Genomic DNA, 55,280 nt, shown 5'->3' on the forward strand with positions numbered 1-55,280 from the left:
ACCGGCCGATGACAGCCAGGTTGGAGGGAGCCTCACCCGTGGCCGGCTTCTCCACCAGGCTGTTCACCCGGACGTAGTCCTCGCCGTCCACCGCGGTGATGTCTGCGCAGCCATAGGCGCTGATCTGGGACGGATCCACCTCAATCAGGGCGATCACGGAACCTCCGGTCTTCTGCTGCACCTCCATCATGGTGGTCAGCAGGTCCTCAGCCTCGTCAATGAGGTCGTCTCCGAGCAGCACGGCGAAAGGCTCGTTGCCCACGTGCTGGCTGGCGCACAGCACCGCGTGGCCCAGGCCCTTGGCCTCGCCCTGGCGAACGTAGTGGATGGGGCCAAGCTCGGAGGCGTACTGCACAGACTCCAGCTTGTCCTTGTCGCCCTTGAGCTCCAGGGCGCGCTCCAGGCCCGGCTCGCGGTCGAAGTGATCCTCCAGGGAGCGCTTGTTCCGCCCTGTGATCATCAGCAGGTCAGTGAGGCCGGACTTCACGGCTTCCTCAACGACGTACTGGATGGCCGGCCGGTCAACAACCGGCAGCATTTCCTTCGGCATTGCCTTGGTGGCGGGCAGGAAGCGAGTCCCCAATCCGGCAGCAGGAATGACGGCTTTGGTGATAGCTTTCCCCGTAGTCATAGCTGAACCTTACAAATCAGCGGTAGATAAAGGCAATTTCTGGCTGGCCGCTGAGTTCTGACCAGCTTAACCACCGATGTCCCTGAAGTCCCGCACGATCCGCGGGGCAGAGCGCAGGAACCGGGCCCATCTGGCACGATGCTGCGAGAGCCGTCCGCGGACTGACATGTCCGCATAGATGTTCCCACTCAGGAAGACGTCCGGCCGCGGAATGACGGCCCGCCACAACATCTTTGGCTTCTGACGCCACGGCGCCTGTCCGATGGCTATAAGCCTTGCACTCCCCGGTTCCTTGGCCATCAGCCGGTTGCGCCATTCCATGGAGGGCTCCGGCCACTCCGGCAGAGCTTCTTCAGGGAGTAGATCCTCGAGAAAAGGCCGCATGGCCCCAAGGGAGTTAGTGGCCGTGGCGATATCCAACACTGCGGACACGCGCGATTCCCGTTTTGTGAGGTGGGCCAGGAATTCGAGCTCCTGCCGGCAGGCAGGCAGATGAGGAGACCGGAGTGCGTGCAATGCAAGGATCAGGATTCCCAGCGCCGCTGACGGGATGCGCACCTCCTGCCCTGCAAGCTCCAGGCAATCTGTATTTGCCCACATCACCTCGAAACCATCCATTGCCGTACTTTCCATCCCCGGGAAGCGGAAATGGACATCGATACAACACGGCCACTCCGGGTGGTGCAATGTCACCGCGTGCTTCGGAAACGTCCTGCTGTCCGGATCAACGGGACGTTCCCGCCAACCCCGCTCCCGCAAGCCTTGCACAATTGCTTCCAGGCTGGAGGGTGAGACGAAAACGTCCACGTCGGTTGACGTCTTCGGCTGGCGCAGCCCTTGCATCACACTGGCAGGCCCCTTGATGAAGAAGGCACGAACACCCAGGCTTTCCGCTACCCGTGCCACCAAAGCGTGGCACAGGAGTACGCCCTCAGGGACACTGAGTTGCGCTTCATTGGCCGCGTCCGTCATATACCTAGTCCTTGGCCCTGCGCCCGCTGCCAAGGGCTTCCAGCACGCCTTCAGCCCCGCTGTCCTGCGCGATGGTGATGGGCTGCGGCTCGACCCCCAATGCCGGCACGGGCCGGGGCGCAGCGGTGTACGTTCCGTAGTACGTGTAGGCATCCGTTCCCTTGGTTGGCACGTAATTGAGCACGGCCCCCAGGATCCTGCCCTTGACCTTCTCGAGGTTCCCCAGGGACTGTGCCAGCTGCTCCTGGGTAGTCCGGCCCGTCCGGATCACTACCACGGCGCCGTCTGCCGCGCGGGAGAGGACGGCGGCGTCAGTGACCGGCAGCAACGGCGGGGCGTCGATCAGCACGATTGCATCTTCGGCCAGTGTATTGAGCATCTTCTTCATGGCCCGGGACCCCAGCAGCTCACTGGGGTTCGGCGGGATCCGGCCGGAGCCAAGGACTGAAAGGTTCGGCAGCGCACCCCAGGGCTGGAGGACGTCCGCCAGCTCCGCGGTACCGGTGAGGACATCGGTGACGCCCGCTCCCGGAACCAGGTTGAAAACATCCACCAGCGTGGGCCGGCGGAGGTCGCCGTCGACCACGACGACGTTTTCTCCGGCGGCCGCCAAGGTGACCGCCAGGTTGGCCGTGACGGTGGACTTACCTTCTGACTGCACCGAACTGGTGACCACGATGATCCGCGGCGGCTGGTCCACGTCCAGGAAGCTGATATTGGTGCGCAGCTCCCGTAGGGCCTCTCCCATCGCCCCGCCGGCATCGTGGACCTGCATTTCTGTGCCGGCGTCCAGGACGGTACTCCTCTCGTCCAGGCGGTGGTCCACAGGAAGGGTGCCGATCACGGGGAGGCCGAAGAGCCGTTCGATTTCCGCGGCCTTCCGGATGCGCCGGTCCAGGTGCCGGCGGACCACCGCATAGGCGACACCGAGGGCCAGGCCGACGAGTGCGCCCAGCGCCAGGTTGAGCTTGGTGTTGGGTGACGTGGGGCTAGTGGGGAGAACTGCCTTGCCCAAAGGAAGCACCCGGACAGCCGTTGCCGTGGCGTTTGCCGGCGGCTCCGCGCCGGGCGTTGCTGCCGTGCCGGCCTCCACGGCTGCCTCGCCGGCAGGTGCCGTTTCGATCGCCTCCACCTGGGCGGCGAGACCGTTCACCCAGGCATCGGCAACGCGCTGCGCGGTGGCAGGGTCCGTGGACTGGGCAGTCACCCGGATTTCGGCAGTGTCCAGCGGAACCTTCAGGCTGATGCTGCCCAGGAGGGCGTCTGCACTGGTGTTCAGCTCCAGTGCATGGATGACCCGGTCCGCCACAAGCCGGGACTTCGCCACCGACTCGTAGTTCTTGACCTTGGCCTTCGCCAGGCTGTCCCCCGCGAGCGACAGGCTGACGTTGTCCGAGCCCGGCGTAACCACAATGCCGCTGGAATCCGAGGCGTAGATCTTGGGCTGCAGGACGGTCCAGCCCGCGGCCGCCAGGGTGGCCAGCAGGGTGAAGGCAACAATCGCCTTCCAGTAGGCCCGGAGCATGCGGAGGTAGTCCGACAGGTCCATGCCAACGGGCGCTTCCGGGGGCGCGGCTGTGGTGCTCACAGTGGTTCCTTCCACTCAAGTTCAATGTTTCCTGGCCCGGTCTTCCTGGCCGAAATACTGCTTCGTGCGGTTTCGCACCCGTTGGCGGCTACTCGCCGCCCTGTTCCAAAACTGATGCAGCGATGAGCTGCTGCATGGCTAGGGCGACGGCGTCCCGGTACCCTTCCGGCGTGCCGTGCACCTCCCCCACGGCTTCAGCGAGCTGGTCAGGCCGGAGCGCACTGGCGGATACTGCCCAGATGGCCGGGCCGATCCCGCTGAGCCGGACGATCTGGTTGTCCAGCATGACCAGCAGATCGTCACCTATAGCGACGGCATCCTTGGCCGGTGCCCTTCGGATGTAGCTGTCCGGAATGGGTCCGGGCCGGGTACCTCCTGCCGCGCGCGCTTCCCATTCAGGCCTGGCCCCGCTTTGGTTCTGCAGCTGCGTCCTGAACAGGGGATCCAGTGCTACCGGCAGATCGGCCGCTTCCGAGTAGGTCACCTGCCAGACTCCCCCAACGCTGTCTATCAGGCGGCAGAGCGACTGCAGCGGCTCCCTGATGTCCCCTTGCGAGGACGAGTCCGGGATCAGGGCGAGTACCGCATCGGCTAGCGGAACCCTCTCCAGTACCGGTGTCGCCAGGTGGTCACTTTGGACCCGGTTGAGGAGCACGATGGACTGGATGAAGGGCACGGCTGGAGCTGGCTGAAGGCCAAGCTCGCCCGGCCCCACCTGGCGTTTGGGTGCACCCGGCCCCTGCTTTACGGACAACGGCTTGGGATACGGAACCACCGAGCCGTCCGGGCGGATGGCCACCGTTTCGTCCGTGACATACCCATAGGTCTTGGCCAGCACGGACGCCGCGGTGGTTTTTCCCGTTCCCGACTTCGCCACGAGCGCCACCACCGCCCCCGTGGCCGGGTGGGCCACCCCGCAGGCGTGAAGCATTGTCAGCCCGCCTGCATTGGCCAGGATGGCTTCCACTGTGAGCCGGGACGTGAGGTTCTCAGCCAGCTCCGCAAAGGACGCTGCCCGCACGTGGAACATCCCGCCGTCGTGCTTCAGCGACCTGCCGATGACTGTAGCGGTGAACGGCAGGTTGTCCGTGGGCTCCATTGGCGGCGGCGGAAGCACTGGCTCGCGGCTGCTGGCACAGCGTGCCCAGGCCGAACTCATGCTTTCCCGCTGCTGTCGGTTGACCGCACGGCCCCAGCGGACAGTGAACTGCCTTCCCAGGATCTCCAGGCACAGCAGGTCACTGCCTCGTGCCAATTCCTCAAAGAGACGTTGCTTCCATGCCACAACTGCGTTTCCCATGGTTTCCGCGGCCCTGGACGATTAGCGCGACGCGTTGGGGGCGGCCTCAATCAGGCGCTGGGCCTCGAGGCTGGCGAGGAAGCGTTCCACCTGGGATTGCATTTGCCCTGCCTGATCCTCGAAGGTGGCTTCGAGTTCAGCAAGGATAGATTCCTGTGTCCGCCGGCCGTCGATCAGGTCCCAGATAGTTGCAGCCGTGCCTTCCAGGACCACTGGCTGGGTTGCGTCCAAATGGAGCAGGGCAACCCGGCCCTGGTGTTCGGTGCGGGCTTCGGCCACCAGGCCGCCTCGTTTCCAGACCATCGGGCGGCCTAGGTAAGCGCGATATTGGTCGAGATGGTCTCGACCTTGTTGTCGGGGTAGGTGATTGTGAGGGACATGAGGAAGTTCCCTATCTGACTCTTTTTCCCCCTGTAGTAGAAACGAGTCGGCACACTGGCAGTCGCGTTGCTCGCAATGCCCGGGATGCTGCAGGAGGCGGTGAAAACGCCAGTCGCACTGAGGCTCGGACCAATCAGCGTTGCGTTGGTCAGCGATTGGACTCCGACACCAAGGTCGCCCGATGCTGCAGAAACGGGCTCAATCCGGATCAAGACCGTGATGCTTCCTGTGATCGCACTGCCGCTATTCGTGATGTGAAAACCAGTGGGGCCGCTTCCGGTGCGGTTGTGTCCGGCCGCTGTTAGCTCCGGGAAAGCAACCGAGGAACCGGCATCGTCAAATGCTGCGGTGGCGCTGATCCCGGAAGCCGCTGCGGCCGGCGCTGCGATGGCTGTGGCGATAACGGGCAGGGACCATGCCACGCCCGCAACTACCCTGCGGCGGCTGAAACCGCTTTCTTCGCCGCAGGTGACTTTCTCGTTCAGAACCTCAGACAATGATGCTCCCGTTGTAGTCTTCAACCGCAGCCAGCCCTTTAGGAACGGCAGCGGGAGTTGGCCGGGGCACGTTTGCCCGGCCCTGCCTACTCTTCCGAACGAGACTTAAGAATCCTGCAACCAACCTGCAAGGTTGGGTCAAGATCTGCTGCGAGGGGCTGTATGGCGTGGTTCACCAATTGCGCGGGTAGGGATCGGGCTCGGCCACGAAGGTAGTCCCGCCTTCATCCGTCACCATCTGGTCTGATTCACTCAGGCTTGCTGACGCGGAACAGTCATCGCATCGGCCAACAAACTGGTGCGGGCAGGCCGCAAGGTTGATGCCGTCCCCAGTGGATGATCTGGTTCGCATGGATCCCGCCGTTCCTGAATCGCCCAGGGTTCGCCGGGGAGACTCATCGTTTCAGCTGCCGCGATGAATGGTGCCGGCGAGTGCTGCGGTGCAAGCCTTCGCGAAGGCTCCCACCTCGCCGGCACTTCCCAGTAAACAACCAAGCGAAGCGGGAAACACGAGTAGGCGATACCCGTTACTTCAGGCCCACCGTACCCACCTAAGCCCAGCTATGTAGTTCCACCTAAGCCCCTACAGGCTCTGTCCAGGCTCAACCCTCCAAAACCGCGAAGAGCCCCACCCTCGATTGATCGAGGATGGGGCTCTTCACTGCTTGCTTAACCTTCGCAGGCGATACCGTCGGAGTCCGCATCCAGCGCGGAGCGGTAGCCGGGCTGCCAACTGTAAAGTGGCGCTTTCCCTGCATTACGCACCGCAGTGCAGTTCGCATAGTAGACCGGAGCGGGGGCTGGAGCCGGCACCGGTGCGGGTGCGGGGGCTGGAGCGGGTGCAGGTGCGGGGGCAGGAGCCGGTGCAGGCTTGTAGGCGTCAGACGCGTACTCGATGCTCACGCTGCCGGAGCGCCACGTGATGCGGCCGCCCTGGTAGTCCTGTGAGTAGCCGCCACCACTGGCACCATACTCATTGGTTGTCGGGTAACCCAGACGGCCACCTTCGGAGCCCTGGCCCACCCAGGCACCCCTGATGCCACCAGTCATGACGCGCGCGCCCGAAGCCGGAGACCAGACAACTTCTCCACCTTGGAAGTACTGCTTCGCGCCGCCTCCTACGAGGCCACCGACCTCATCCGATGTTGGGTAGCCAAGCCCGCTGTTGGGTCCGCCGGCGTTGATCCACGTCTGGCCGATGCCGCCCTTGATGAAGCGGGAGCCGGTGGCAGGTGACCAGACAATCTGACCGTACTGGAACGCCTGGGTCACGCCTCCGTTAGCAGTGGCGTACTCGTTCGTGGTGGGGTAACCAAGGCCGCTGAGTGGGCCTCCTACCTTGTCCCACGTAGCGCCGATGCCACCCTTGGTGATGCGGGAGCCCGTTGCGGCGTTCCAGGAAATTTTGCCGTACTGAAAGCCTTGCATAACACCGCCGAGCATTGGAGCGTACTCATCTGTTGTTGGATAACCGAGACCACTGAGCGGGCCGCCTGCATTGTCCCAGGTGACACCGATGCCGCCCTTTGTGATCCTCGAACCCGTTGCAGGATTCCAGGAGATCTTGCCGAACTGGAAGTTCTGCATCACGCCGCCAGCCATCGGGGCATACTCGTCAGAGGTCGGGTAGCCAAGGTCGCTGTTTTGGGCACCGATCGAATTCCATACGGTGTTGATACCGCCGATGACCATGTACGCGCCGTACTGCTGGAGGTAGGCGATAGTGCCACGTTCAAAGAACTGGTAGGACCCGCCGAAACGCTGGTTTGCGAACTCCTGGGAGGTGGAAGAACCCAACACCCCCGCTGCTGCTGCATGTTTGTCGGCAATAGCGCCTTGCACTAAGTACGTTCTGTCGGCAGTCGGCTCGGAGGTGCCGGCCTTCTCCGGGTAGTACAACGTGTCGTAGCCGCAACTTCCAAGGGACAGGATCCGCTCGATCCCGTAGTACTCGTCTTGATCGACAGCCAGATTCCAGCGGTACTTAACCTTCAGCCAGGCGGTCGCGTACCTGCACCAAACTGTTGGGTCTGCCGGCAGCCAACTGGTGGGGTCATGATCGCTCTTGCTCTGGTTGATAGCCGAAGGTACCGCTTCCAGGGATTCGTCGATCACCATGTCATTCGCGAAGGCACGGCGCTGCTCCGGCGTCCAATAGGCAGCGCCCGAGTCCCACGCCTCCGACAGGGCAACAAAGTGGTCGATCTCGATTTGGGAGGCATCGTATGCCGTTCCGCCGCCGTACCAACCAGTCCACTGGCCGGCAGTTACTGTGCAGCCCGCGCCCACCGTGGCTGGGACCTGCGATTCTGCTATCAGGACTTCTTTACGTGTGTGGCAGCCATTCCCATCAGCATCAATCCAATGCTCAAACAGGTCCCGGTCGTACTGCACCGTTGACTCAGGCAGAACCTTCAGCGAGCCCAAGAGCCCGGAGACCTGGCCGAACGTGGTGCCGGATTCGCTGGCCGCGTTCAGGCTTTCAGCCGAGGCCACCACCTGAGGTGCCTCCGATGTTACGTGCGGCGCCGGTTCCGCGATGGCAGCAGCGGGGGCGCTGGGCTCTTCCGTCGGTGCCGGCTTGCTTGCCTCTGCGACGGGAGGCGCCACCGGGGTTTCAGCCGAAGCCGTTCCCGTTTCGGCGGGTGGATTGGTTGGTTCCGTAGCCTGCTCGTTGGTTACGGTGGTGGTTGGTGCTGCTATCGCCGGTGCAATGGATCCGATGCTGGATGCTGCAATGGCAAGTGAAGCAGCGGCAGCGAGAAGCCGCCTCTGAGAGACCCCCATGTAGATTCTTTCTCATAGTGCTGCCACGGCGCATCGAGAGTGATTGAGGATCCTTGGCTGCGGAAGTAACGGACTCGTTAGTTCCCCAGCGGATGCTGATTTGGTGACGAAGCTCGTCCCACGTCAACCCGTCGATTTGCCGCTTACCCGGCCTGATAGTGCTTACCTGTTCCGTGCAGCGTGCTTTGAACTGGTTAATCCAGCCTCGCCAACTCTTTCGAAGTTGGATCAAGATCGACGCAGCCCAAACGCAAGGTTGGCTCAAGATCTCTGCCCAGGATGGCAGAGGTCAACCACCGGGTGGTCTGGACAGGCTCAACCCCGGAACTGCGGCTCGCGCTTTTCCTGGAATGCCCGGAAACCCTCGGCATAGTCGTCCGTTTTGCACAGACGTGCCTGCTCGGCGTTCTCCTCGGCCATGGCTTCCCACAGGCCCAACCGCTGGTCCCTGATGTGCGCCACCAGCTCCTTGCTGGCGATAAAGGCACCAGTGGCGCCGCGGGCCACCTTCGCCACAATCCCCCGCGTCGTCTCCAGCAGCTCGTCCGCCGGCATGGCCCGGCTGAACAACCCCTGCGCCACGGCCTCGGTGCCGCTGATCAGCTCCGCCGTGTAGATCAGGTCCAGGGTCCGGTGCATCCCCAGCCGCTCCGTGAAGTACCAGTGCCCGCCCGAATCCAGCGTGGCCCCGAGCTTGGCGAAGGGCGAGCCGAACTTCGCATTCTCCGCCACGTACACCACGTCCGTGGCCAGCAGCAGCCCCAGCCCCACGCCCAAGCAGGCCCCGTGGGCCGCCGCGAACGAGGGAGCCGGGAACGCACTCATCTTCTTCAGCAGCGGCTCCACCAGCCCGCCCAGATACGCGGCGGCGTCGTCATTCTCCGGCGTCACGTTCTGGATGTCCCGGCCGGCGCAGAAGGCGCGGCCCTCTCCCCTCAGCAGCAACGCCCGCACCTCACCGCGGGCGGCGGCGGCAGCAGCGTCGTCGTACGCCTGGGACAAATCCGCCAGCGCCTGCTCATCCAGCGAGTTCAGCTTGTGCGGTGCGTCCAGGACCACTTCGGCCACGCCGTTGTTGATGGAGAGGGAAATCATGGAACTCCTTGCGGTTGAAAAGACTTAGACGTCGAAGTCGACGGTGACTTCCTTGCTGGTGGGGTGGCTCTGGCAGGTCAGCACATAGCCCTTGTCCAGCTCATCCTGCTCCAGCGCATAGTTTTCGTCCATGGTCACGCTGCCGGTGACCACCTTGGCGCGGCATGTGCCGCACACTCCCCCGGCGCACGCGAACGGCACATCCGGGCGGACCCGCAGGGCGGCGTTGAGGATGGACTCGCGGGCGTGGGTGGGGCTGGCCACCTCGCCCTGCAGGCCGTCCAGCTTGAACGTGATCTTGTACGTCTCCTTGGACTCGTCCACCACCACGGGACGGCCCGCGTGCCCCTCCGGCTTGTCCGGCTTGCCGCTCGTGAACAGCTCGAACCGGATGTTCTCCGGTTTCACGCCGCGCTCGGCCAGGGTGTCCCGGCACAGCTGCACCAGCTCGAACGGCCCGCACAGGAACCACTCGTCCACATCGTCGGCGTGGATGGCCGTGCCCAGCAGCTGCTGGAGCTTCTCGGCGTCGATCCTCCCGCTCAGCAGCGGCGCGATCCGCTGCTCGCGGGACAGCACGTGGTGGATGGCCAGCCGCTGCGGATACTTGTCCTTCAGGTCCGCAAGCTCCTCCAGGAACATCACGTCCATGGCGGCCTTGTTGGCATAGATCAGGTCGAACCGCGACTCCGGGTTGGCGGCCAGAAGTGTCCGGGCGATCGCTATCACCGGGGTGATGCCGCTGCCGGCCGCGATGGCCACAAAGCTCGCTTCCCCGTGGGAGGCGACATCCCCTGCCAGCTCCTCCGGGTTGTTCATGGAGTTCATGCGGTTCTGCTCCACCGCCTGGCCGTCCCGGCCGTGCCGCGACACGAACGCGCCCATGGGGCTCATCACGTCCAGCGTGTCCCCGGCCTTCAGCTCGGCGTTGGCCCAGGTGGAGAACAGCCCGCCCAGGTCCTTCTTCACCGCCACCCGGATCTCGCTGCTGCCGTCCGCGAAGCTGCGCGGCTCGGCGCAGATGGAGTAGCTGCGGCGCACCTCGTGCAGCTCGCCGGTCTCATCCGGCAGCTTGGTGCGCAGGGCCACGTACTGGCCGGGCAGGTAGTCGAACTGGCCAGCGAGCTCTTGGGGGACGTGGAAGGCCACCTCGATGGCGTCCTCGGTGAGCCGGCGCACCTCCTTCACCGCGAGGGTGTGGAAGGACGGACGACGGCGGCCGGTGGCCTGCGCCGTCTCTGCGGCGGTCTGGCGGACAACAGGCATGGGGCTTCCTTACAGCACTTTGAAGTAGTCGAACGGTTCCTTGCAGTCCTGGCACACATACAGCGCCTTGCAGGAGGTGGAGCCGAAGCGGGTGAGTTCCTTGGTGTTCAGGCTGGCGCACTGCGGGCATTTCACAGCCATGCTCAGGCGGATGGGGCCGGCGTGGCGGGCTGCTCCTGCCTTGCCCGACGGCGGTGCGATGCCGTACTCCTGCAGCTTCGCCTTTCCGGCGTCCGTCATCCAGTCCGTGGTCCAGGCCGGGGCGAGTACCAGGTCCACCTCGACGTCTGTGTAGCCCTCCTTGGCGAAGGCTGCCTTGAGGTCGTCGCGGATGGCGTCCATGGCGGGGCAGCCCGAGTAGGTGGGGGTGATGGTGACCCTGACCTGTTCTCCTGCCACCTGCACGTCCCGCAGGATCCCCAGGTCCTCGATGGTGAGCACGGGGATCTCCGGATCGCAGACGGTGGCGGCGATGTCCCACGCCGTTTGCCGGGGAGTGCGGGTCCGGGTTTCAAAGTCGGAGATGTACATGGCCTTCACCAGCTGGCTCCGGGATGCTCGCGCGCCAGCACCTGCATCTCGGCCAGGATGTAGCCTAGGTGCTCCGAGTGCTTGCCGTGCCGGCCGCCACCGGGGGCCGCCGGGACGTCCGGCACCTCCAGTTCGGCCTCTTTGAGGACTTCGCCACTGAGCCGGTCAAAGTCCTCCCGCAGGCTGGAAGGCGCGACGGCGGCGCCTGCCTCGGCGAGCCTTTGCGTTAGCTCGTCGTCCTGGAACAGTTCGTTGACGTACGGCCACATCAGCCGGAGGCCGTGGATCATTCTGCGGCGGGACTCTTCGGTGCCGCCGGCCAGGCGGAGGATCCACTGGGCGCTGTGGTCCCGGTGGTAGTCCACTTCCTTCACGGCCTTGGCCGCGATGGCTGCGAGCGTGGCGTCAGTTGATTCAGTGAGCCGGCGGTACAGCTCGAACTGGTAGTAGCTCACGATGAACTGCCGGGCGATGGTCACCGCGAAGTCGCCGTTGGGCTGTTCGAACAGCTGGACACTGCGGAACTCGTGCTCACGGCGGAAGTAGGCGAGGTCGTCCTCACTTTTCCCCCAGGCGCCGCCGGCGTAGCTGAGGAAGCTTCGGGCGTGGCCCAGCTGGTCCAGGGCGATGTTGCCTAGGGCCACGTCCTCTTCCAGCTCGGGGGCGCGGGAGATCCAGTGGCCCAGGCGCTGGGCGAGGATCAGGGCGTCGTCGCCGAGCCTCAGTGCGTATTCTGCGACTTCCTCTGACGGCTTGGCCAGGCCGGTCCGGACCTCGAGGGCGATGTCCTCCGGGCGGAGCGCGTTGCCGGGCGTGATGCGGGTGGCGCTCGCGTTGGAGTCGCCACTGCCCGATGGGCCGGCCACGCCGGTGGAGATATCTCCATGGCCTGAGTTCTCGGTGGTCCGGGTGGTTTCGGGGATCACAGGTGCTTCACCCCTTCGCTCTTGGTGTAGTACGTGGCGTGCCGGTAGTCCTTGCCCTGCGGTGACTCGAAGAACGATCCCTTGGCGTCCGGGTCACTTGCGGCGATGGCTTCAGCCGGGACAACCCAAATGGAGACGCCCTCGTTGCGGCGGGTGTAGAGATCGCGGGCGTTGCGCAGGGCCATGGCGGCATCCGGTGCGTGCAGGCTTCCGGCGTGGACGTGGCTCAGGCCGCGGCTGGACCGGACGAATACCTCCCAAAGGCCCCAGGCGCCGCGGTCATGAGTTTCGGCAGGCATCGGTCCGGCGGCGGGCTGGATCGAGGGAACCTGGTTCTCGGAGGCCCGGGTTGTTGCGGCGGCCTTCGCCTCGGCGGCGGCTGCCTCGGGGGTGGGGGCGCCGGCCGGAACCTGCTCCGCGCCGCGGATCACTTCACTGGCCGAACTTGCGGGGACTTCCGGGTTGCCGTGGGGGCTCATGCTGCGTATTCCTTCGTCTTCATTGACTGTTTTGCCCGCTGTTTGTCCGCATAGGCGGACGCTGCCTCGCGGACCCAGGCGCCGTCGTCGTGCGCTTGCCTGCGGCGTTCCAGACGCTGGGAGTTGCAGGGGCCGCGGCCGGCCAGGACTTCCTGGAACTCGTGCCAGTCCAGCGGACCGTGCTCCCACTTTTTGGTGTCCTCGTTGTAGCGGATCTGGTCATCGGGGAGGGTGAGGCCCAGGACCCGAACCTGCTCCACCATCATGCCCACGAAGCGGCTGCGGAGTTCATCGTTGCTGAAGCGCTTGATGTTCCAGGCCATGGACTGCTTGGAGTTGGGCGAATCATCGTCCGGCGGGCCGAACATCATCAGGGACGGGGCGTACCAGCGGTTCACGGCGTCCTGGGCCATCTGCTTCTGCTCAGGGGTGCCGTTGGAGAGTTCGAGGAGGATCTCGAAGCCCTGGCGCTGGTGGAAGGACTCTTCCTTGCAGATGCGGACCATGGCGCGGCCGTAGGGGCCGTAGGAGGCGCGGCAGAGCGGGACCTGGTTGCAGATGGCGGCACCGTCCACCAGCCAGCCGATGGCACCCATGTCCGCCCAGGTGAGCGCCGGGTAGTTGAAGATGCTCGAGTACCGTGCCTTGCCGGCGATGAGGTCTTCCATCATCTTGTCCCTTGTTTGGCCAAGGGTTTCGGCGGCGCTGTAGAGGTAGAGCCCGTGGCCGGCCTCGTCCTGGACCTTGGCCATGAGGATGGCCTTGCGCTTCAGGCTGGGAGCGCGGGAAATCCAGTTGGCCTCCGGCTGCATGCCGATGATCTCCGAGTGCGCGTGCTGGGAGATCTGGCGCAGCAGCGTCTTGCGGTACGGCGCCGGCATCCAGTCTTTGGGCTCGATCCGGGAATCCTCGGCCATGACCCGGTCAAAGTTGGCCTTGCCTGCCGCTTCTTCCGCCGAGAGCTCCTCCGGGGATAGCTCAGCTGGCACTGACTGCAAGTTCTGCGCTGCCATGGTTGCTCCTATGCAAAGACCTTCTGGGACGTGCCGAATTATTTACCGACCGTTCGTTCAGGATATGCGGAAGCGTTCCAGACCGTCAAGCGCGTTCGCCCCCTCCCCTGCGACGCTCTCTCACTTAACGCGGCCTTTTCCCAAACGCTCTCTCACTTAATGCGGCCTTTCCCCCGACGCGCCATCACCTCCCGCACGAGGTGCGCGCCGCCGTCGTACGCCTTGTCCTGCCTATAAAGCTCATCAACTATGCTCGGGTGTGGCCTGACGGACCTTGCGCATGGCTTTTTGGGGGGAATGTATGGAAAACGAAGGTACTGCAGTGGCTCGGAAGCATGTAGGGCTGGCACGGTGGGCAGCTGCCTCCATTGCACTATTGGCGATGGGGCTGGCAGGATGCACGCAAACTGAGCCTTCAGCCCCAGCGCCCTCGGCCACCGCCGCACCGGAAGTGACAACGGCCAGCAACGGAAAGCCTCCGCTACGCGGGGAAGCGGTGGCCGACTCGTTCGGCAACGTGGATTACTACACCACGGTCTCCGGCGACACCCTCGCCAGTGTGGCTGCCGCTTACAACCTTTCAGAGGCAAAGGTCGCTGAATTCAACGGACTCCAGCCGGGTTCACCCGTGAGCCCGGGTACAAAACTCCGGTTGCTTCCCGCTGAACCGATAATTGGGGCAAAGGGCGCAGCCACAGTTGACGCGAACGGCATCCCAACCAGTTACAAGGTGGAAACCGGAGACACCTTAAGTGGCATTACGTACCGGTTCAACCTCACCCAGGAACAGTTAGCCGAAGCCAACAAGGTCCCGTTCACCTACGAAAAAGGTGGCACCTACTTCATCCAGGCCGGACACGTTATCCAGCTCCAGAAAAACCCCGTGCACAGCCGGTCAGGCAAGGGAACAACAGTCACCAACTCGTTCGGCCAGGCCATCTACTACACCACCGTGGACGGTGCCTCTTTCGACAGCCTCGGATACAAATTCCGCTCCACTACCGAACAGATCCTGCTGTACAACCCGTCACTCAAGGCCAACGAGCCGATCCCGGCGGGACGCAAAGTGCGGTTGATACCCGGCGAACTCAAGATCGAGGGCGCGCAGGGCACGTTCACTGCCGATGCCGAAGGAATTCCACTCACCTACACCACAGCCCCCGGCGACACGGAGCGCCAAATTGCGTTCCGATTCAGCATCACCGACCTGCGAGCAGCGAACCGCCCGACCACCGGCACAGGCGGAACCTGGTACGAAGCTGTTGACCTGCCAACAGGGGAATTAGTACCCGGACAGACCATAAGCCTCGCGCTGGACAAGCCCATCAACAAACCAGGCCTTTAGACCTCAGGGATCCAGCAGCTCCGAGCTGGACTACTCACCAGGACCCGTTTCTCCTTTGGGCGGCGCGGTGCGTCGCAGCTCAGCTATGCGCAGCCGAAGGAAGGTGATCACCAGGATCAGGACGTAGACGGCCAAACCGATCAGCACAGCCATCACGGCAATGTAGAGCACGGCCAGGATACCGAAGCCTGGAGCGGGGTTCACGGTTACCTCCGGCCTTAAGGATTGGCCCCGTGGGGCCTCTCCCGGTTTGAGCTGCCGGTGGCATCGTAAATGGGTTCCCCATTCTGGTTCACCGGGAAGCTCTCTATGACGTCACCTGTCGCTGTCTCAATGATGACCACAGAGTCTGCAGGCCAGGCGGGGTCGGGGACAACGGTGAAATCAACATCAGCGACGTTGGTGACTTTGCCCGCGTCGTTCATCGAGCGGTTGAAAGCATCAACAACTTGCCCGGTCCTGGTGTTTACCGCCACGGTTTCCTGGGGGAGCCCTGAGACGTCACCGGACAAGGGGGTCGCGTTCCACCAACCCTCGTACCCGCCCACGGTTGTGGGGCGTTCAACCTCGGCCGCCGCTGCCGGCGTGGCGTTGGGCGGGGCGGTTGCCCCGCTAGCGCAGCCAGCCAATGCAATGACAGCAGCAATTCCAATGAGTCCCAGTCTTACCCGCATAACTTCCCCCAAAGCTGATTCCGACAAACTGCACCAGGCAAAGACCCCTGCTCAGGTGCTGCTCGTCCTAAGCCTAGGGGACAGCGTCTCTGAGGCCGACGGCCAGCCCGGACCGCGACCGGCCGGAACGGTGATTAGCACCCTCCTGCAAGGTGACACCAGGCGATGCTGACACTTGCTGCAAGTGCAGACGACTTATCGATATGAGACCCGGAGCGCTCCGCTCCGTGGTTTGGGGGCGAGCAGTGCGGTGTCCTTAAGAAGCGAGCGGTCGGGGAAACTCACCCGGCTGTTAGTTGCGGGGTTCGCAGGATTGCTCGGGACCGTAGTGCAGCCAGTCCGGCAAAGCGGTAGTGAACGCCTCCCGGACTGCGGGTGTGTTGGTGACGGTCCAGTCCACCCTGCCTTTGACCTCAACCTCTTCTTTGTGCCATTCGAACCAGTTGATCATTTTCAGTTGCGGGAACCGGGCGGCCGTGGCGGGGTCGAAGAGCTGGCTCCACCACGCTTGCTTGATGGCCAGTTCAGCTTCCCCGATGGTTCCAGGGGCGAAGAGCGCGGCCGTTTCCGGGATCGCGACAGGTTTGCCGTGCGCCTCCCCGTAGACCTGGTAGAAATCCGGGAGCAGGGTATCGTCGCCGTTGGCGCCGGCGTAGTTGCCCGTGAGCTGGTCAACGAACTTCAGAGGTTCCGGAATCTCGTTTTCACCCCAGGGGTAGTCTGCGCCCCAGTGGTAAAGGGACATGCCGACCCAGTCCACCGCGTCATCACCCGGGTAGTAGGGCGCGTAGGAGTCATCGCCCATGCTCAGCACCCCGTCCGCGTCGGTGTCCAGGGCAGCGAAATCGGGCGTACCCGGTTTGGCTTCGTACTGCCCGCCGGCGAACGGGTATCCCCCGCCGTAGTTCGGTGCCCACATCATCGCCGAGCCCGGCGCACGGGTGTGGACTGCCTCCGCCATGGTCCGGTACGCCTGGATGTACTGGGCCGGCTGTTGCGACCAGGGGTACCAGGAGCCGTTCATTTCATGCGCGAACCGGACGATCACCGGGACGCCGTCGTCATTGAATTCCGCCAGATCAGCTGCCAGCGCCGCCGCCGATTCCGGGGTGACCGAGGCGAGCCCATTCATGGGTTCCAGGGTCAACAGCATCATCTGCCCGTGGGCGCGGATCTGCTCAACGGCCCGTTGCAGGTCAACCTTCTCCTGCTGTGTGTAGGGGAACCCGGTGAAGGACACGCTGACTGCCGGCTTGTGCCCGAGGTCCGCGGCGTAGCCGGCAAGTGGTTTGGCGTGCCAGTCAAGGTTCACACCGAACAGCGCGCCGCTGGCGGGTACCAGTTCCGCCCGGTCCGCAGCCCGGCAAAGGGGTCCGCTTGGCGTGGTTGCGGGGGCCTGGTTCTGTTGCTGGTTCTGCTCCTTCGCCCTGGCGGACACGCTGGTGTAGATGCCGGCACCACCGATGCCCCCAGCGACCAGGGCGACAACCCCGGCGAGGACGAAAGCCTGCCGGGTCTCCGATCCGCCTTTCTCCTTTTGTTTGCGGTTCCCCTTCGGAGTTCCCTCTGACATTCGTGCGCTACCCCTCTGACCTGCGGTTTTACCCAATCCTATTAGGACCGTCACAGGACGAATTTTGGGGCACAGTCAGTAGAGGGTGTTTCCGCTTTGCTTTCAACTGGATGACCTTTGGCTTCTGTACACTCACTCCATATCTAACTGTGAATACTCCTGAATCCGAGGAGGCCCCCTGTTGAACGACGAAACGGGCCAAAGCGACCAGACCAACCCTGAGCCGCCTACCGTTGGTGACGAGACGGCCACTTTGCTGGGATTTTTGGAGCGGCAGAGGTCGACCTTCGCATGGAAAACCGGCGCGCTTGACGAGGCTGGCTTACGGGCCACTTTGGCTCCCTCGGCGATGACTCTGGGCGGCCTGCTCAAGCACTTGGCCCGTTTCGAGGACGACATGTCCACTGAGTGGCTTCATGGCCGCAGGCAACTGCCCCCGTGGAACGCCGTGGACTGGGATGCCGACCCTGACTGGGACTGGAACTCAGCCAGCCAGGATTCTCCCGAAGAGCTCTATGCAAGGTGGCGCGATGCAGTGGTCCGCTCCCGTGCCCTATTCGCGGAGGCGCTTGCGGAAGGCGGTCCGGGCCGCCAGGGCACAATTGCTTCTAACCCCGAGATCGAGCTTCCCACTCTGCGCTACATCCTGCTCAACATGATTGAGGAATACGCACGTCACAACGGCCATGCCGACCTTCTTCGGGAGTCGGTGGACGGTCTCGTGGGACAAGACCCACCGGCTTAACGAAGCGAAAGGCACGTCATGCTGCACAAAGTCGCTGAGGGCGTTCTGGTCGGATCGCGCGTATGTGCAGGCCCTGCACGACGGCGGCGTTCCCGACGACCCGCGGGTGGGCCCATCGGCCCCGTTGGATTGGCTGCCGGACGTGCATCACTGGCAGCTCCAGCGGCTCGCCCAAAAGGGCGAGACAGCCGGAACGACCGGATAGCGAGGACATATCGGGGCGGCTAAGGCGGCGGTGCTCTGGGCAGGGCGGCAGGAAGGTTAACTGTGCGCGAACGGTGTCAGTAACTATGCCCGCTGGCCTGGGTTGGCGCTTTCCCTCAGATACCAGCACAGTGGAACGCATGAATTCGTTTACCGCGTCGCACGAAGATGGGATTTTGCGGCTGCATTGGCGGCCAGGAGTGTTCGTCACTTACGAAATTGCAGTCCAGGCTGCCCGCACCCTGGAGGAACTCAGCGGCGGGCAGGCCCTGCCCATTCTCGTGGATATCACCGGAGTGACCGGGCTGAGCCCGGAGGCACGGGCAGGCATGATCGCCTACCGGGGTTTCTCCGTAGTGGCTCTCGTGGGTGACCATCCCATGGGCACCGTGCTCGCGGCATTCGCCCGGCAATCCCCCACTCCCTCCGCGTACTTCACCAGCCAGCCGGAAGCCCTGCAATGGCTCTCCGAGCAGAACGGGCACCTGATGGCATCCGGCGGTTCGCCGAAAACGGGCCTTTAGGAGACGCCGTGGAAGAGGACGCACATGATGACGTCATCGGGACCATAGAGCTCTGCGGGCAGATCCTGTGCCTGAAGTGGGTTCCCGGTGCCGTAGTCAGGGAAAGCGACGCGAAAGCACTGATGCAGCGTGCGTCCGACCTCAGTGCAGGGCGGACGCTTCCGCTGCTGGTTGAAATGACCGGCATGACATGGATTGACCGGCGTGCACAGGAAGCCTTCGCCTCCTCCTGGCCGCTCACCCGGGCAGCAATCGTCGGAACCTCGGCCGTAGACGAAGCCATAGCCCGCTTCTACATGGCACGGCACCATCCGGCCCACCCCACCCGGTTCTTTACTTCCCAGGGTGAAGCGCTTGCTTGGCTGACTGAAGATTCTGCGCAGCCGTAATCACCCTTTTCCTATCAAAACGTGCAGCCTACGATGAAGTCCTCGCGGCCCTTTCCCATCAAAAGGGGCCGAGGGCATAAGAAACGATCAGAAAGGAAACTGGCACCATGGCCGAAACTCCGAACCCGATCCAGATACAAAAGTTCCTCGGCGGCGTGGACTATCCCGCAAGCCGTGACGCCTTGCTGTCCAGCGCCAAGGACTCCGGCGCTGACAACAACGTGATCCAGGCCCTGGAAGCCATTCCCGACAAGGAGTACGACAGCCCCACGGCCGTCAGTTCAGCGGTTTCGGACAGCAACTCCTGAACCGGACTGGCCCGTTCCTTTCCGGCTAGTATTCGGGAATGGGACTAATCATCACACTGCTTGTCATTTGGCTCGTTCTATCGATCCTTGGCTTCATCATCGAAGGCCTGCTGTGGCTTGCGCTTATCGGCCTGGTGCTGTTCGCTGCCACCGCAGCGTGGGGCTGGGTGAAACGAAAAGCCCGGACATGACCGAGGAGACGGACACCGGTTTGGCCGGAACCATCCTGCGCGAGCGCTACAGGGTGGGCGAAGTGCTGGGCCACGGCGGCATGGGAAGTGTCTACCGGGGAACTGACCTGGTCCTGGACCGGGACGTGGCGCTGAAGATCTTCCGCGATGACGTCAGCGGCGCCGACGAACTGGCCAGGCAGCAGTCGGAGGCCCGGATGCTGGCGCAGCTGAACCACCACGGCCTGGTGACGCTCTTCGACACGGGGACACTGTTGCGCGGCCAGCGGGAAGTGCCCTTCCTGGTGATGGAGCTTGTTCCCGGAACCGATCTTCGCCGCCACCTTGCAGGCGGACCGCTGACCGGTGCCGAAGCGGCGAGGCTGGGAGCTGAACTGGCCGAAGCACTGCAGTACATCCACCACCGCGGCGTGGTGCACCGCGACGTGAAGCCGGCCAACATCCTCCTTACCCGCTACGCGTCTGGTGCACCCCTCCGGCCCAAGCTCGCCGATTTCGGCATCGCGCGAATGCTCGACGGCGCCCGGGTCACCGCAACCAACATGGTCCCCGGCACAGCGGCCTACTTGAGTCCCGAACAGGCCAGCGGGGACAGGGTAGGACCGCCGGCGGACATCTACTCCCTGGGCCTGGTGCTGCTGCAGGCCCTCACCGGGACGGTGGCATTTCCCGGACCGCCGCTGGAAGCGGCGGTGGCCCGGCTCTCCCGCGGCCCCCACCTTCCTGCCTCGCTGGGCCCGCAGTGGTTATCGGTGCTTGCCGGCATGACAGCCCGGAACCCGCAGGACCGGCCCGACGCGACGAGTGTTGCAGCTACGCTGGGCACCGCCGTCGGCTGGTCCCTGCATGCCGAAGAACCAAACGAGGCAGAAACTGCGCTGGCACCCCACCCGGCCACCAAAGTCCTGGCCGCGGAGGCTGCCGGGATGCCCCTGTCCAGCAGCCCGGCGGTGCAGCACGGCGCCCGGCTTCCGGCCCTGCCAAAGGACCAGGCAACCAACGTCACGTCATGGCAGCCGGCCCCGCACATGCCGTCACGCTCACCGGCTTCCGCACAGGCGGCGCCCGCCCAGCCGTCTTCCGCGCACACGGCGCCTGCACGGCAGCGCCCGTGGGAAAAATTCGGACGCCCGGGAAACCGCCGGCTGTGGGTCCTGGCTGCGGTGGCCGCCGTCGTCGTGATCCTCCTGGCCGTGCTGCTGACCACTGTCCAGCGGCCGGCACCCACACCGGTGCAAACACCCGGGCCAGCCATCCCCGGGCAACTGGGCGAACACTTCAAGGAACTGGAAGAAAGCGTCACGCCATGAACCGCACTCCCCTGCGAAGACTGCTGACCGGAGTTGTGGCCGCCGCCCTGGGCGTGTCGCTCCTGACGTCCTGCGCTGGTCAACCCGATTTGGACGACGCCGTGGCGGCGCAACTGCAAACCCGGGTGGCCGCGGCGAAAGAGCGGGCCGCGCAGCAGGACTTTCCCGCAGTGCTGGCCGAGCTGGGGCAGCTGAGCCAGGAGGTGGCAACAGCCGCCGGGCAGGGCCGGATAACGCAGCAGCGCCGAAGCAGGATCGAGGCTGCCATCGGTACCATCAGGCGCGACCTGGAAGCATCCCTCGCGCCGGCACCCTCAGCCACAGCCCCCGCGACTGCACCCCAGCTGACCGAGGACCAGCAGGAGCAGGCGGAAGAGGCACAAAAGGAAGCCGAGGAGGAGCGCGAGAAAGCCCAGAAGGAAGCCGAAAAACAGCGCGAAGACGCGCAGAAAGAGGCCGAAAAGCAGCGGGACAACCGCTGACTGGACTGCTCCCCCACTGCTCCGCGTCCCAGCCCTGAACCCGGTGAGCAGCTTGGGATTTCCTTGGGGGCCTCGGGTCCACAGCGTCTAGGTTTTCCGCAAGGCGGTGGCTTCAAGCTGTGGTTATCTGGCTGGGGAGTTGGGCCCCCATAACTCATTCCGGTCAGTGCGCCGGGCCAGGCATCCTAGCCCCCATGTGATGCCCAGCCCGGCGGCCAGGTCTCCCGCTCCACGACGTGAACAGCCCATCCGTGCCGTCCGTCGCTGGGGCGCGTCACGGATTGGACTGCGGAACGTGCCCATCATCAGCAATGTCGCCTGGGACGGACGGCTCAAGGCTTTCAAGGGCAGGGACACTGCCCACTACATCGAGACGGTCAAAGCTGCGGCCAGCCGCTGCGGGGCGTGCCTGCTGCCTTTCGGCCCCGGGGCTGTCCTGTCCCTGTCGGTGATCATCACCGAAGGCCGCAGCCTGGAGGGCACACCGTCCCTCACCTTCGATCCTGTTGTCTGCCATCTGCAGTGCCAGGAACCCGGGCTGACTGTGCGTGAAGAGTTGGGTGCGGTGGAGAAGGTGACCTCCATTGGTGCCCGGCTGGTCCTGAGCGGCGCGGGGCCCGGGGCGGACATTCCCGTGCTGGCCTACACCCTGGTTCCGAATGTTGTTATCGGCGAACCGGGCGGGGAGAAGACGTCGGCGCTGGTCTCGGTCCTGCTCAACCACGGATTCCAGATGTCTTTCAGCGCCAGCTACAGCGACATTCTTCAGCGGGCTGCCCCTGCCGGGAACACCTGCACGTGCACCGTGGCCGATGGTGGAACAGTCCAATTGCATGTTGACGGACTCCTGATGTGTTCCCAGCAACTGGACAGAAGGAACCGCCTCGATGCCGTATGGCTGCAAGCAGCCGGCGCAGGACGGGTCCTGGTGATCAGCGGCGACAACCTGAGATTCACGGAAACTGACCTGGAGCTGACAGCAGCTGCCCGCCTCGGCACACTCGTCACCGGTATTGTCCCTGCGTCCTGGTAACCAGTTATGGGCCCTGCCGGCCGATGAACTACGGGCCTGGAGCCGGGGTGGCCCCGCGGAGGGAACAATGGAGCCATGGCACGAGGTAATCTGCGCATCCTTCTGGGGGCTGCGCCCGGGGCGGGCAAGACGTTTGCGATGCTGGAAGAAGGCCGACGGCTTGCCGGAGAGGGCTTTGATGTGGTGGTGGGTGCCGTCTCCCCGCGAGGACGTGCCGATACTGCCGGGCTGATGGAGGGCCTGGAACTCTTCCCGCAGCGTCCGGACAGCGCGCCGGCTGATGCGGATGTCCAGGCGCTGATTGCCCGCCGGCCCGACGTCGTGCTGGTTGACGACTACGCTGCAATGGCCGACGACGTAAGCCGGTGGGAGCAGGTCGATCAGCTGCTCGAAGCGGGGATTGATGTTATTTCCACACTCGACATCCGGAACGTGGAGTCACTGTCGGACGCCGTCCGGGAGATCACGGGCGTCCAGGAATCGACCACTGTCCCCGACGCCGTGGTGCGGCTCGCCAACCAGGTTGAACTGGTGGATGCCTCCCCGGAGCTGCTGCGCCAGCGGCTGGCGGACGGAAAGATCTACAGCACGCGGGAGGAGGCCGATGCCGCCCTGGCCGGCATCTTCCGTGTTGGCACGCTTGCCGCCCTGCGGGAGCTTGCGTTGTTGTGGCTGGCTGAACGGGTCGACGCCGGACTGGCGGACTACCGTGACTCGCCGCGCGTCAGGGAGGGCTGGCCCGGGCGTGAAAAGATCGTCGTGGGGGTGGGCGGCAGGGTGCAGGACCAGGTACTGGTCCGCCGCGCCGCGAGGATGCTCGCAGCCGCCGCCGGCGGAGAACTGCATGTGGTTCATGTCCGCACCAGCAGGGATGGCCGCGGCCCGGAATCCGGCAAGGACTTGGAACAGCTGCGCAAGCTCACGGCTGAGCTGGGAGGATTCTTCCATTCCGTCGGCGGGCAGGACGCGGGTGTGGCACTGGCGGATTTCGCGAGGAGCATGAACGCCTCCCAGATTGTCATGGGGTCCCCCTCACGGCGACCGCTGCTGGGCACCCGGCGCGGGGAGGCAGCCGCCGTGATGCGGGACGCAGGCAACATCGATGTCCACCTCATCAACCACCTCCCCAACTCCGCCGACCGGCAGCCACGGCGGCCTCCCCGGCTGGGGCGGCGCCGGGAGATCCCGGCGTTCGCCCTCGCGGTGGCGCTTCCCCCGCTCCTGCAGTTTGGCCTGGACCTGCTCCCCCACAACCAGCTGTCCACCGACATGCTGATCCACTTGACCGGGATCGTTGGTGTGGCGCTGCTCGGGGGGCTGTGGCCGGCAGTGGCAGCCGCCGTCGTCGCAGGTCTTATCGTGAACTACTACAGTGTCCGGCCGGTGGGTTCGCTGACCGTGATCGATCCGGAAAACGTGCTGGCGCTGCTGATCTTCGTCCTGGTGGCAGTGGCCGTGTCCCTGGTGGTGGACCGGTCCGCCAAGCTCAGCAAGGAAGCACACATTGCCGGCGCGGAAGCGGCTGTCCTCGGGGAATTGAGCCGCCGGGCCGTGGCGGAAGGGAACAGCATCCCGGCGTTCCTGGACCAGGTGCGGGAGCATTTCCAGGCGAAGGGGGCAGGACTGTGGACCAGGCAGGAGTCCGGGCCCGGCAGGACAGTCGGCTGGGAGCTGCAGGAGTTTTCCGGCGAAGCCCGCCCCGCCGACGTCGCTGAGGCAGACACGGTGGAGCAACTGGACGGGGACCGGATGCTCACCCTGAACGGGAAGGAACTCTCCCAGGACGAACGGCGGTTGCTGGCCGCCTTCGGGGCGCACCTGCTGGCCATGGTCCAGCGCGAGGAGCTGTCCGCGAGCCAGCGTGAAAACCTGCGCCTGGCTGAGGGCAACACCATGCGGACCTCCATCCTGCGGGCCGTGTCCCATGACCTGCGTACTCCCCTGGCCGGGATCAAACTGGCTTCCAGCAGCCTCCGGGACAGGTCCATCACCTTCGGGCCGGAGGAGCAGGAAGAACTGCTGGCCACCATAGAACACGGCGCCGACAGGCTGGACCGCCTGGTCAGCAACCTCCTGGACATGTCCCGGATCACGGCAGACTCGGTGGCGCCCCTGATCCGGCCCGTCTACTGGGCGGACGTGGTGGGTGAGGCCTTGCGGGGAACGGACTCGGAGCGGCTCCGCGTGCTGCTGCCGGACAACATGCCTCCGGTGGACGGCGATCCGGGGATGCTGGAACGGGTCATCGCCAACCTCGTGGAAAACGCGCTGAAGTACGCCCCCGAGTCCGACGTCGTGATTGCCGGCGCGGTGGGCGGCGCGGGCAGTGCAAGAATTGGGGATGTTCCCGCCAGCGAGCTCAGCATCGTGGATCACGGCTCGGGCATCGCTCCGGACAAGGTCCTGGCCATGTTCCGGCCCTTCCAGCGTGCCGATGACACCACGCCCGGGACGGGGATCGGACTTGGCCTTGCCGTCGCGAAGGGCTTCACCGAGGCGATGGGCGGGGTGCTGCTGGCTGAGCCCACTCCCGGCGGGGGCCTGACCATGGTGGTCCGGCTGCCGCTCTCCACGGGCGTAGCGCCGGAACCCGGCTTGAGAGGACACCATGGCAGCAGTGCTGATCGTTGACGATGAGGTCCAGATCCTCCGCGCCCTGCAGATCAACCTGAACGCCAGGGGCTACTCCACGGTCACCGCCTTCACCGGACAGAACGCGTTGGAGCAGGCGGCGCAGCATCCGGTGGACGTCATCATCCTGGACCTGGGCCTTCCGGACCTGGACGGTGTGGAAGTGATCCGGCGGCTTCGGCGCTGGAACAAAGTCCCCATCGTGGTGCTGTCCGCACGGCACGGCTCCGATGACAAGATCCAGGCCCTGGACGCCGGCGCCGACGATTACGTGACCAAGCCGTTCGGGATGGACGAACTGATGGCCCGGCTCCGTGCTGCCCTGCGCCGCGGATCCACCGGGGACGTTCCCGTCATCGAGACCGCCGGCTTCACCGTCAACCTCGCCACCAAGCAGGTGACCCGCCGGGGCGCGGCAGTCCGGCTTACCCCCACTGAATGGAACATCCTGGAACTCTTGGCCAGGAACACCGGCGCCCTGGTCACCCACGAAGAGATCCTCACCCAGGTGTGGGGGCCCGCCTACGCCCACGAGACCGCCTACCTGCGGGTGTACCTCGCACAGCTGCGGCGGAAGCTCGAAGCCGACCCCGCGAATCCACGGCATCTGCTGACCGAGACCGGCCTGGGTTACCGCTTCCAGGAGTGACCCGGTGGGCCTGCTGCAGCGGCACGGGTGCGCCCGCAGGAGGGCTGCAAAGGCGGCGTTAAGAAAGCATTAAGATCCGCGGAAACGCCGGGTTGGCGGGCTTTCCCCGGTGCTACGCTCCGGTGGTTATCAGCACAGCGTCGCGCCTGAAAACGGGACGTTATGCCCGTGTCAGGCAGTACAGAAAGACACGTCCTTGACGGCTTCCGCCCACTTCACCATCCCCGCCACCGTTCCCAATCCTGAACGGGAGGCCCTACCCGGCAGCCCGCTGGTCAGGTGGCTGCTGGAACACCGGGTGAACCAGCCCGTAGGGCCGGAAGCAAACGAAATTCACGCCACCCAGCAGAGCTGGTGGAAGGTCATGTGCCTGACCGGCGTGGACTACTTCTCCACCCTGTCCTACCTGCCCGGCATCGCCGCCCTCGCCGCCGGCGCACTCTCACCGCTCGCGACGCTGCTGATCGTGGCCCTGACACTGCTCGGGATGCTGCCCATGTACCGGCGGGTGGCCAAGGAAAGCCCCCACGGCCAAGGGTCCGTGGCGATGCTCGAACGGCTCCTGCCGTTCTGGCGCGGAAAAATCTTTGTGCTGATCCTGCTGGGCTTCGTTGCCACCTCCTGGATCATCACCATCACCCTTTCGGCGGCAGACGCCACGGTGCACCTGCTTGAAAACCCATACCTGCCGCCCTTCCTGGAGGGACAGGCCGTTGCCATCACAGTGGTGCTGCTCCTGATCCTGGGCGGGGTGTTCCTGCTGGGCTTCTCGGAGGCCGTCGCCGTCGCCATCCCGCTCGTGGCCGTCTTCCTGCTGATGAACGCCATCATCATCGGGGAAGGAATCATCCACGTCTTTGCCACCCCCGGCGCGCTCGCCTCCTGGACCGACGCCCTCACCTCCTCCGGCGGCGGCTTCAGCGGCATCATGGGGCCCGCCCTGGTTGCCTTCCCTCTGCTGGTCCTGGGCCTGTCCGGCTTCGAAACCGGCGTCAGCATGATGCCCCTGGTCGCAGCCAAGGGCACCACGCCAGAGGAAAAACTGGCCAGAAGGATCAAAAACACCCGCAAGCTCCTGACGACGGCGGCGCTCATCATGAGCGTCTACCTGCTGGGCAGCAGCTTCGTCACCACCGTCCTGATCCCCGCCGAGGAATTTGCCGCCGGCGGCGAAGCCAGCGGACGTGCCCTGGCCTACCTGGCCCACGAACGCCTCGGCAACGGTTTCGGCTCCGTCTACGACGTGAGCAGCATTCTGATCCTGTGGTTTGCCGGCGCTTCCGCGATGGCCGGACTGATCAATATCGTCCCCCGGTACCTGCCCTCCTACGGCATGGCCCCGGACTGGTCCCGCGCCGTCCGCCCGGTGGTGCTGGTTTACACCGCCATCAGCATCCTGATCACCATCGGCTTCAACGCGGACGTCAACGCCCAGGCTGGCGCCTACGCCACCGGAATCCTGGCCATGATGGTGTCCGGCGCCATCGCTGTCACCATCTCCGCCATCCGCAAAAGGCAGCGCCGCGCGTCCATCGGCTTCACGGCCCTGACCGTGGTGATGCTCTACGCCCTGGCGGCGAACGTGATCGAGAAGCCGGACGGCATCACCATTTCCGGGTTCTTCATCCTGGGCATCGTGGCCGTTTCCCTCGTCTCCCGCATCAGCCGCACCACCGAGTTGCGCGTGGACAGGATTGAGTTCGACGACGACGCGCGCCGCTTCATCAGCGACACCCTGGAGTACGACGGCCGGATCAACCTCATCGCCAACCGGCCCCAGGCGTGCGACGGCGCCGAATACGCGGACAAGGAAGCCGTCCAGCGGGAGAACAATCCCGTGCCCGGAACCGCGGACGTCATCTTCCTCGAAATCGGCATCACCGACCCCTCCGAGTTCAGCGACACCCTGACAGTCCACGGCGTGGAAGTGGACGGCCACCGGGTCCTCCGCGCCCAGAGCCCGGCCGCGCCGAACGCCATCGCCGCAATCCTCCTGGCCCTGCGGGACGCCACCGGCGTCCGCCCGCACGCCTACTTTGAATGGTCCGAAGGCAACCCGCTTGCCCACCTGATGCGCTACCTGCTCCTGGGCCGCGGCGACACCGCCCCGGTGGTCCGGGAGATCATCCGCGAAAATGAGCCGGATCCGGAACGTCGCCCCGGCATCCACGTGGGATGAGCATCCACAAGGAGGTCCCGCCGTCGGAATCCCCCACGCGGGAACCCGACGCGTCCAGCATCGCAGCCGTACAGAAGATGCTGCGCGACGCCCGGGCCGAGGGCCGCAAGGAAGACCCCAGGAAAGGCCGCAAGGAAAACATCATCCGCAGGGTGATGTCCCACCCGGTCCGGGCAGTCCCCCTGGCCTTCCTGCTGGTCATTATGATCGGCGCCGCCTTGCTGATGCTTCCCGCTGCCCGGACCGACGGCGGGTCCGAAGGGTTCATGCCGGCCCTGTTCACGTCAGTGTCAGCGGTCTGCGTCACCGGCCTCATCACCGTGGACACGGCAACGTTCTGGACCCCGCTGGGACAGGGCATCATCCTGGGGCTCATCCAGGTAGGCGGGTTCGGCATCATGACCCTGGCAACGCTGCTGGCGCTGCTGGTCCGCAAGAGCATCGGGCTGCGCGGCCAACTCGTGGCCCAGTCCGAAACCCACACCCTGAACCTCGGTGACGTCCGTGCCGTGCTGGTCCGGGTGGCCAGGATCATGCTCACGTTCGAAGCCTTAACAGCCCTGGCACTGACCGTCCGGTTCATGATCGCCTACGACCAGAACCTGGCCACCGCCCTCTGGCACGGGATCTTCCACGCGATCTCCGCGTTCAACAATGCCGGCTTCTCCGTCTACAGCACCAACCTCATCGGTTTCGCTGAAGACCCCTGGATCATCGCCCCCATTTGCCTGGCCATCATCGCCGGCGGGCTGGGGTTCCCGGTGATCATCCAGCTCACGCGCGGTGAGATCAAACCCAAAAACTGGACCATCCACCTGCGCCTGACCATCTACGGAACGCTTTTCCTCCTGGCCGCCGGTGTTGCGCTGTTCGCCGCGTTCGAGTGGAACAGGAACGAAACGCTCGGCCAGCTTTCCCTCACCGGCAAGATCCTGAGCTCGCTTGCCGGCGGTGTCTTCCCCCGCACGGCCGGGTTCAACAGCATCGACTACGCGGTTGCCGCCCCGGAAACTCTTATGGTGACCAACATCCTGATGTTCATCGGCGGCGGCAGCGCCGGCACGGCCGGCGGCATCAAGATCACCACATTCCTGGTGCTGGGCTTCGCCATCTGGAACGAAGTCCGCGGCCGCGACCAGGTGACCATCGCGCACCGGTCCATCAGCTCCTCCTCCCAGCGCCAGGCCCTGTCCGTGGCCCTGCTGGGCATCGGCGCCGTGGTCACCGGCACCATGCTGCTGCTGATGTTCACCGACTACAGCCTGGAAAAAGTCCTCTTCGAATCCATCTCCGCCTTCGCCACGGTGGGCATGAGCACCGGCATCACCTACAACCTTCCACCGGCTGCGGAGTGGGTCCTCATGGCGCTGATGTTCACCGGACGCATCGGCACCGTGGCAGTGGCGTCCGCCCTGGCGCTTTCGGCCCGGCCGCGCCTTTACCGCCTGCCGGAGGAACGGCCCATTATCGGCTGAACCGGCCGGCCGACGGTCCGCGTGCCCGGCCTGCCCGGCCTGGGATGGAGGGACGCCGGGACGCAAAAGCACGGCCCGCCCTCCGGAACGGAGGACGGGCCGTGCGCGGGGAATCAGTGAGGATTCCGGTGGTGAGCCTTAGCGGCGGGTGCGGCCGTCGTCGTCGAGCTCGATGTTTTCCTTGCGGACTTCCTCGGTGACGGTGTGCTCGTTGGTCACCGTCTCCTTGTCCAGGCGCACGCGCTCCACCGGGACTGCTTCCTTTTCGACGACGGGGCGCTCCTCGTGGAGGATAACCTCGTGCTCTTCCTCGCTGATCGCGGGGCCGTCCATCGCGGCGCCAATGTTGGCGTCCGTGATGGGTTCGCGCTCCAGGCGGACCTCTTCACGCTGCACCGGGACGGTGGTGGTGACGTTTTCGGTGACGACGTACTTGCGCAGCCGTGCCCGGCCGGCCTCTTCCTTGCGGGTGCCGACGTGCAGCTGCTCCTCGGAGCGGGTCATGGCGTCATCGGTGGTGGGACCGGAGGTGTCGTGGCCGACAGTTTCGCGGCCCACGGTGTCTTCCGCGGTGCCGGCAGCGAAACCGTTGCCGCCCGTGAAGCCGTTGCCGGTGTGCCCGTTGAGGCCGTAGTAGGTGTAAAGACGGTCTTCCTCTTCCGGCTCGAGGTGGCCGTCCGGGGCGACGCGGGGTGCGTCCTTGACCTTGTCCTTGGTGTGGGCCACCACGATGTCGTTGCCGTCCTGCGAAGCGGCGTCCAGCGGGGCGAACGATTCGTGAGAGCCGAAGAGCCCAGTCTTCACCGTGACCCAGGTGGGCTCGGAAGTCTGGTCATCAACATAAATCTGGCCGATGGATCCGATCTTGCTTCCGTCGGAACCTACGACGTGTCCGCCGGCAGTGGTCAGTGCAGAAAGGTTCTCAGTGCTGATCATGTGTTTCTCCTTCTTGTTACTGGTTTGTGCTGCTTGAGGACAAAATTTAGAAGCGGTTCCGCGGCGGACGGGTCTGTCCGGCACGGAGTTGCTTGGCCTTCCGGGCCTTCAGTACCCGGCTGATGATGCCGGGGAGCAAGGCAAAGAGCAGTTTCTTCATGGCACGGGTCCTTTGGTTGGTGGGGCTGGTGTCTTGCTGTCAGCTTTGACTGCTTACGGCTGGCGTTCCGCGCCGCGGACCTCGCTGTACGGATCGTCCAGGTCCCGCAGCGGGACCCCGCCTGCTTCCGTGCCCGAATAGGCCGGCCGGGCAGGTTCGCCGTAGATGGTTTCGCCGTAGGTTGCCGGCGCCGCCACCTGATCCTGGTAGACCGCCTCCTCGCCCCAGGGTGGACCGGTTGGTGCGGCAGCAGTTGTTGCGGCAGCCGGCGCCTGAGCCGGCATCGGCGGGATTGCTGCCTGCGGGGCCGGGGCAGGTTGCAGACCACGCGCGAGCCGGCCCACGAGAATGCCGGCGCCCGCAGCCAGGAGCAGGAACGTCCCCGGCTTGCGCCGGGCGAAGGACTGGACGTCGTCCAACAGCGCTCCGGGATCCTTCCCTTCAACCCAGGAAGCAACCGAGGACGTGCGCTCTGCAGCCTGACGGATCAGGTCGCTGGCGATACCCTTCTGCTCCGGGGCATCTGCCATGGTTCGCAGCTGGCTGGAGATGGTCCGGATGCCATCTGCGGCCTTCTGCTGCTGCGCGCCGGCCTGGCTGCCCAGTCCCGACTTCGCCTGGTGCAGGAGGTCCTTGGCGCTGGACTTGGCCTCGGAGGCGACGTTCCCGACTTCGTGCTTCGCGGTCTGCGCCACATTGTGGGCCGCACCGGCCGCCTGCCCGGCGATCTTCGACGTCTCTTCCTTGGCTGCGTCTTTCTTGGTGACGTAAGTTTCCGGCTCTGCGGAAGGATCCGTCGGTGCTGCGTTCCCGTACTGGTCGAGATGGCTTCGGGCAGAAGCCTCAGGCCACTGGTTCTCCGTCATCGTCACTCGCTTCCACTGGTTGGCAGCTGGACTTTCAAACCCAGCCTGATCAATTAGTAAGTAAGGTTACTAACTAGATACTAAGCACACTTGCTATCTATCGCGCAAGACGTGTTCGAGGGCGCCGGACGCAGCCGGGGTGCGGACCGCCGTCGAACTTTCCTGTCGGGAAGGGCAAGTTCCCGGCAGTCCGCCGAGCCGTCCGCCCCGAACCACTGACCGGCACCAAGGAAAAATTCAACGACAAGGATGAACGATGGCTGACCTCACCGCACTTGCCCTTATTTGCTCCCTGACGCCTTCTCCCGCGCCGTCCAGCAGCGAGCTCATGGCCCGCCACGTGCTGGATGAACTTGCAGGCCACGGCGTAGGCACGGCCTCGCTGCGGGTGGTGGATTACAACGTGCTGCCCGGTGTCCAGGTGGACATGGGCGACGGCGATGCGTGGCCGGGGATCCGCGAGAGAATCCTCGCTGCGGACATCCTGGTCCTCGCCACCCCGATCTGGATGGGGCACCCGAGCAGCATCACGCAACGCGTCATCGAACGCCTCGATGCCGACCTCGCCGAAACTGACGACGCCGGGCGGCCCATCATGTACGGAAAAGTAGCGATCGTCGCGGTGGTGGGCAACGAAGACGGCGCCCACAAGACCGTGGCGGACACGCAGCAGGCGCTGAACGACGTCGGCTTCACCATCCCCGCCCAGGGCGCCACGTACTGGGTGGGCGAGGCCATGCAAACGGTGGACTACAAAGACCTGGACAGCGTCCCCGAAAAGGTGGCTTCGACCACCGCCGGAGCAGCCCGCAACGCCGCCCACCTTGCCCGTTCCCTCAACCAGGCGCCTTACCCTGCGGGGTGAGGCGCCGCCGTCGACTGTTCAGGAGGGGTGTTAGGCGGAGCCGCCGGCCACCCTGGAGGATAGACTGAAGATCTGCCGCCCAGGCGGGTCACGGCCTTTTGCGGTGCACCTTCAGGGTCATTGTTCAGGGCATTACAGGAACGAGGCTGCATGGTCCAGGATCGCAGCACGCAGCAGGACAACGGCGTGGCCGACTACCTCCAGGACCTTGTCCTGGCTTCCGCTGACGTGGAGGAACTCCTGACGGAACTTGCCACGTTTTCCGCCGCGAGCCTCTCCACCCACAACAAGCTGCTTTGCGGCGTAACGCTGATGCGGCGGAAAAAGCCAACCACCGTTGCTACGAGCGACCCCGCCGTCCTGCCCCTGGACGAGCTGCAGTACGGCCACGGCGACGGGCCCTGCCTGGCAGCCCTTCGGGAAAAGGCCACGGTGCACGTTCCGGACCTGCGGGACGAGAGCCGCTGGCCCCGATACTGCAAAGCTGCCTGGGCCGAAGGAATCGGATCGATCCTTTCCGTACCGCTCCACTTGGAGGGCGAGGCGCATGCCGGGCTGAACCTCTACTCCACCAGCACCCACGCGTTCAGCGGTGAGGACATCGACAAGGCCGAGGCGTACGCCACGCAGGCCTCCAAAGCCCTGCGTATGGCCGTTCGGGTGGCGCAACTGGTGGATGACCGCAATAACCTTGCCGCGGCGATGGAGTCACGCACCACCATCGATATCGCCGTCGGGGCGATCATGGCGCAGAACCGCTGCAGCCAGGAGACGGCCATGAAGATCCTTCGCATCGCGTCCAACAGCCGCAATACCAAGCTCCGTGACGTGGCGGCATCCATTGTGGCTTCCGTGTCCCAGGACCCGAAAGTGCTGACGCATTTCGACCCGTGATCGGGTACCACTTGGCGTTGGCGGGGTTATACGGTCAGGTCCCTTCCGCGGATCAGGTGGCTGGCGGCTCCTGCCGCGATGAGGGCGACGGCGGCCAGCACCAGCGCGCCTTCCGGGTGGAAGGCCTCAACGGGCATGGCTGAAGAATGCCGGAACGGGCTCAGGTCCTGAAGCCACCCTGGCAGGCCGAGCAGTTCCCCGAACTGTCCCAGGACCAGCGCGGCGGCCAGGGCACCCCAGCCAACTGCACTGCTCCAGCGGGGTGCAAGGGCGAACACGAGCACGGTCACAGCCGGGAAGACGAGCGCCGCCGGGATGTGCGCCAGCGCGGCCGCAAAGACCATACCGGGGCTGCTTCCCCCAGCCTGCGCCAGGGCGAGCACGACGGCGGCCGAGGCTCCGGCGGCAGCGGCTACGGCCGTTGTCGAGATTGCGGCGACGGCGAGGGTGCCGCCCAGCCAGCGCATGCGCGACACCGGCGCGGCCAGGAGCAGTTCGGCCCGCCCCTCCGCCTCTTCCGCCCGAAGCCGGAGCACCGCCTCGATGCCCGCGGCAGCGGCGAGGATCCCGGCGATGCCCAGCATGGCGGCGGTGAAGAGGTCAATGAGGCCCGCGTCGCCGGGAACGATGCGGCTTAGCAGTTCCGCCACAGACGGGTTTCCTGCCAGTGCGTCCCGGACCACCGGGCCCAAGCCGCCCGCCACGGCCCCCAGGGCAGCGGTGGTGAGGCACCAACTTGCCAGGCTGCCGCGCTGCAACCGCCATGCCAGGCCCAGCATCGACGCCAGGCCGGAGCCCGCCCGTTCCGGGCCCGACTCATCGGCAGCGATGTAGCCGGCGCCCAGGTCCCTGCCGTTGCGGAGCGCCACGGCAGCCCCTGCCAGGACTACTGTTCCGGCGCCGATCACCAGCAACGGCAGCGTGTCCACCTCTGTGAAGGGCCGGATGCGCTGGCCCCAGCCGATGGGTGAGAACAGCGAGGGCCAGGCGGCGGTGACGTGCAGCAGCGATGAATCGGCGGTGCCCAGGGCGTCGCCGGCGCCCCGGACCAGGTAGGCGCCACCCACCAGCGCTGCGGCTGTACCGTTCGCGCTCCTGGCCGAGGGCATGACCTGTGCCACCAGTGCGGCGGCGGCCATAAAGAACAGGCCCACGGCGCCAACAGCTGACCCGGCCAGGAATGATCCAGGTACCGGCAGGCCGGCTCTGATGAATCCGGCGGCAGCAACCAGGGCAAGGACCACGTTTGTGAAGGTGCCAAAGAGCAGGGTTGCGTACAGGGAAGTCACCCGGGTGACCCGGGTGGAACCGACCAGCTCAAACCTGCCCTGGTCCTCATCCCCTCTGGTATGCCGGACCACCAGGAACACACTCATCAGCCCCGCCAGCACTGCCGTGAAGGAATAGCCCTGGAAGAAGGTGACCGCTCCGGAACTGATGACGTCCGGGAGCCCCCGGAGGAACAGGAACGCCGGACTGGCCGCGGCCACGGAAATCAGGGCGGCCCGCTCGTTGTCCCCGGCAAACTGTGTGGTGACGGCGGTGGCTGCCGCGTAGCCAAGACCGGCGATGCAGAGGATCCACGCCGCGAGGATTCCGCGGTCCCTGCGTGCCTCGAGCAGGGCCAGCCGAAGGACGGCGCTCATCACTGCGCCTGGCTCTTGTGGCTTGCCTGCCTGCCGGCCTGCCTGCCGGCCTGCCTGCCGGCCTGCACGCCGTAGTGGCGCATGAACAGCTCCTCCAGGGAAGGGGGCGCGGCGGTAATGCCGGTGATGCCGGCTGTAGCCAAGGCATCCAGGACGTAGCCCAGGTCCGCTGCATCGGCGTCGAACTCTATGGCGGTCCCGTTGACGCGGAGGTCGTGGATGCCCCGCCAGGTTGCCATTTCCTCTGGTTTCACCGCTGACGTGACCCGGAAGCGGATGCGGGTGAGGTGCCTTAGTTCGGCCAGGGTGCCCGATTCCACGGCCGCTCCCGCCCGAATGATGGTCACCCTGTCACAGAGCTGTTCCACCTCGGCCAGGATGTGGCTGGACAACAGCACCGTGGCCCCGTCGGCGGCGACCCGGCGGATGTGCCGGCGGAAAACAGCATCCATGACGGGGTCCAGGCCCGAACTCGGCTCGTCCAGCAGGTAGAGCATGGCCGGGCGGGAAAAGGCCGCGATCAAGGCCGCCTTCTGCCGGTTGCCTTTGGAGTAGGTCCGCGCCTTTTTCCGTGGATCGAAATCGAACTCATCAATCAGCTGCCTGCGCAGGCCTTCATCCGCACCGCCCCGCAGCCCGGCGATCAGGTCGATGACCTCGCCGCCGGTCAGGTTGGGCCACAGCGTCACGTCCCCGGGGACGTAGGCAACATCCTTGTGTGCCCGCACCGGCTCAGCCCAGGGGTCGATGCCAAACACCCGGGCCGTACCCGACGTAGGCCGGATCAGTCCCAGGAGGATCCGGAGGGTGGTGGACTTCCCTGCCCCGTTGGGCCCCAGGAAACCGTGGACCTCACCGGGCAGAACGGACAGGTCCAAACCGGCAAGCGCAGCCGTCCGCCCGAAGTTCTTGGCAAGGCGTGAGGTGTTGATGACGGGAGATGGGTCTGCATGCACGGCATGCTCCGTTCCTTGGTGGCAGCTATCACGCCAAGGCGGTTGCCATGGCATGCCGCAGGCGTTTCCGCATGCGGGCCGACCAGGCTTCCCGGCTCTCCGGTGGACATCTTACAAGTGCGGCAGAAGATGCGGAAGGGGCTGCGGCTGGCCGGGGCTTTACGCCTCTACGGCTGAATACTTGCCAGCGTTCTTATGGCAGAATGTGCGCATGAATGCAGATAATGCAGCTTGCTCGCTGAGCGCGGACAGCCAGTACGTGGAGCTCGCGGTCGAGGTCTTCGCCATGCTTGCCGACGCCACCCGGGTGCGCATCATCCTGGCCCTGCGCGACGGCGAGATGGCAGTGGGTGCCCTGGCCGACGTCGTGGGAAAATCACCGGCGGCCGTCTCGCAGCACCTGGCCAAAATGCGCCTGGCCCGGATGGTTTCAACGCGGCAGGAAGGCACCAAGGTTCTGTACCGCCTGGCAAACGAACATGCCCGCCAGCTGGTAGTGGACGCTGTTTTCCAGGCTGAGCACGCCCTTGGCGGAGAGCCCGCTCACCACCGCCGCGACCGGAAGGCGGCCTCATGAGCAGCTCCGGGCACGCCCACCAGCACACGGACCCGGCCCGTGAGCACCATGACCACGGCCACGGTCATGACCATGGGCACGGGCACAGTCATGACCATCAGCACGACCACGGGCACCATCACCATGGCGGGTTCAAGGGCTGGCTGGTGGAACTGTTTGTTCCCCATACCCACGATGCCGCCGACTCCATCGACGACGCCATGGAAGCCAGCGTCGAAGGCGTGCGTGCCCTGAAGATCAGTCTCTTCCTTCTCCTGGCGACCACCGTCCTGCAGTTCCTGGTGGTGCTGATCAGTGGTTCCGTGGCACTGCTGGCCGATACCATCCACAATTTTTCGGATGCCCTGACGGCGGTCCCGCTCTGGGTGGCGTTCATTCTGGGCCGCCGCGCAGCCACCCGCCGCTATACGTATGGCTTTGGCCGGGCAGAGGACCTTGCCGGGCTGTTCATCGTCGCCGTCGTTGCCCTGTCCGCCGTCGTGGCCGCCTGGCAGTCCGTTGACCGGCTCCTGCACCCCCAGCCGCTAAGCAACCTGTGGTGGGTTTTCGCCGCCGGCCTGATTGGTTTCGCAGGCAACGAGGCAGTGGCCATGTACCGCATCAGGGTGGGCCGCCGGATCGGCTCCGCCGCGCTGGTTGCCGACGGCGTGCACGCCCGCACGGACGGTTTTACGTCCCTGGCCGTGGTACTCGGCGCAGTGGGCGTCATGCTTGGTTTCCCGCTTGCGGACCCCATCGTCGGCCTGTTGATCTCCGCGGCCATCCTGGTCCTCCTGTGGGGGACGGTACGAAGCATCGGGCGGCGGCTGATGGACGGGATCGAACCCGACCTTGTGGATAAGGCGCAAAAGGCCCTGGAGGGCGCTCCAGGCGTCCTGGCCGTGCCGCGCCTCCAGCTGCGGTGGTCAGGTCACCGCTTGCAGGGCGCAGCGACTTTGCTAATGGACGACGGCGTCACCCTGGCTGATGCCGAAAAGGTCACCCAGGAAGCCAGGCACCGCTTAGGGCATGCGCTGCCAAAGATCGACGACATGATGCTCACTCCCCTCAGCAACGCCACCGACAACCAGCTGCACGTCCGCTCGTCCTGAGCCCCGGGCCGGCTCCGGTGGCTAAAACATTTATTAACACTGACCCATCCTTCGCAGATATGGCTCCGAACCACTGCCGCGCGACCTGTGCCGCGACACATTCGTAAAGCCAGACCGACCCGAAGGAGCCACTTATGAGTGTTCCGAACTACACCCGCTTCCTCTCGGATTGCTTCCTTCAGGACCGCGAGAGGCAACCGGCTCTCTGCGAAGACGACATCTACGGGGTGTACGTCAGTTGGTGCTTGCTCAATGGCCAGCAGCCCGGCCCCGCAACGTCCTTGTGGGCAGCCATGGACCAACGGGGATATACAAAACAACACCGCGATACGGGCCGGCATGAATGGCCAGGACTGTCCTTGAAAGGCCCGGCAGCGGTGGACTACATCCTCACGAGCCAGCCCAGCCTGCTCTGATGTCGTTACCAGGACCAGGCCCTGACCCAATTGCTGTGTCGCGACGTTAAGCGCGGGTCAGGCCGGCGCTAGGCTGAGCTGATGGCCTTCCTCGATGCCTTGGCACCCACGTTTGCGGCCGTGGCCATCCTCATGCTGCTGACTGTCGCGGTGCTCCGGGGTTCGCGTACGCCGTCGTACCTTGCACCGGCTCTGGCTATCCTCCGCGGTGCAGCCCAGCTGGCGCTCATCAGCCTGGTTCTCGGCGGTATCATCGCAGATTCGCTGTGGGTGGTCGTGGCGCTGCTGGTGATGTTCACCGTGGCGGCAGTGACGGCAACGCGCCGGCTTACATGGTCCTGGCGGCGCTTCGCAACGGTGTCAGCGACCATGGCCCTTGGCATCGTGGTGACCCTCGCCGTCGTCTTCGGCACCGGAGCTGTGGCACTTGAGCCCCGTTACGTCCTGGCAGTGGGCGGGATAGTGATCGGCAACTGCATGACCATCGCGGTGCTTGCCGGGCACCGATTCCATGAGGCCGTCCGTGAGCAGTGGGACCAGGTGGAAGGCTGGCTCGCCCTGGGCGCCACGGCCCCGCGGGCCACACTGGCCCAGGCCCGCTCCTCGGTGCACGCAGCCCTGATTCCCTCCACGGACCAGACTAAAACCACCGGGCTGGTCACCCTGCCCGGCGCCTTCGTGGGCGCAATCTTCGGCGGCGCCTCCCCGTTGGAAGCGGGGCGGTTCCAGGTGATTGTCCTGGCGTCCATCATGGCAGCGGGCGCCATCACCGCCGTCGCGCTTCTGCGTTCACTGGGGGCGGTCCGCGTGCGGCCCGAGCCGCTCTAGGCGGCTCCCGCAGCCGGGTTATCCGCAGCCGGACTAACCGCAGCCGGACTAACCGCTGCCAGCGAGGAAGGTTTGGATTTCCTCCGCCATCCGCTTGGACTGCGTCCAGTGCAGGTAGTGATTGCCTTCCAGCGTGACCACTTCATGCCGGCGGACGTTCTTCAGCAGGTTCTGCGCAGCGGATGTTTTGGCGGCTGTCGAATCGGAATCCTCGCCGGCAATGAAGGCCAGAACGGGCAGGTCGTCGGGGTAGGTCACTCCCCTCAGGGCTGCTGCGTTGTTTGCTATCCGGGCGGTTTCATCGGCTACTGCCGGATTCCCGTAGTTCCAGCTGGTCATGAGGCGCATCCGGTGCAGCTCGTCATCCGTGTACGCATCGCTGGCCGGGTCCACGAAACCCGGTGCGACGGCGGCGACTGCGCGCACTATTCCGGTGACGGCCAGGGCCCGTTCCCAGTTGATGCCCGGCTCCGGGTCTGGAACCGGCTGATCCCCCGGTTTCGGTATGGTCGCATCGATTCCGACGACGGCGGCCACCTCCGTTGGGTACCGGTTCGCGTAGTCGAGCATGTAGAAACCGGCGATGGAGTGCCCTGCCAGAACGTAGGGCTGTTTGACCTGCAGTTTGGCCAGGACCTCGTGAAGTTCGGTACTGATGTTCTCGTTGGTCCGCGGCGGGGCTTCCATGTCGCTGTAACCGTACCCAAACCCCTCAACGGCGATGACGTCGAAGCCGCTGAGTTCGCGGGCCAGAGGAGCGAAGTCGAGGCCGGGCGCCGGGGTTCCCAGGCCGCTGAGCAGGACAATCGGCTGGCCCTCTTCCTGCCCGTTCCGGTACACGTTCAGAGAACCGCTGCCTACGGCGATACGTTCGCCGTAGGCAGCCATGCCCGATTTCTCCATCGGCTCCAGGACCAGGTTGACCACCGTGGAGACGAGGATCAGCCCCAGGATGATCAGCGCGGCGATCCCGGCGCGGCGCCAACCGCGCCGGGGCTTCTTCGCGGCACCGGAAGCCGGAGCTTCGGCCAGCCCGGAAGCCGTCCGAGGAGATGGACGCATTACCCGCCCGATTCAGGCAGGCTTGGCAAAGGTGGCCGCGCTCATGATCTCGTAGCCCACGAATGTCTCGTCGCCTTCGACCCAGGCATCGTGGCCGGCAGGAATGGTGTACGCGTTGCCGGGGCTGATCGTGGTCCGGGTGCCGTCCACCATCTCCACCGTCAGCGTCCCCGCGGCGCAGATCCCCACGTGATTCACCTGGCAGCTGTCGGTGTGCACCACGGTCTTGACCGTCTCGGACCACTTCCAGCCCGGCTCAAAGGTAAACCTGCCCAGGGTGGTGTCTCCGATGTTGACAACATCCACCTGGGTCTTCGGCGGGCGGCGTTTTTCATCCGGTTCGTCGAACGACTTCGATTCAAGGGCTCTGACTGAATTGCCGGCCATTTTGTTCTCCTGACAGGGAGCGGGTGGAACTTATTCATCCGGAGCGCCCAGACAACTCCGGGAGAGTTGGCCGGCCGGCTTGCGACACTGCAGCATGCCGGCCAACACGGGCAGCTAGCGCTATAAGGGTGCGCCCAGGCTAGGGCCCTGTCAATAACGTGCGCCCCGACTAGGGCGTTCGTGGCGCATACACCCGGACCCAATCCACCCGCATCTCGCCAGCGCCGTTGGCAGTGCTGTCCGGGAACCAGTCGAGTTGCAGCGTTTGGTGCATCGGACCGGGGGGCTGGTGCGCGGCGTTGGTGGTCTCAAACCACTTCACGCCGTCTACGTAACCAACGATTCCGCCGGAGTGCCAGTCAACCGCGTAATTGTGGAACTGGGTTACGTCCAGCGCCTTTTCAGCGGACACCTGACGGTTCTCGCAGGAGTAGTGGTGGAAGAACTTGATGACGTTCCAGCCGCCGGTTGTCTCCGCGTAGTCGACTTCACCGTCACACGGCCAATTCCCATTGTCTGGCCACAGGATGGACACCAGGTGGTATTCGTTATCACCGGACCCGGCCGCACGGACTTCCCACCGCCCGTACTTCTGGTTTGCAAACTTCGCGCTAATGCCCGCGGTTGTGCCCTCCGGAGTTCCAGTCATAACCATTTTTGACCCGTCCACGGTAACCTGCTGGGGACTGCGGATACCGTTGCCCGCATGCCCGGGGCTGTTGTAGACAATCCACTTGGTGGCATCCGGCGCACCTGTGTAGTTGAACTCGTCGCCGGCAACAGGCTTGCCCCAACCACGAACCACCGCAGCTTCGGTTGAGGTTGCTGTGTCAGGCGCCGTGGTCACCACCAGCCGTGGGCGCAGGGCGGAATTGGAAGATTCCCTCGACTTGAACCCGATCCACTTCTGAGCGTTGCTTTCCAGCTTGAAGTTCTGCTCGCCACCTTTTGCGCCCACGCCCTTCGTAACATCCCATTCAACCCAAGAGCCGGCCGCGAAGCCGCCGGCCTTCCCCAGCCACGTTGCGCGGGCTGGTGCGTTATTCCAGATAACTCCACTCTCGGTCCAGCCGCCGGAGGTAGTAAAAACATCCACAAATTCAGTGGAGGTTGTGGACGTCTCCGAATAAGCGCGCAATTTAGCCGAAACAACATGTTCGCCGGCCGGTACTTGAACATTGAACCGCAGGAGCGAGTTCCGCCAGATTTTCGCACGGCCCTCTGTAGAAATACGGACGCTGGCGCCAAAGTTGCTAGTCGGCTTGTCCGCCTGGACGTAGGTGTCCATGGTGGGCAGGATCGTTGATACCGCGGCACTTGCCGTTGTCGGAGTGACGATTGCGAACCCGACCAGAAGGGATGATGCAATCGCCGCACATTTACGCCAGAACATCGCCGGCCTCGCTATTTCTACTGGGGTTCTAAAAATATCCGGCTGGGTTAAGCAAGCGTTGACCCAGAAACAACGACGGCTAAATGCCAGCTACGCCAAAGCGTAAACCCGAAGCGAAAGAACAGGCAATCAATCCCCTATACTCCATTTTCAAGGAATGTACGAATTTCCTATACCTAACCGGCAAACCGAACGATAACCCCTATATACCTAACTGCCCCGCGCCTTGAATGCCGAGTTCGGGGGCCGGGCTACTTGGCAGCCGGGATGAGGGACTCGATCAGGCCCTCGATGCGGGTCTTGATCTCATCGCGGATGGGACGGACGGATTCGACGCCCTTGCCCGCCGGGTCCTCCAGAACCCAGTCCTCGTAACGCTTGCCGGGGAAGTAGGGGCACTCGTCGCCGCAGCCCATGGTGATGACGACGTCGGATTCCTTCACGGCTTCGGTAGTGAGGACCTTCGGAACTTGGGCGGACATGTCGATGCCTACCTCTGCCATGGCCTCCACGGCGGCGGGGTTGATTTTGTCGGCAGGCTGGGACCCGGCGGAACGGACCTCGATCTCGCCCTTGCCGAGCGTGGTGAGGAAGGCGGCGGCCATCTGGGAACGGCCTGCGTTGTGGACGCAGACGAACAGGACGGAAGGCTTTTTGGCGGTATCGGTGCTCACGGGTTATCTCCTGAAAGTTGGGATGAATGGTCTGGTTGAGGTTCGAGCTAGGCGGCGTGCATCCGGGGCGCCAGGTCGTTGACCCGGTTGGAGATGTCAGTGAAGGCGCTCTCGAAGGCTTCCTCGGTGTTGATCCGGAGGGGATCGGGCACAGACCAGTGGATGCCCCCGAGGCCGGTAAGTTCCTCGTGGGCGTTGTCGCAGACAGTGACCACGAAGTCGCCGCCACTCACCCTGTCAAGCTTGCGGGGCGGAACCTCCGCAAGCTTCACGCCGTGGCGGCGGGCCACCTCAATGGCTCCCTGGGCGATGCGGTCACCGGGGTGTGTTCCTGCCGAGGTTGAGGGGATTTCGCTGGCCTCGCGCCAGAGGGCGGCAGCCAGCTGGGACCGGGCGCTGTTCCGCGTGCAGACAAACACAACGCGGCTGGCTGCATGCTCCTCCCCAGGCGCAAGGCCTTCCAAAGCCCTGGCGGCCAGCCTGATGTAGCTTCGGCGCTTGTCCGCCTCAGAGCGGTGGCGGGTTGCCAGCCCGGCTCCTTCCAAGGCACGCAGGTGGTGGGACAGCAGGTTCGAGGGCATGTTCAGTTCAGCCTGAAGTTCCGTGGGCGAAAAGTCCCCGAGGGTCAGCAGGTCCACAATGCGCAGGCGTGCAGGATCAGCAAGGGCGGCGTGTTTTGCGACCCGTGCCTGGAATCCGTCTTCTCGCTCAGTTTTCATTGACTCAACTTTGACTGAGATACTCTCGTGCGTCAAGCTTGATGCCATGACTACAAACCAGCCACCGCTGTGGCGCCGCGCCGTCGCAGAGCTTCTTGGCACCAGCCTGCTCGTGATGGTCGTTGTAGGCTCGGGCATCGCGGCGCAGCAGCTCTCCCCCAACGACGTCGGGCTGCAGCTGCTTCAGAACAGCACCGCGACAGTGCTGGGGTTGACCGTCCTGATCCTCGTGTTCGGACCTGTCAGCGGCGCGCACTTCAACCCTGTGGTCTCGCTCGTGGACTGGATCCTGGGGCGGCGCAGCGGTACGGGACTGACCCTGCCCGAGCTCGGCACCTACGTCGTGGTACAGACGCTCGGCGCCATCGGCGGAAGCGTGGTGGCTAACGCGATGTACGACGTCGGCACCTCCATCTCCAGCAAGGACCGGGCAACCGGCGGGCACCTCCTCGGTGAAGTTGTTGCCACCGCCGGGCTGATCCTGCTGATCTTTGCGCTCGCCGCAACCAAGCGGGGCGTGCTTGCCGCGCCGGCGGTGGGCGCCTACATCGGCGCAGCGTACTGGTTCACATCCTCCACCTCGTTCGCGAACCCTGCAGTGACGGTCGGCCGCATCTTTAGCGACACGTTCGCCGGCATCGCACCGGGCTCCGTACCCTCGTTCGTCATCGCCCAGCTCATCGGCGCGGCAGCGGGCCTGGGCCTCCTGCTCGTCCTGTTCCCCTCAGCGGCCCGCGCCGCCGACGACGTCGTACTCCCGCACCAGGTGGACAAGGCCAACTCCTAGGCAGGCACCACCTGTTCCTAGTCCGCCTCCACCCACACCGTGCAGTCGGCGGCGTCGGCCACCACGGCCTCCAAATCCCCGGTGCGGTGGATCACCTCCAACTGCCGGACGGCGCCCGTGCCGGCGTAGAGCAGATCGTCCATCAATTCCTCCACCCGTTCCAGGTCCCCAATGTCCTCCAGCGCCTCCCGGATATGGTTCAGCAGGGCATTGACGACGGCGAGCGCCGGCCCCGGGCGGCTGGTCAGCGGGTCCAGCAGTTCCCCGCGCAGTCCCCACCGGCTGGCCTTCCACCCTGCCAGCCGAAGGAGCGTCGCAGGCACGGCGACCGGGTCGATGCCCTTCCGCCACTCCCGGGCAGCGGTCTCCACTAATCCGCGGGCGATGCCGGCCAGCAGCACCGTGTTCTGCGGCCGCAGGCACACATCCGCGATCCGGATCTCCACCGTGGGATAGTGCCGGGAAAGCCGGGCATCGAAGTAGACCATCCCCTCGTCCAGTGCCACGCCGGTGCTCACCATGTCGTACACCAGTTGATGGTAGGCATCCGGTGAACCCAGGATTTCCAGCGGCCCGGCCGTTGGCCACCGGCTCCACACCTGCGAGCGATAGCTGGCGTAGCCGGTATCCTGCCCGTGCCAGAACGGAGAGTTGGCACTCAGGGCGATGAGTACCGGCAGCCAGATCCGCATCCGGTCCAGCACCGCTACGCCTTCCTCGTCCGACTCCACGAAGACGTGAATATGGCAGCCACAGGTGAGCTGCTCCCTGGCCGTTAACCCATATTCCTCCGTCATGGCCACGAAACGGCGGAGCTGCACCGGATGGGGATCGGAGGGCAGCGGGGATGTTCCCAGGGCTGCAACCCGGACTCCCACGTCCCTCGCCGCCCTCGCAGCAATGGTCCGCCCCCGAATGATGTCCGCCTCCAGTGCAGCCATGGTGGAATGCGGGGGCGTGACAACCTCGATCATCTCCTGTTGGAACTCTGCGGTCAGGACAGGACCGGAAGCGGAGTCCATCGGACGAACGTACAGGTCCCAGAGCGCGCCGGCCATTGGCACAGCTTCCCCGGTACCCGGATCCACGAGGAGCAACTCCTCCTCGATGCCGAAAGTCCGGACAGCTGGACTGCCGTTTGTGTCCCGTCCGGTGCCGCTGCCGTTATCGCCTGAGCCGTCCATCGTCGTCGTCCTTTGTCATTCCATCCGGGCCAGTTCGTCCCAGAAGCATGCAAGCGTGACGGCGCCGTTGACAAGGACTTCGAGGTTGGCGCTTTCGTCACTGTCGTGCCAGTGGTCCTCCACCAGGCCCGTCCCGAAGAACAGGACCGGCGCGTGCAGCGACCGGCTGAGCAGTTCGGCAGGCCCTCCGCCGGCGTTGCCCATCCTGCCCACATCGGCTGAGCGGAAGCCTTTGGCCATGGCCCGTTCCAGGGCGGAAACAGCAGGGTGGTCCGGGGTCCAGTACGGTTCCTGGGCCGTCTCGAGATCCACGCTGAGCGTGCGGCCGTAGTTCTCCCCCACCGTGTCCTGAACCCATTGCCGGAGCTGCCTAGCCACCTTTTCCACCCGCTGGCCGGCCACCGTCCGGAAGCTCAGGTCCACGGACGCCACCGACGGAACAGCAGCGCTGGAAAGTCCGACAGGATCGCCGGCAACCAGCGCCGTGACTTCCACCGCCGGGCGGAGCCACAGCCGCTCCGGAACCGTGAACCCCACTTCGCCCGTGATGCTTCCCGACTCCGAGCGCTTCACCCAGTCCTCTTCAGTGAAGGGCAGGCGTGCGAGTGCTTCCCGAAAGTCCTCCGGCACCGCGGCAACGTCGTCATAGAATCCGGGGATGGCGATCCGGCCCTCCCCGTCATGGAGACCGGCGAGCAACCTGCTCAGTTCAAAGGCCGGATTGGGGGCGGCACCGGACACGGCGCCGCTGTGCACGTCCACGTCCGGCCCGGTGAGCTCCAGGTGGGCGCTGAGCATCCCGCGCAGGCTCATGCACAGGGCCGGATGATCCTCGCGGAAGAGAAGGGTGTCCGAGAACAGCACCAGGTCCGCCTGCAGCCGGTCCGCCTGCTCCTCCAGCAGCTGGGCAAGATGCGGTGACCCGCCCTCTTCCTCCCCTTCGACGAGGTATTTCAGGTTGACGGCGGGTGCGGTGCGTGCGGAGCCCGGCGGTGCAGGGTGAGAGAGCGTTTGGGTTTTGGGCCCCGAAAGTGAGAGAGCGTTTGGGTTTTGGGCCCCGGAAGTGGGAGAGCGTTTGGACTGCTGGGCCAGGTGCGCGCGAAGTGACCACAGGTGGGCCATCACCTGGCCCTTGGCATCGGAGCTGCCCCGCCCGAATAACCGGCCGTCCCGCACCACCGGCTCGAAGGGCCCGGTCTGGTCCCACAGCTCCGGCTTGGCCACCCGTACATCGTGGTGGCTGTACACCAGGACGGTGGGGGCGCCGGCCGCTTCGCACCATTCCGCGTACACGGCGTGCGACTCCCCAGTGGGCAGCACCTCCACCACCGGGAAGCCCACATCCCGGAAGGCAGCCGCCAGCCAGTTCGCCGAGCGGAGCAGGCCCTTGGGGTGCTCCGGGTCCCCCAGCACCCCGGGCACGCGAACCCACTCCGCCAGCTGGCCCTCAAGCTCAGCCCGGCGGGACTCGACGAAGGAGCGAAGGTCAGCGCCGCCGTCGTGGTCCATGCCGCCGTCGTGCTTAGCCCCGCCGTCATTCACGCCCGGGTGCTCCGGGGCGTGCAGGCCCGGGCCCTCGTGGCCCGGGCCGTCATGGCCCTCCAATTCGTGATATTGCCGGCTCACCGGGGCTGGGCAGGGTTGGTGGGATCGCCCTGCGACGGCGGATTGATGGGCGGCCCCGGCACGTTCGCAGTCTGCGGGGTGTCCGGCTGGCCGGTATTCACCTCCGGCGTGCTGGGCGCCTGCGGGCCGCGGGGAACGGTGCCGCCCTGCAGGTCATGCAGCCTCTTTTCGAGGATCTGCATGATGGGCAGGCGGTTCCCGTGGGCCTTCTCGTACGTGATCAACTGCGCCATTTGCGCCTCGTCCAAGCCTGAGATACGTGACGGGAGGGTTCCCACCGGCAGGTGGTCGTAGTCGGGCAGCGGCAGTTCCTTGTGCAGGGGTACTTCGTTCATTGTTGTTCAGCTCCTTCATCCAGTGAGGTCAGCAGGTCGGCGCATGCCTGTTCACAGCGCCGGCACGCCTCCGCGCAGACCTGGCAGTGGTCGTGCATGTCGGCGTGCTTATCGCACTCCTCCGCGCAGGCCCTGCAGGCAGCGCGGCAGGCTTCCAGCAACGCCCGGGTGACATTGCCGTTGTAAGCGGCGTGGCGGGACAGCACATTTCCCGTTGTTGCGCAGATGTCCGCGCAGTCCAGGTCCGTCCCGATACAGGTGACCAGTTCCGCCACCATGTCCTCGCTGAGGCAGGCGTCGGCGCAGGCAGTGCAGGTCTGCGCGCATTCGAAACAGGCACCGATGCACTCAGCCAGTTTGGCTTTGTTGAACTCATCCAACCCTTTGGGGTGGGCGTCGATCATCGCCCGTATGTGCGTCATTCCACTCTCCTTCCGTGACTGGCAGGTTTTTGTCCAGATATGCAGGGTTCCGGGGCTCGGAAGTCTGCATAGCTGGACAAAAACTCTGCGTTAGGCAGTGGCCTCGGCGTCGGACGGTTCCGGCACCTGCAGGCCCGAAGCGAACACGGACTCGGCCATCTGGGCTGCGATCGCATCCCAGTGGTACTTCTTCAGCAGCTCCCGGGTCTTCGGCTTGGGGCCGCGTGAAGGATCCCGCTGGCCGAGGGTCCGGCACAGCGAAGCAAAACCCGCGCCGTCGTCGCGCAGGTGCACCACGCCCGGGAAGTCAGCCACAACGTCCGGCACCCGGGTGGACACCACAGGAAGTCCGGCCGCCAGATATTCCAGCGTCTTGGTGGGGCTGATGGAACGGGTTGCCTCATTCAGAGCAAACGGCATCAGTGCAACGTCCAGGCCGGCCATCACCGCCGGAAGGTCCGCGTAGCAGGTATACCCCTCGTAACTGATGTTGGGCGCCTGGGGCAGGCTGGCCGGATCGATCTTGGCCACCGGCCCGTACATCCTGATGTCCCACTCCGGCAACGCGCGGGCCAGGTCCGCGATAAGGCCCAGGTCCAGCCGTTCGTCCAGGACTCCCACGTATCCGGCAACGGGACGCTGCCCCGGAACCCGGGGCTCCGCCGTCGGGGTCCTGTAGTGCTCCGGCTCCACGCCGCTGGGGAAGAGCAGGGTGTCTGCGCGGCCCTGCCGCACCATGGACCGGTGCAGGGAGCGGCCGCCGGCAAAGACGACGTCGGCCCGGCGGAGTGCCTGCCGCTGCCTCACCACCAGCTCGGGCGGGGCGTCCTTGAAGGCGGCGAGATCGTCCATCACGTCGTACACCAGCGTGGTGGGCTGCAGGGCGAGGGCAAGTTCCAGGGCCAGCGGGGTGTACAGCCACACCACCCGTTCCCCCGTGGGCGGACCCACCAGTTCGGGCAGCTGCTCGATGTAGTCGGGGAGGACGTCGTCGAAAAATCCCACGTGGTGGCCCTGCTCGGGGATCTCCAGCCAGGCCCGGTTCAGCCCGTCCACCCTCTTATGGTTGATCCGGTTCGGCCCGGTAAATCCGGGCGACGGCGTGAGCGGTTCCTCCACGTACCAGGTGGAACAGCGGGAGCCCAGGCGGGAAACGAGGTGCTGGGGGCGCTGCCATACCCAGTCCCAGCGGAGATGCGACAAAACGATCAGTTCACTCTGCATTGACTATCCTCAATTCCATCCGGGTCTGTGCGTTGGGCAGGCTGTTTCCCTGATCCGCGTCAGGGGCTTCACTCCAATTCCAGTGGGACATGTGTGATTCGTATCCGCGCAGCCAGGTAGCCACGGGTTCGCGAAGCGTGAAGGCCGGCAGGTCTTTCGACGGCGTGCCGGCCGCGGCTTTCGCATAGGACTCGGACATGACTGACGGCTGACGGGCCAGCTCGTCGTCCAGCCAATACACCCCCACGGGGTCGATGTGCCCATCGTTGCGGAACAGAAGCGACGCCCAGTCCGTGGAGTCAATCACGGGGAACCAGCACAGGCCGTCCAAGGGAACCCCCATGTGCCGGGCCCGTTCGCACTGCTCCAAAACGTACTTGAACCAGGTGGCCCGGTCGGATGTGAAGCCGCGGATGTTGGTTTCGGTGAGCAGGCACGGGAACCGGTAGCGGTCCCAGTACAGGTAGATCTGCTGCGCCAGGGGCAGGGGATGCGGCGTGTGGGTGGACCCGCCCTTGTCATCGAAGTGCCACTGGCAGTGGGCGTAGTAGTCCAGGCCCAGCACGTCGATCCGTCCCGGCTCCATTTCCTGCAGCTTCTCTCCCCCGGCGTCGCGGAGCAGCTCCGCCATGGGGCCGTCCGGGTCGTAGCCCTTGCCGTCGTATTTGCCCAGGAAGCTGTCCAGCACCAGGAACCGGCGCTCGTTGGCCATGGTGGCGTAGGCACCGCCGGCGGCCCCTTCCCCGGTGTGGTGCTCGCAGGTGTCCACCCAGACGTGCTTGGCGCCGGGCAGCAGTTCCGCATAGGCGCGGCTCGCCTCCGCCACTGCCGGCAGCACGTTGAGGATCTGGCGTACGAAGCTGTCCACGCCCTCGTGGTAGGGCGGCCAAATGGCCTCGTGCCCGGTAAGGAACAGGGTGGAGAAGGGCTCGTTGAAGAGCGTGTACTCCTGCACCCACGGGTACCGCCGGGCGAACTCTTCCGTGTACCGAAGGTAGGCGGTGCGGAAGCGGGGGTCCGCGAAGCCGCCCTCCATCCACCGGGGATAGCTGGTGTGGTGCACCAGGTCCACGATGGGCCGGAAGCCGTTGTCCCGGAGATAGTGCAGCACCTTGTCCGTGTCCTGCCAGTTGAAGACCCCTTCCTCGGCTTCCACCCGGTGCCAGCGGACGGGGTACCGCAGCCGGCTCACCCCGCATTCGGTGAGCAGTTTCAGGTCCTGCTTCCACTGGACATCGTGGGCCGTGGATTCGAAGATGTCCCTGTCGTGCCGGGGAAGATACGTGCTCTCAAAGGCGCCAATGATGTCGATTCCGCTCATCTGCCCGCCCCTTCCCCCTCCAGGGCAGGAGCCTCCGCGGGCAGGCGGCCCGGGTTGCCGGCCAGGTGCTCGTAGACGAGGTCCAGCAACTCGGCGGCCCTCCGGTTCAGCCGCCGGGACTCGTCCAGGTCCCGGTCCAGCCGGACAACCTCGGCGCGCAGTTCGGCGATATCCGTTGCGGCTATGGCCAGGCGCAGGTTGACCTCTTCCAGCGGGTCGCTCAGGGGCTCGTGCTCGTGGATGGCGTCAATCAGGGGATCATTCATGGCAGGGCCCTCACTTTCACTCGTTGCGTGGGTATGGCGCCGTCGGCCGGGCGCCCTGGTTGTGGTGGAACTTCCTCCGCTTCCAGCCCCAGCTTTGCGAGGCTGGCTTTCAGATCGGCAACGTTCATGGGCGCATAGAAGCGGCACTCCGGGAAAGCCGGTTCGGACTCCCCCACCTGGACTTCCAGGAAGGCCGCGGCGGCCTGGCCCTGGTTCCGCAAAAGCTGGCGGACCAGCCCCAGCGTGTTCTCCCGGCCTTGCCAGTCAAGCGAATTCAGCAGCAGCCGCGCGTACACATACAGGGGACCTGGGCCCTCATTCAGGATCCTGGCCAGCGGGGCGGTCTCCCGAAGTGAGTTGAGGTTGACCCGGCGGAACTCCAGGGACCCGTGGCCAGCGTGTTGCGCGCGCAGGTGCTCGATTGCCGGGCGGCTGTAGTCAACGGCCACCACTTGGTGCCCCTGCTCCGAGAAGTGCCGCGCGTCGCCGCCGAGGCCGCAGCCCAGTTCCAGGATGCGTGAGCCCGGCGGCAGCCCGCGGGCCAGCTCCTCCGCCCAGGCCGACGGCGTCTGGCCGGCACCGTGCCCGCCCTGACCCCGCAGCAGAACCCGGTGGTGGTCCTCCCAGTTCTCCCGGTCCCAGTCCAGGCCGCCCAGCCACGTGTCATAACGGCGGCGGGCAGGCGGCGGCGTGATGAAACGGAACGCGGGATCAGGGGTGTGCCAGCCGGGCCCGTAAATCGCGGCCAGCATCTGCTCCGGCTCGGCCGGTGCGGGCAGCTCCCGTCCGTTGATGCTGAGGTTCCGCAGCGGAAAGATGGTCACGTCCTCCGTGCGTTCGCGGGCATGGAACGTGCCGTGGAACCAGCCGCCCACGTTGAAGTAGGTGAAGATGTCCAGGTAGAACCGGTCCGTGCCGTCCGCGCCGGGGAACAGCAGCTGCAGGTGCCCTGCTGAGTGCCTGACCGTTTCGTAGCCTTCCGCATGAAGGGCCCGTTCCAGCTCGAAGCCCTCCAGCGCGATGTCCGAGGGATTTTCGTGCCGGCTCAGGTAGGCCAGGTCAACATCGTCGTCGCCGGGCATCACCCGGCCGTCCCGGACGGGCCCCAGGAGGGTGCCGCCGGTGACGAACAGCTCCTGGCCGCGGCCCCGCATCCACTCCACGAGCCTGCAGGCCTCATCCAGCGCCTCGTCAATCAGGTAGGCGCGCCGGCCTTCGAAGTTCCGTGCGATCCGCCCCCACTTGTTGATGATTTGCGGCATCCCCGTGCCGGGCTCCTCGAGTGAGAACTGGTGGGGTGAATCATCAAAGGTGACTCTCGCCGTCGGGCATAACGGCGTTCCGTCCTGCAGCACGCTCAGCCGCGCCCACCCGGACAGCCGGCCGGCGAGGGCCGGCGGCCAGTCGATGATGCAGCAGCCGGGGCCGCGCCTGGCGCCCTCGCCGGAGTGGACGCTCCAGATGGGCCTGTCCCCCAGCAGGATGGACAGGGTGGCGCCGGCCCGAATGGGCGGGCCGGCGAGGGTCAGCGATACCCTGTCCGCCCGAAGGCTGTGGCTGTAGCTATTGCTGGTAACGCTGCGTACCTCGACGTCCTGGCTCATGGCAGCGCTACCAGTTCGGAGTCTTTGGACGGGTCGGTGTAAGGGAGCCGGACGTCCACCACCTGCCCGGTCATGGCCGAGGCCAGGACCTGGATGCTGGCCCCGGCCACAGCCGCCGCGGGCAGCAGGGACCCTTCCTCCTCCGCGCCGAACGCCCTGGTCCGCATAGGGGTGGCGGTGCGGCTGGGGCTGATGCAGTTCACCCGGATGCCGTCCGAGCTCCACTCGTCCGCGAGCGCCTGGGTAAGGTTCACGATCGCAGCCTTGGTGGCTGAGTAGACCGTGTAGTTGGCCCGGCCGCGGGTGTAGGAACTGGAGGCGAAAAGCGTCAGCGATCCCTTGCTTTCGGCCAGGTACTTTTGCGATTCCTGGGCCACGATGAAGGCGGCCGTGAGGTTCACATCCACGTCGTGGTGCAGCTGCTCATCGGTGAGCTGGGCGAGCGGCCCCACGCTGAGGACGCCGGCCGTGAGGATGACGTGGTCGAGGTGGCCATGGGTGGCGGCGGCGGAGGCCAGCGCCTGGGCCACGCACTGGCGGTCCTCCACGTAGGTTCCGTTGCCGGTGCGGCTCTGCCCCACCACCAGGGCGCCTTCCGCCTCGAGCTGCTGGACAAGCTCCAGGCCGATCCCCGAACTTGCACCGAACACCAGCACGGTGGAGCCGCGGAGCCCGGCCCTGTTCCCGCCGGGCAGCATGGTTTTGTGCTTGAGCTGGAACAGTTTGTCCGCAAGGTGGATGTCGATGGGCTGGGTGATCTTGATGTTGGCCTCGTCCCCGTCCACCACGAAGATGGGGACGTCCGGGCAGTACTTGAGGACCACAGAGCAGTCGTCCGTGGCGGAGAAGCCAGGGTCCTGGCCGGCCCGTTCGTACGCCTCGGCAATCACGGGCATCCGGAACGCCTGCGGGGTCTGGCCCCTTCGCAGTTTGGCCCGCGGCGGCACTGCGCGAATGAAGTTCTCATCATCCACTTCGATGATGGTGTCCGCTGAGGGGATGGCGGTGTCGACCGCGGCGTAGACGTCGAGCGCGCGGATGCAGGCAATGATGATGTCGCCGTCGAGCAGGGGGCGGACGGCGTCGTGGAAGATGACGTTGGCGTCCTTGTCCGCGATGGCGGCCAGGGCCAGGCGGGAGGTTTCGCTGCGGTCCGCCCCGCCCGGCAGGATGCCGGCGAGTTTGCTGAACTTGTTGGCTGCCTTCGCATCAGCGTTGGCGCCCGGTTTGCTGCCCAGGAGCAGTTCCTCGGCGCGGGGGATGTAACCCGGAGCCATCATAACGATCATCTCGTCCACCAGCCCGCAGTGCTGGAACAGCTCCACCGTGTGCTCGAGGCTGGTGCGGCCGGCGATCGGGACAAACTGTTTGGGGATGTCCAGGCCCATGCGGGCGCCGACTCCTCCCGCCAAAATGACCGCCACGTTGCGGCGGCGGGTACCGGGTGGAGAGGGTGGTTTCTGGTCCATGGCTGGTCCTTTCATTCGACGTGGCGGCCTAGTGGCGGCCGCAGGGGGTGCCTCCCGCGTTTTCGGTGGCGGATGGGATGTCGATTTTGGCGGCCTGGAGCCGCTGCCGGGTTTCCTCCGCGGTGATGTAGGAGTTCATCCGTGGGTACTCGCCCACCGGAACCACCGCCGAGACAAAGGTCCGGTTGTGGATGCGGATCAGGTTGAAGGACCGGGCGCCGTCCAGGCCCTGCATGGCGCCCGCGGGCAGTGCCAGGTCCTGGGTGTAGCTGGTGGAGGCTGCCACCGATACCGGGATGCTGGCGAAGGTTGAAAAGACGCTGTGATGGGTGTGGCCGGAGAGTATCCCGATGACGTCGCTGCCCTCCAGCACCCGGGCGAGGCTCTCCTGGTTCCGCAGCTCCGAAAGCACCGCGAGTTCCTGGACCGGCGGCACAGGCGGGTGGTGGATCACCAGGAGGGTGCCGTCGTCGGCCTGTGTCTCCAGTTGCCCCGCCAGCCAGTGCAGCTGCTCCTCGCTGATCTCGCCGTGGTGGTATCCAGGGGTGGAGGAGTCAAGGACCAGCACCCGGAGGTTGCCCAGGTAGTAGCTGCGGTCCACCGGAAGGGTGCGCGGCTCCTCGTCGAGAAGCATCTTTTGGAAGTTCATGCGTTCGTCGTGGTTGCCCATGGCCCAGATGAGTTGCGCGCCCATGCGCTCGGCATACGCCTGGCAGGTGGTCCGCAGCCGCCGGTAGGCTTCCAGGCTGCCCTTGTCCGCCAGGTCACCGGAGAAGATGATGGCTTCCGGCTTCAGGCCGCTGGCTTCGATGGCGTCAAGGACTTCCACCAGCCCCGTTTGGGGATCCAGCTCGCCGTACAGCAACCCCTCTTCCACATAGTGAGGGTCGCTCACGTGGACCAGCACATGGTTGGGGTTTGAGTACTCGGACCGGGTCAGGTGCATGGGAGCCTTTCAGCTGTTTCCCGCCGGGTCAGCCCGTTCGGGAATGTTCGCTGACGGTCGCTGCATGCCGTCGAAAGAAGAACATAATAAGCACCCTTATGAATTATTGGGAAGACTTGTCTTTTGTTACGGCGGTGTGCTGGCGCTTCCCTGAGCCTGCTGATTCAGCTCGGGATAGCGGCGGGCGGGCTATACTTCCCCGGCTGCCGCGGGTAGATTCTGAAGTGTGACGGGCGTTACTCCCGTCCTTCCCGGCCCTTACTGCAGGGGCGGCGGAAGTCGCTGCTGGAGCCACCCGGCGGCACATGTTGCAGAAGCGGATTGGGCCACCATGCCGTCCTCACATTTCCAGCAGTTCCTTGACGAAGCCACCGTCACCGATCCTTCAGCCGAACACCCGTTGGGACCTGATTGCCTGTACGGCCTCTACGTCAGCTGGGCATCGCTGCACGGCTTCCGCGCCAAATCTGACCAGGCCTTCCGCGCCGGCATGCGGCGTTGCGGTGTTGACGTGAACGACTGCCGGTTGTACATGACCGGTCCCGCCGCCGCCGACTACATCCTCGCCAGCTACCCGGACGTCGCCTGACGCGCGGCCGGCAGCGCCGCCCCCAACGACGTCAAGGGGACAGTCATGGGATTCGAGCCGCACGAGCCGGAGGAACGCAGCCAGCTCAACCGCACGCTGAAGGACGCCGACATCACCGTTGCCGAGCTCTGGCTGCGCTACTTCGGCATGAGCGGCACTGCCGGCGAATACGAGGTCCAGGCCTATGTGGAGGCAGTGATCTCGCTGCCAGCCCTCCAGCGTGACCTGCTGGCCATGGCGGCCAGGGAAATCATCAGCGACGCGGCATGATGTGGCGCCCGACGGCGGTACTCACCCGCCGCCGTCGGCCTCCTACGGCTTGCCCTGGTTCCGGCGGCCTCCGGGGAAAAATCCGCACGGTTCGGACCTCTTCCATCCGCTACTTTCCCGCGCTAGGGTGGGCACAAACCCGCTGGCCATGTGCCATGGGCAATTGGGCTCATGCAGCTGGGCCTCTGGGTCTTTTCCGGAGGGAACCGCGCTGTGAGCAGCACTGGAAGAAACACTTTTAGATGGCGGCGGGCTGCCGCTTTACTGTCGATTCCGGCCCTGCTGGCGTTGACCTCCTGTTCTGCGGAGGTCCAGCGAGGCTGGCTGCCCGGCGAACGGGACACTACCGACCACACCCCCCTGGTCACGGATCTGTGGGTGAACTCGTGGATCGCTGCGCTGGTTATCGGCGTGATCACCTGGGGACTCATCCTGTGGTGCGTCATCGCTTACCGCCGCCGGAAAGATACGGTCGGGTTTCCGCGGCAGATGAGCTACAACCTCCCGCTGGAGGTCTTTTACCTCTCTGTACCGCTCATGATCGTCGGCGTCCTGTTCGTCTTTACCGACCGCGAGCAGCGGGCCATGG

General features: G+C 65.2%; 60 protein-coding genes (2 of these 60 running past the window's edge). 24 read left to right on the top strand and 36 right to left on the bottom strand.

Annotation, left to right across the window (positions count from 1 at the left end; translation table 11 throughout):
• The 14 genes from galU to paaA all read right to left on the bottom strand — a co-directional run.
• On the bottom strand, positions 1–631 hold the 5' portion of the coding sequence (gene galU / locus G6R19_RS17510) for a UTP--glucose-1-phosphate uridylyltransferase GalU (protein WP_163167320.1). The gene continues 260 nt to the left of window position 1, outside the view; only the first 631 of its 891 coding nucleotides appear in the window; it begins with the start codon at positions 629–631; its stop codon lies off the left edge, out of view.
• Between the two features lie 66 nt (positions 632–697).
• Positions 698–1,603, bottom strand: coding sequence for a nucleotidyltransferase family protein (locus G6R19_RS17515; RefSeq protein ID WP_163167322.1), 906 nt, complete (start codon positions 1,601–1,603; stop codon positions 698–700).
• A gap of 4 nt (positions 1,604–1,607) precedes the next feature.
• A complete protein-coding gene (locus tag G6R19_RS17520; RefSeq protein WP_163167324.1) occupies positions 1,608–3,191 on the bottom strand; it encodes a polysaccharide biosynthesis tyrosine autokinase in 1,584 nt (527 codons plus the stop codon).
• An 88-nt stretch (positions 3,192–3,279) separates the two neighbouring features.
• The gene (locus tag G6R19_RS17525; protein WP_240341949.1) at positions 3,280–4,491 is read right to left on the bottom strand and encodes a hypothetical protein; all 1,212 of its coding nucleotides are present in this window, start codon (positions 4,489–4,491) and stop codon (positions 3,280–3,282) included.
• A 21-nt stretch (positions 4,492–4,512) separates the two neighbouring features.
• On the bottom strand, positions 4,513–4,794 hold the full coding sequence (locus tag G6R19_RS17530; RefSeq protein WP_163167326.1) for a PqqD family protein: 282 nt from the start codon (positions 4,792–4,794) through the stop codon (positions 4,513–4,515).
• 8 nt (positions 4,795–4,802) lie between these two features.
• A complete protein-coding gene (locus G6R19_RS17535) occupies positions 4,803–5,369 on the bottom strand; it encodes a hypothetical protein (RefSeq protein ID WP_163167212.1) in 567 nt (188 codons plus the stop codon).
• Between the two features lie 172 nt (positions 5,370–5,541).
• Positions 5,542–5,721: a hypothetical protein gene (locus tag G6R19_RS17540; RefSeq protein ID WP_163167328.1), complete on the bottom strand. Its 180-nt coding sequence runs from the start codon at positions 5,719–5,721 to the stop codon at positions 5,542–5,544.
• A 317-nt stretch (positions 5,722–6,038) separates the two neighbouring features.
• Positions 6,039–8,156 carry an excalibur calcium-binding domain-containing protein gene (locus tag G6R19_RS17545; protein ID WP_163167329.1) on the bottom strand — a complete coding sequence of 706 codons (2,118 nt, stop codon included), beginning with the start codon at positions 8,154–8,156 and terminating at the stop codon, positions 6,039–6,041.
• 315 nt (positions 8,157–8,471) lie between these two features.
• Positions 8,472–9,251 carry an enoyl-CoA hydratase/isomerase family protein gene (locus tag G6R19_RS17550; RefSeq protein WP_163167331.1) on the bottom strand — a complete coding sequence of 260 codons (780 nt, stop codon included), beginning with the start codon at positions 9,249–9,251 and terminating at the stop codon, positions 8,472–8,474.
• A 24-nt stretch (positions 9,252–9,275) separates the two neighbouring features.
• Positions 9,276–10,517, bottom strand: coding sequence for a 1,2-phenylacetyl-CoA epoxidase subunit PaaE (gene paaE, locus G6R19_RS17555; RefSeq protein ID WP_163167333.1), 1,242 nt, complete (start codon positions 10,515–10,517; stop codon positions 9,276–9,278).
• A 9-nt stretch (positions 10,518–10,526) separates the two neighbouring features.
• Positions 10,527–11,048, bottom strand: coding sequence for a 1,2-phenylacetyl-CoA epoxidase subunit PaaD (paaD, locus tag G6R19_RS17560; RefSeq protein WP_163167335.1), 522 nt, complete (start codon positions 11,046–11,048; stop codon positions 10,527–10,529).
• 5 nt (positions 11,049–11,053) lie between these two features.
• Positions 11,054–11,974, bottom strand: a complete 921-nt coding sequence (paaC, locus tag G6R19_RS17565) for a 1,2-phenylacetyl-CoA epoxidase subunit PaaC (protein WP_240341950.1) — start codon at positions 11,972–11,974, stop codon at positions 11,054–11,056.
• On the bottom strand, positions 11,971–12,453 hold the full coding sequence (gene paaB, locus G6R19_RS17570) for a 1,2-phenylacetyl-CoA epoxidase subunit PaaB (RefSeq protein WP_163167337.1): 483 nt from the start codon (positions 12,451–12,453) through the stop codon (positions 11,971–11,973). Before paaB ends, paaC begins: the two co-directional genes overlap by 4 nt.
• Positions 12,450–13,466, bottom strand: a complete 1,017-nt coding sequence (gene paaA / locus G6R19_RS17575; RefSeq protein WP_163167339.1) for a 1,2-phenylacetyl-CoA epoxidase subunit PaaA — start codon at positions 13,464–13,466, stop codon at positions 12,450–12,452. Before paaA ends, paaB begins: the two co-directional genes overlap by 4 nt.
• A 322-nt stretch (positions 13,467–13,788) precedes the next feature.
• Here paaA and G6R19_RS17580 point away from each other — a divergent pair, with 322 nt between their 5' ends.
• On the top strand, positions 13,789–14,811 hold the full coding sequence (locus tag G6R19_RS17580; RefSeq protein ID WP_163167341.1) for a LysM peptidoglycan-binding domain-containing protein: 1,023 nt from the start codon (positions 13,789–13,791) through the stop codon (positions 14,809–14,811).
• Between the two features lie 30 nt (positions 14,812–14,841).
• Here G6R19_RS17580 and G6R19_RS17585 read toward each other — a convergent pair whose 3' ends face one another.
• The 3 genes from G6R19_RS17585 to G6R19_RS17595 all read right to left on the bottom strand — a co-directional run bounded on the left by G6R19_RS17585 (position 14,842) and on the right by G6R19_RS17595 (position 17,058).
• A complete protein-coding gene (locus G6R19_RS17585; protein ID WP_163167214.1) occupies positions 14,842–15,015 on the bottom strand; it encodes a hypothetical protein in 174 nt (57 codons plus the stop codon).
• 14 nt (positions 15,016–15,029) lie between these two features.
• Entirely contained in the window at positions 15,030–15,485 is a 456-nt protein-coding gene (locus G6R19_RS17590; protein WP_163167343.1) for a hypothetical protein, read from the bottom strand.
• A 292-nt stretch (positions 15,486–15,777) separates the two neighbouring features.
• On the bottom strand, positions 15,778–17,058 hold the full coding sequence (locus G6R19_RS17595; RefSeq protein ID WP_163167345.1) for a glycosyl hydrolase: 1,281 nt from the start codon (positions 17,056–17,058) through the stop codon (positions 15,778–15,780).
• A gap of 181 nt (positions 17,059–17,239) precedes the next feature.
• Here G6R19_RS17595 and G6R19_RS17600 point away from each other — a divergent pair, with 181 nt between their 5' ends.
• From G6R19_RS17600 to G6R19_RS17655, 12 genes are all read left to right on the top strand, one after another.
• On the top strand, positions 17,240–17,803 hold the full coding sequence (locus G6R19_RS17600; RefSeq protein WP_163167347.1) for a DUF664 domain-containing protein: 564 nt from the start codon (positions 17,240–17,242) through the stop codon (positions 17,801–17,803).
• 344 nt (positions 17,804–18,147) lie between these two features.
• A complete protein-coding gene (locus G6R19_RS17605) occupies positions 18,148–18,531 on the top strand; it encodes an STAS/SEC14 domain-containing protein (protein WP_163167349.1) in 384 nt (127 codons plus the stop codon).
• 8 nt (positions 18,532–18,539) lie between these two features.
• Positions 18,540–18,920, top strand: coding sequence for an STAS/SEC14 domain-containing protein (locus G6R19_RS17610; protein WP_163167351.1), 381 nt, complete (start codon positions 18,540–18,542; stop codon positions 18,918–18,920).
• 107 nt (positions 18,921–19,027) lie between these two features.
• A complete protein-coding gene (locus G6R19_RS17615) occupies positions 19,028–19,228 on the top strand; it encodes a DUF2795 domain-containing protein (protein ID WP_163167353.1) in 201 nt (66 codons plus the stop codon).
• A 38-nt stretch (positions 19,229–19,266) separates the two neighbouring features.
• Positions 19,267–19,419, top strand: coding sequence for an LPXTG cell wall anchor domain-containing protein (locus G6R19_RS17620; protein WP_163167355.1), 153 nt, complete (start codon positions 19,267–19,269; stop codon positions 19,417–19,419).
• Positions 19,416–20,729 carry a serine/threonine-protein kinase gene (locus tag G6R19_RS17625; protein WP_163167357.1) on the top strand — a complete coding sequence of 438 codons (1,314 nt, stop codon included), beginning with the start codon at positions 19,416–19,418 and terminating at the stop codon, positions 20,727–20,729. Before G6R19_RS17620 ends, G6R19_RS17625 begins: the two co-directional genes overlap by 4 nt.
• On the top strand, positions 20,726–21,211 hold the full coding sequence (locus tag G6R19_RS17630) for a phage regulatory CII family protein (protein ID WP_163167359.1): 486 nt from the start codon (positions 20,726–20,728) through the stop codon (positions 21,209–21,211). Before G6R19_RS17625 ends, G6R19_RS17630 begins: the two co-directional genes overlap by 4 nt.
• 295 nt (positions 21,212–21,506) lie before the next feature.
• Positions 21,507–22,244 (top strand): hypothetical protein, encoded by a 738-nt coding sequence (locus G6R19_RS17635; RefSeq protein WP_163167361.1) that lies wholly within the window; start codon positions 21,507–21,509, stop codon positions 22,242–22,244.
• A 75-nt stretch (positions 22,245–22,319) separates the two neighbouring features.
• Positions 22,320–24,875, top strand: a complete 2,556-nt coding sequence (locus tag G6R19_RS17640) for a DUF4118 domain-containing protein (protein ID WP_163167363.1) — start codon at positions 22,320–22,322, stop codon at positions 24,873–24,875.
• Positions 24,853–25,524: a response regulator gene (locus tag G6R19_RS17645; protein WP_163167365.1), complete on the top strand. Its 672-nt coding sequence runs from the start codon at positions 24,853–24,855 to the stop codon at positions 25,522–25,524. Before G6R19_RS17640 ends, G6R19_RS17645 begins: the two co-directional genes overlap by 23 nt.
• Positions 25,525–25,720: 196 nt before the next feature.
• Positions 25,721–27,703 (top strand): APC family permease, encoded by a 1,983-nt coding sequence (locus G6R19_RS17650; protein WP_163167367.1) that lies wholly within the window; start codon positions 25,721–25,723, stop codon positions 27,701–27,703.
• 155 nt (positions 27,704–27,858) lie between these two features.
• A complete protein-coding gene (locus G6R19_RS17655) occupies positions 27,859–29,178 on the top strand; it encodes a potassium transporter TrkG (RefSeq protein WP_240341955.1) in 1,320 nt (439 codons plus the stop codon).
• 138 nt (positions 29,179–29,316) lie between these two features.
• Here the strand turns inward: G6R19_RS17655 and G6R19_RS17660 are convergent, their stop codons facing one another.
• Positions 29,317–30,114 (bottom strand): PRC and DUF2382 domain-containing protein, encoded by a 798-nt coding sequence (locus tag G6R19_RS17660; protein ID WP_163167369.1) that lies wholly within the window; start codon positions 30,112–30,114, stop codon positions 29,317–29,319.
• Positions 30,115–30,327: 213 nt separating this feature from the next.
• Positions 30,328–31,140, bottom strand: coding sequence for a hypothetical protein (locus G6R19_RS17665; protein WP_163167371.1), 813 nt, complete (start codon positions 31,138–31,140; stop codon positions 30,328–30,330).
• A 256-nt stretch (positions 31,141–31,396) separates the two neighbouring features.
• On the opposite strand from G6R19_RS17665, the gene G6R19_RS17670 reads away from it, so the two are divergent.
• Positions 31,397–32,005, top strand: a complete 609-nt coding sequence (locus G6R19_RS17670; protein ID WP_163167373.1) for an NAD(P)H-dependent oxidoreductase — start codon at positions 31,397–31,399, stop codon at positions 32,003–32,005.
• 150 nt (positions 32,006–32,155) lie between these two features.
• Positions 32,156–32,899 carry a GAF and ANTAR domain-containing protein gene (locus G6R19_RS17675; protein WP_163167375.1) on the top strand — a complete coding sequence of 248 codons (744 nt, stop codon included), beginning with the start codon at positions 32,156–32,158 and terminating at the stop codon, positions 32,897–32,899.
• A gap of 26 nt (positions 32,900–32,925) precedes the next feature.
• Here G6R19_RS17675 and G6R19_RS17680 read toward each other — a convergent pair whose 3' ends face one another.
• Positions 32,926–34,545, bottom strand: coding sequence for a polyketide antibiotic transporter (locus tag G6R19_RS17680; RefSeq protein ID WP_163167377.1), 1,620 nt, complete (start codon positions 34,543–34,545; stop codon positions 32,926–32,928).
• A complete protein-coding gene (locus G6R19_RS17685; RefSeq protein WP_240341951.1) occupies positions 34,545–35,501 on the bottom strand; it encodes an ABC transporter ATP-binding protein in 957 nt (318 codons plus the stop codon). The genes G6R19_RS17680 and G6R19_RS17685 overlap by 1 nt, the downstream gene beginning before the upstream one ends.
• Before the next feature lie 211 nt (positions 35,502–35,712).
• On the opposite strand from G6R19_RS17685, the gene G6R19_RS17690 reads away from it, so the two are divergent.
• The 4 genes from G6R19_RS17690 (at position 35,713) to G6R19_RS17705 (ending at position 38,413) form a co-directional block, all read left to right on the top strand.
• Positions 35,713–36,078: a metalloregulator ArsR/SmtB family transcription factor gene (locus tag G6R19_RS17690; RefSeq protein WP_163167381.1), complete on the top strand. Its 366-nt coding sequence runs from the start codon at positions 35,713–35,715 to the stop codon at positions 36,076–36,078.
• A complete protein-coding gene (locus tag G6R19_RS17695; RefSeq protein ID WP_163167383.1) occupies positions 36,075–37,169 on the top strand; it encodes a cation diffusion facilitator family transporter in 1,095 nt (364 codons plus the stop codon). The genes G6R19_RS17690 and G6R19_RS17695 overlap by 4 nt, the downstream gene beginning before the upstream one ends.
• Before the next feature lie 134 nt (positions 37,170–37,303).
• The gene (locus G6R19_RS17700) at positions 37,304–37,585 is read left to right on the top strand and encodes a hypothetical protein (protein ID WP_163167385.1); all 282 of its coding nucleotides are present in this window, start codon (positions 37,304–37,306) and stop codon (positions 37,583–37,585) included.
• An 81-nt stretch (positions 37,586–37,666) separates the two neighbouring features.
• Entirely contained in the window at positions 37,667–38,413 is a 747-nt protein-coding gene (locus G6R19_RS17705; protein ID WP_163167387.1) for an ABC transporter permease, read from the top strand.
• Positions 38,414–38,461: 48 nt separating this feature from the next.
• On the opposite strand, the gene G6R19_RS17710 is transcribed toward G6R19_RS17705, so the two are convergent.
• The 3 genes from G6R19_RS17710 to G6R19_RS17720 form a co-directional block, all read right to left on the bottom strand.
• Positions 38,462–39,475, bottom strand: coding sequence for an alpha/beta hydrolase (locus tag G6R19_RS17710; RefSeq protein ID WP_163167389.1), 1,014 nt, complete (start codon positions 39,473–39,475; stop codon positions 38,462–38,464).
• Between the two features lie 12 nt (positions 39,476–39,487).
• Complete coding sequence (locus G6R19_RS17715; RefSeq protein WP_163167391.1) at positions 39,488–39,862, bottom strand: cupin domain-containing protein; 375 nt, start codon at positions 39,860–39,862, stop codon at positions 39,488–39,490.
• 169 nt (positions 39,863–40,031) lie between these two features.
• Entirely contained in the window at positions 40,032–41,150 is a 1,119-nt protein-coding gene (locus G6R19_RS17720) for a DNRLRE domain-containing protein (RefSeq protein WP_205484549.1), read from the bottom strand.
• Between the two features lies 1 nt (position 41,151).
• On the opposite strand from G6R19_RS17720, the gene G6R19_RS17725 reads away from it, so the two are divergent.
• Entirely contained in the window at positions 41,152–41,361 is a 210-nt protein-coding gene (locus tag G6R19_RS17725; protein ID WP_163167216.1) for a hypothetical protein, read from the top strand.
• A 145-nt stretch (positions 41,362–41,506) separates the two neighbouring features.
• Here G6R19_RS17725 and G6R19_RS17730 read toward each other — a convergent pair whose 3' ends face one another.
• Positions 41,507–41,929, bottom strand: coding sequence for an arsenate reductase ArsC (locus G6R19_RS17730; RefSeq protein ID WP_163167395.1), 423 nt, complete (start codon positions 41,927–41,929; stop codon positions 41,507–41,509).
• Positions 41,930–41,976: 47 nt separating this feature from the next.
• A complete protein-coding gene (locus G6R19_RS17735; RefSeq protein ID WP_163167398.1) occupies positions 41,977–42,648 on the bottom strand; it encodes a helix-turn-helix domain-containing protein in 672 nt (223 codons plus the stop codon).
• A gap of 46 nt (positions 42,649–42,694) precedes the next feature.
• Between G6R19_RS17735 and G6R19_RS17740 the strand changes: the two genes are divergently transcribed.
• On the top strand, positions 42,695–43,435 hold the full coding sequence (locus tag G6R19_RS17740) for an MIP/aquaporin family protein (protein ID WP_163167399.1): 741 nt from the start codon (positions 42,695–42,697) through the stop codon (positions 43,433–43,435).
• 17 nt (positions 43,436–43,452) lie between these two features.
• On the opposite strand, the gene G6R19_RS17745 is transcribed toward G6R19_RS17740, so the two are convergent.
• From G6R19_RS17745 to G6R19_RS17790, 10 genes are all read right to left on the bottom strand, one after another.
• Positions 43,453–44,619 carry a glutamate--cysteine ligase gene (locus tag G6R19_RS17745; RefSeq protein WP_163167401.1) on the bottom strand — a complete coding sequence of 389 codons (1,167 nt, stop codon included), beginning with the start codon at positions 44,617–44,619 and terminating at the stop codon, positions 43,453–43,455.
• 15 nt (positions 44,620–44,634) lie between these two features.
• Positions 44,635–46,245 (bottom strand): M20/M25/M40 family metallo-hydrolase, encoded by a 1,611-nt coding sequence (locus G6R19_RS17750; protein WP_275898079.1) that lies wholly within the window; start codon positions 46,243–46,245, stop codon positions 44,635–44,637.
• On the bottom strand, positions 46,242–46,580 hold the full coding sequence (locus tag G6R19_RS17755) for a hypothetical protein (protein WP_163167403.1): 339 nt from the start codon (positions 46,578–46,580) through the stop codon (positions 46,242–46,244). Before G6R19_RS17755 ends, G6R19_RS17750 begins: the two co-directional genes overlap by 4 nt.
• The gene (locus tag G6R19_RS17760) at positions 46,577–47,002 is read right to left on the bottom strand and encodes a four-helix bundle copper-binding protein (protein ID WP_163167405.1); all 426 of its coding nucleotides are present in this window, start codon (positions 47,000–47,002) and stop codon (positions 46,577–46,579) included. Before G6R19_RS17760 ends, G6R19_RS17755 begins: the two co-directional genes overlap by 4 nt.
• A gap of 90 nt (positions 47,003–47,092) precedes the next feature.
• Positions 47,093–48,226, bottom strand: a complete 1,134-nt coding sequence (locus tag G6R19_RS17765; protein ID WP_163167407.1) for a glycosyltransferase — start codon at positions 48,224–48,226, stop codon at positions 47,093–47,095.
• Positions 48,216–49,547, bottom strand: coding sequence for a family 1 glycosylhydrolase (locus tag G6R19_RS17770; protein WP_163167409.1), 1,332 nt, complete (start codon positions 49,545–49,547; stop codon positions 48,216–48,218). Before G6R19_RS17770 ends, G6R19_RS17765 begins: the two co-directional genes overlap by 11 nt.
• Positions 49,544–49,813 (bottom strand): DUF6752 domain-containing protein, encoded by a 270-nt coding sequence (locus tag G6R19_RS17775; protein ID WP_163167411.1) that lies wholly within the window; start codon positions 49,811–49,813, stop codon positions 49,544–49,546. Before G6R19_RS17775 ends, G6R19_RS17770 begins: the two co-directional genes overlap by 4 nt.
• Positions 49,810–51,417 carry a class I SAM-dependent methyltransferase gene (locus tag G6R19_RS20270; protein WP_205484557.1) on the bottom strand — a complete coding sequence of 536 codons (1,608 nt, stop codon included), beginning with the start codon at positions 51,415–51,417 and terminating at the stop codon, positions 49,810–49,812. The genes G6R19_RS17775 and G6R19_RS20270 overlap by 4 nt, the downstream gene beginning before the upstream one ends.
• On the bottom strand, positions 51,414–52,886 hold the full coding sequence (locus tag G6R19_RS17785; RefSeq protein WP_163167413.1) for a bifunctional cytidylyltransferase/SDR family oxidoreductase: 1,473 nt from the start codon (positions 52,884–52,886) through the stop codon (positions 51,414–51,416). The genes G6R19_RS20270 and G6R19_RS17785 overlap by 4 nt, the downstream gene beginning before the upstream one ends.
• 28 nt (positions 52,887–52,914) lie before the next feature.
• A complete protein-coding gene (locus tag G6R19_RS17790) occupies positions 52,915–53,832 on the bottom strand; it encodes a metallophosphoesterase (RefSeq protein ID WP_163167415.1) in 918 nt (305 codons plus the stop codon).
• Between the two features lie 331 nt (positions 53,833–54,163).
• Here G6R19_RS17790 and G6R19_RS17795 point away from each other — a divergent pair, with 331 nt between their 5' ends.
• The 3 genes from G6R19_RS17795 to G6R19_RS17805 form a co-directional block, all read left to right on the top strand.
• Positions 54,164–54,421 carry a hypothetical protein gene (locus G6R19_RS17795; RefSeq protein ID WP_163167417.1) on the top strand — a complete coding sequence of 86 codons (258 nt, stop codon included), beginning with the start codon at positions 54,164–54,166 and terminating at the stop codon, positions 54,419–54,421.
• A 45-nt stretch (positions 54,422–54,466) separates the two neighbouring features.
• Positions 54,467–54,691 (top strand): hypothetical protein, encoded by a 225-nt coding sequence (locus tag G6R19_RS17800; protein ID WP_163167418.1) that lies wholly within the window; start codon positions 54,467–54,469, stop codon positions 54,689–54,691.
• Positions 54,692–55,015: 324 nt separating this feature from the next.
• Positions 55,016–55,280, top strand: the start of a protein-coding gene (locus tag G6R19_RS17805) for a cytochrome c oxidase subunit II (RefSeq protein ID WP_240341957.1). 512 nt of this gene lie beyond the right edge of the window; the window shows 265 of its 777 coding nt (coding positions 1–265); it begins with the start codon at positions 55,016–55,018; its stop codon lies beyond the right edge, outside the window.

Source organism: Arthrobacter sp. Alg241-R88 (genome assembly GCF_900537115.1).
GTDB lineage: Bacteria > Actinomycetota > Actinomycetes > Actinomycetales > Micrococcaceae > Arthrobacter.

What these genes read in the sequence shown, in the direction of transcription:
- G6R19_RS17720 (WP_205484549.1), bottom strand. Translation starts at nt 41,150, where the DNA reads ATGGACACCTACGTCCAGGCGGACAAGCCGACTAGCAACTTTGGCGCC.
- G6R19_RS17530 (WP_163167326.1), bottom strand. Translation starts at nt 4,794, where the DNA reads ATGGTCTGGAAACGAGGCGGCCTGGTGGCCGAAGCCCGCACCGAACAC.
- G6R19_RS17660 (WP_163167369.1), bottom strand. Translation starts at nt 30,114, where the DNA reads ATGATCAGCACTGAGAACCTTTCTGCACTGACCACTGCCGGCGGACAC.
- G6R19_RS17670 (WP_163167373.1), top strand. Translation starts at nt 31,397, where the DNA reads ATGGCTGACCTCACCGCACTTGCCCTTATTTGCTCCCTGACGCCTTCT.
- G6R19_RS17770 (WP_163167409.1), bottom strand. Translation starts at nt 49,547, where the DNA reads ATGAGCGGAATCGACATCATTGGCGCCTTTGAGAGCACGTATCTTCCC.
- G6R19_RS17630 (WP_163167359.1), top strand. Translation starts at nt 20,726, where the DNA reads ATGAACCGCACTCCCCTGCGAAGACTGCTGACCGGAGTTGTGGCCGCC.
- paaA (WP_163167339.1), bottom strand. Translation starts at nt 13,466, where the DNA reads ATGGCAGCGCAGAACTTGCAGTCAGTGCCAGCTGAGCTATCCCCGGAG.
- G6R19_RS17735 (WP_163167398.1), bottom strand. Translation starts at nt 42,648, where the DNA reads ATGAAAACTGAGCGAGAAGACGGATTCCAGGCACGGGTCGCAAAACAC.
- G6R19_RS17705 (WP_163167387.1), top strand. Translation starts at nt 37,667, where the DNA reads ATGGCCTTCCTCGATGCCTTGGCACCCACGTTTGCGGCCGTGGCCATC.
- G6R19_RS17680 (WP_163167377.1), bottom strand. Translation starts at nt 34,545, where the DNA reads ATGAGCGCCGTCCTTCGGCTGGCCCTGCTCGAGGCACGCAGGGACCGC.
- G6R19_RS17760 (WP_163167405.1), bottom strand. Translation starts at nt 47,002, where the DNA reads ATGACGCACATACGGGCGATGATCGACGCCCACCCCAAAGGGTTGGAT.
- G6R19_RS17625 (WP_163167357.1), top strand. Translation starts at nt 19,416, where the DNA reads ATGACCGAGGAGACGGACACCGGTTTGGCCGGAACCATCCTGCGCGAG.
- G6R19_RS17775 (WP_163167411.1), bottom strand. Translation starts at nt 49,813, where the DNA reads ATGAATGATCCCCTGATTGACGCCATCCACGAGCACGAGCCCCTGAGC.
- G6R19_RS17715 (WP_163167391.1), bottom strand. Translation starts at nt 39,862, where the DNA reads ATGGCCGGCAATTCAGTCAGAGCCCTTGAATCGAAGTCGTTCGACGAA.
- G6R19_RS17590 (WP_163167343.1), bottom strand. Translation starts at nt 15,485, where the DNA reads ATGCGGGTAAGACTGGGACTCATTGGAATTGCTGCTGTCATTGCATTG.
- G6R19_RS17755 (WP_163167403.1), bottom strand. Translation starts at nt 46,580, where the DNA reads ATGAACGAAGTACCCCTGCACAAGGAACTGCCGCTGCCCGACTACGAC.
- G6R19_RS17700 (WP_163167385.1), top strand. Translation starts at nt 37,304, where the DNA reads ATGAGTGTTCCGAACTACACCCGCTTCCTCTCGGATTGCTTCCTTCAG.
- G6R19_RS17785 (WP_163167413.1), bottom strand. Translation starts at nt 52,886, where the DNA reads ATGGACCAGAAACCACCCTCTCCACCCGGTACCCGCCGCCGCAACGTG.
- G6R19_RS17525 (WP_240341949.1), bottom strand. Translation starts at nt 4,491, where the DNA reads ATGGGAAACGCAGTTGTGGCATGGAAGCAACGTCTCTTTGAGGAATTG.
- G6R19_RS17745 (WP_163167401.1), bottom strand. Translation starts at nt 44,619, where the DNA reads ATGGACGGCTCAGGCGATAACGGCAGCGGCACCGGACGGGACACAAAC.
- G6R19_RS17740 (WP_163167399.1), top strand. Translation starts at nt 42,695, where the DNA reads ATGACTACAAACCAGCCACCGCTGTGGCGCCGCGCCGTCGCAGAGCTT.
- G6R19_RS17655 (WP_240341955.1), top strand. Translation starts at nt 27,859, where the DNA reads ATGTCCCACCCGGTCCGGGCAGTCCCCCTGGCCTTCCTGCTGGTCATT.
- paaE (WP_163167333.1), bottom strand. Translation starts at nt 10,517, where the DNA reads ATGCCTGTTGTCCGCCAGACCGCCGCAGAGACGGCGCAGGCCACCGGC.
- G6R19_RS17620 (WP_163167355.1), top strand. Translation starts at nt 19,267, where the DNA reads ATGGGACTAATCATCACACTGCTTGTCATTTGGCTCGTTCTATCGATC.
- G6R19_RS17595 (WP_163167345.1), bottom strand. Translation starts at nt 17,058, where the DNA reads ATGTCAGAGGGAACTCCGAAGGGGAACCGCAAACAAAAGGAGAAAGGC.
- G6R19_RS17645 (WP_163167365.1), top strand. Translation starts at nt 24,853, where the DNA reads ATGGCAGCAGTGCTGATCGTTGACGATGAGGTCCAGATCCTCCGCGCC.
- paaD (WP_163167335.1), bottom strand. Translation starts at nt 11,048, where the DNA reads ATGTACATCTCCGACTTTGAAACCCGGACCCGCACTCCCCGGCAAACG.
- G6R19_RS17675 (WP_163167375.1), top strand. Translation starts at nt 32,156, where the DNA reads ATGGTCCAGGATCGCAGCACGCAGCAGGACAACGGCGTGGCCGACTAC.
- G6R19_RS17550 (WP_163167331.1), bottom strand. Translation starts at nt 9,251, where the DNA reads ATGATTTCCCTCTCCATCAACAACGGCGTGGCCGAAGTGGTCCTGGAC.
- G6R19_RS17540 (WP_163167328.1), bottom strand. Translation starts at nt 5,721, where the DNA reads ATGCGAACCAGATCATCCACTGGGGACGGCATCAACCTTGCGGCCTGC.
- G6R19_RS17765 (WP_163167407.1), bottom strand. Translation starts at nt 48,226, where the DNA reads ATGCAGAGTGAACTGATCGTTTTGTCGCATCTCCGCTGGGACTGGGTA.
- G6R19_RS17605 (WP_163167349.1), top strand. Translation starts at nt 18,148, where the DNA reads ATGAATTCGTTTACCGCGTCGCACGAAGATGGGATTTTGCGGCTGCAT.
- G6R19_RS17690 (WP_163167381.1), top strand. Translation starts at nt 35,713, where the DNA reads ATGAATGCAGATAATGCAGCTTGCTCGCTGAGCGCGGACAGCCAGTAC.
- paaB (WP_163167337.1), bottom strand. Translation starts at nt 12,453, where the DNA reads ATGAGCCCCCACGGCAACCCGGAAGTCCCCGCAAGTTCGGCCAGTGAA.
- G6R19_RS17695 (WP_163167383.1), top strand. Translation starts at nt 36,075, where the DNA reads ATGAGCAGCTCCGGGCACGCCCACCAGCACACGGACCCGGCCCGTGAG.
- G6R19_RS17800 (WP_163167418.1), top strand. Translation starts at nt 54,467, where the DNA reads ATGGGATTCGAGCCGCACGAGCCGGAGGAACGCAGCCAGCTCAACCGC.
- G6R19_RS20270 (WP_205484557.1), bottom strand. Translation starts at nt 51,417, where the DNA reads ATGAGCCAGGACGTCGAGGTACGCAGCGTTACCAGCAATAGCTACAGC.
- G6R19_RS17795 (WP_163167417.1), top strand. Translation starts at nt 54,164, where the DNA reads ATGCCGTCCTCACATTTCCAGCAGTTCCTTGACGAAGCCACCGTCACC.
- G6R19_RS17665 (WP_163167371.1), bottom strand. Translation starts at nt 31,140, where the DNA reads ATGACGGAGAACCAGTGGCCTGAGGCTTCTGCCCGAAGCCATCTCGAC.
- G6R19_RS17545 (WP_163167329.1), bottom strand. Translation starts at nt 8,156, where the DNA reads ATGGGGGTCTCTCAGAGGCGGCTTCTCGCTGCCGCTGCTTCACTTGCC.
- G6R19_RS17640 (WP_163167363.1), top strand. Translation starts at nt 22,320, where the DNA reads ATGGCACGAGGTAATCTGCGCATCCTTCTGGGGGCTGCGCCCGGGGCG.
- G6R19_RS17615 (WP_163167353.1), top strand. Translation starts at nt 19,028, where the DNA reads ATGGCCGAAACTCCGAACCCGATCCAGATACAAAAGTTCCTCGGCGGC.
- G6R19_RS17710 (WP_163167389.1), bottom strand. Translation starts at nt 39,475, where the DNA reads ATGCGTCCATCTCCTCGGACGGCTTCCGGGCTGGCCGAAGCTCCGGCT.
- G6R19_RS17790 (WP_163167415.1), bottom strand. Translation starts at nt 53,832, where the DNA reads ATGCACCTGACCCGGTCCGAGTACTCAAACCCCAACCATGTGCTGGTC.
- G6R19_RS17515 (WP_163167322.1), bottom strand. Translation starts at nt 1,603, where the DNA reads ATGACGGACGCGGCCAATGAAGCGCAACTCAGTGTCCCTGAGGGCGTA.